This is a genomic window from Virgibacillus necropolis (assembly GCF_044793635.1).
Taxonomy (GTDB): Bacteria; Bacillota; Bacilli; order Bacillales; family Amphibacillaceae; genus Virgibacillus_F; species Virgibacillus_F necropolis_A.
Map to the genome: position 1 here is coordinate 634,388 of NZ_CP084992.1, position 57,671 is coordinate 692,058.

Here is a 57,671-nt window from a genome sequence, read left to right on the forward strand (position 1 = left end):
GAAGTTGGTGCGCGTTCAGGCTCCTCATCCACCAGTTCATCATTATCATTATCATCAAGTTCATCATCCACAGGTGGAACATATGCTTCACGATTTAATGCCTGCTGGTAGTTTACTTGTTCTTTTTCTGAATCATCTTCTTCGTTTTGGTTTTTTATATCAAAACGAAATGTATCCTCTGTTTCCATAGGGGCAACTTCCTCTTGTTCAACTACTTCCTCTTCATCTGTTGGTTCAGCTATTTCATTTATACCTTGTATAGCAATAATTGATGTTAATCTAAGTTGATTTTGATCAGGTATTTCATAATCAAAGTAGTCAACAGACACCGTTACCTCGTTCATATCATTCACCCGATAAGTAGGTACTGAAATCTCTACTGGAAAACGGTGAGAAAAAGTCGCTTCACCCCTTTCCTCTTCAACTACCTGTTCCACATAACGACGGGAAGAATAGTCCTCCAGGTCAAAGGAATTGTCTCCTCGTACCTCACTTTCACCAACCCTCTGATATTCTCCATTTAATTCAATAACACCTCTAATGGATATATAATCATTAAATGGTTGAATGGATATTTCGGGATCTAGTGATATGCCAAGAATTTCAGCAACTTCCTGTCCCTGTTCAAAATAAAGAGATTCATTCAATTCAAAACTAAAAACAGCATTTTCTTCCTGCGACAAATTACTTCCTCCTTCCTAACACTTAAAAATAAACATATGTTTTATACCACTATATGAGCCAAGTTCAGATTATATGAATAAGAAAAGCGCAGGCGACTGTTCAGAAGCGGACGCATAAGCAAGGAACCGTAGAACGCATGGGTTTCGCGTTCTTAGTGTTCATTGCTTATGACGGCAGCTTCTAGGAGCCGCAGCTAGACAAGAAAAGCGCAGGCGACTGGTCAGTGACGTACAGATAGATGGGCATGGTGAAAAGTACGGTGAACTTTCCGTACGTTCAACAGGACCACCTATCTGCTAGTAAGGCCACTGAAAAAGTGGTGGATTTTAAAAATTTAACTTTACACCTTAACTTAGCATTTCGAATATACGGAGACTCCTGCGGGAAGCAAGAGATCGGCGAGACCCCGCAGGACGGCAGTCCGAGGAGGCTTGACACTCGCCCGCGGAAAGCGAAGTATATTCGAATATGCGATGGTGGATCCACATATTTAGTACTATACTTTAACTTTTTCAGTAGCCTCCTGTTAGTCGCTAGGAGCCGCAGCTAGACAAAGAGAAGCGCAGGCGACTGGTCAGAAGCAGATGCATAAGCAAAATGGTCAGCTTGAAATAAAAAACATGCTACCGAAAATATCGATAGCATGTTTAGTATTATTATTTATTTATTGACGAAAATGCATTTCGTATTGCTTTAATTGTAAGTTCTATATCTTCGTCTGAATGTGCTGTTGAGAGGAATAGTCCTTCAAATTGAGATGGTGGAAGAAAGACACCCTCCTCAATCATCGCCCGGTAATACTGTGCAAAATAATCTAAATTAGATTTTTTTGCACTATCAAAATTATCTACAGGTTCATTGGTGAAAAAGACTCCTACCATTGATCCAGCACGGTTAATATGCAATGGAATGTCAAAATCTATTGCAGCTTGTTTAAACCCTTCAACTAATTTGTCTACTTTTTCATTCATTATTGTGTAGGATTCTTGCGTCAATGCTTTAAGCGTTTCATAACCTGCGACCATAGCAAGTGGGTTACCTGATAATGTCCCAGCTTGATAGATAGGACCAGCTGGTGCAACATGTTCCATGATTTCTCGTTTACCACCGTAAGCCCCTACTGGTAGCCCACCACCTATCACTTTCCCTAAACAGGTCATATCAGGCGTTACGCCAAAATAACCTTGTGCACAATTATAATCAACACGGAAGCCAGTCATTACTTCATCAAATATAAGGACGCTTCCATTGTCCTGTGTTATTGTCCTAAGTTCTTGTAGAAAGTCATCTTTCGGTGGAACAACGCCCATATTCCCTGATACAGGTTCAATAATTACTGCAGCAATTTCACTACCATAGTTAGCAAACGCCAAACGGAGACTTTCTATGTCATTATACGGAACTGTGATCGTATTTTGAGCAATTGATGCTGGTACACCAGGGCTATCTGGTAAACCTAATGTTGCGACCCCTGAACCAGCTTTGATTAACAACGAATCCCCATGTCCGTGGTAATTACCTTCGAATTTTAAAATTTTATCACGGCCAGTATAGCCTCGAGCAACCCGTAATGCGCTCATGGTAGCTTCCGTCCCCGAGTTAACCATGCGAACCATTTCAATCGAAGGTACACGATCAATAACAAGCTGGGCTAGTTTGTTTTCAATCAAAGTTGGAGCACCAAAACTTGTGCCTTTTTCAGTTGTTTCCTTTAACTTTTCTACAACACGATCATTAGCATGACCATGAATTAATGGACCCCAGCTTAGAACATAATCAATATACTCGTTACCATCAATGTCCCTGATAGTTGAACCCTTACCAGATTCCATAAAAATAGGTGAAAGGCCAACCGATTTAAAAGCACGAACAGGTGAATTAACACCACCCGGCATTAGATCTACCGCTTCTTTATATGCATCAACTGATTGATCAAATTGTTTCATATGTGTTCACCTCGTTTATATTATTTATTCACTTAACCAACGTGCAACATCTTTAGCAAAATACGTTATGATTAAATCTGCACCAGCGCGTTTCATCGATGTAAGTTTTTCCATTACTAACGACTTTTCATCAATCCATCCATTCATTGCAGCTGCTTTTACCATCGCATACTCACCACTGACATTATAAGCAACAATTGGTGCGTTAAAGTTATCCTTGATATCTCGTACGATGTCAAGATAAGACAACGCAGGTTTCACGATAAGAAAGTCTGCACCCTCAGCTATATCAGACTCTGCCTCACGGATAGCTTCCAAACGGTTTGCAGGATCCATTTGATAGGTCTTTCTGTCGCCAAATTGTGGTGTACTATCCGCCGCATCACGGAAAGGACCATAAAACGCAGAAGAATATTTAACTGCATATGACATGATAGGTATAGAAGTATACCCTGCTTCATCCAATGCTGTACGAATTGCAATAACGAAACCGTCCATCATATTAGATGGGGCAATAATATCAGCCCCGGCTTCTACTTGTGATACAGCTGTTTTCGCTAATAATTCCAGTGATTCATCATTATCTACGTCTTCATCATGAATGACACCACAATGACCGTGTGAGGTAAATTCGCATAAACATGTATCAGCTATAACAAGTAATTCTGGAACTTCTTTCTTAATAAGGCGAATTGCTTGTTGTACGATACCATCATTAACATATGCCCCTGTACCTATTTCATCTTTCTCTTTTGGTACACCAAATGCAATAACAGAAGGAATTCCTAAATCACGAACTTCCTTCATTTCAGCAACAATATTATCCAACGAAAGTTGAAATACGCCTGGCATTGAGGGTACCTCATTACGAATTTCTTCTCCTTCAATGACAAAGAAAGGATAAATTAAATCCTCTTTCCGAAGGTGATTTTCGCGAACAATCGACCGCATGGAAGAAGAAGTTCGAAGTCGTCGATGACGTTTAAAATTTAAAGTATTATTCATAGCTATCTATCCTTTCGCTTTTATGTAAACAGCAATAGTTTCTACCATTCCCTCAATTGTATATTGATTCGGTACCAATGTTTGTACAAAACCCAGCTCTTTCGCATGAGCTTCAGTTGTTGTACCGATACACACACAAGGAATTTTTAGTACTTGCTTTAGATGTTCAGCGTATAAATTCATTTCCATAAACGCTTCCACAGATGATGGACTTGTAAACGTTAGAAAATCTGGGTATTGTTTATTAAAATAATCATTTAGCAACGTTTGATTTTCACGGTTACTCTCCGTTTCGTAAGTTACAATTTCATCAAAAACAACTTTGCTTTTCATGAATGCCTCTTGCAGAACCTTACGAGACCTGTTTCCTTTAACGATTAATAGAGGTCCATCCATAATATTTTGTTGTAAAAATTCATCTGCCATGACCTCAGCATTATATACAGATGGGACAAAACTTGCAGACACCCCATATTCAAGTAAAGCTTTCTCCGTTTTATGACCGACTACTGCAAATTGAACGGAATCAAGTTTGTTTAAGGAAACCAAGTACTTCTTTATCCATTGAAAAAAACAATGAACACCATTTGCACTTGTGAAAAAAATCCATTGATAATCCTTTAGCCGCTCAAATAAATGTAATTTTTCATCATAGCTCTTACAAGTGATTTTTAAAAGCGGGATTTCAATCGGAATTCCATCTTGCGCTACGATTAAATCAGCAAATGATTTTGACTGACTTTTTTCCCTCGTAATTAAAATCTCTTTTCCTTGTAATGGCTGTAGCATTACTCATTTAGCTCCTCTTTCACTTCATCCACGATATCCTTTGCACCACGTGCAATTAAATTTGCAGCTGCTTCTTTACCAACCGCAACAGGATCAGTCCCTCTAATTACATCTTTTAATATAATCGTTCCATCGGCACTTGCAACAAGTGCTGTTAAGATAACTTCATCTTTGTCTAAATAGGCATACCCTGCAATTGGCACCTGACAGCTACCCTCTAGAAGCTTTAGAAATGTCCGCTCTGCAGTTACCGTTTTAGTCGTATAATCATTATTTATTTTTGTAAGCATGTCTCTTACTTCTGTATCTCCATCTCGTGACTCGATAGCAAGTGCGCCTTGTCCAACAGCAGGTACACAAACCTCTGGATCCAAGTATTCAGTTATAATATCTTCATCCCAACCAACACGTTGCATTCCAGCAACCGCTAATATAATAGCATCATAGTCTTCTTCTTTAAGCTTGCGTAACCGCGTTTCGATATTTCCTCGCACAGATTTAATCGTAACATCTGGACGTTGTGCTAAAATTTGTGCAGCCCGTCTAAGACTACTTGTTCCTACGATTGCACCTTCCCGCAAATCATTTAAACGTACGTGATCTTTTGCGATATATGCATCTCGGTGATCAGCACGCTCAGGAATACATGCAATTGTTAGTCCTTCAGGCATTACGGAAGGCATGTCCTTCATACTATGTACAGCAAAATCAATCTCTTTATCATACATAGCTTGTTCAATCTCTTTTACAAAAAGCCCTTTGCCTCCGACTTTTGATAGCGTTACATCAAGAATCTTATCCCCTTTTGTCACAATCTTTTTCGTTTCAAACTCGTAGGGAACACCAGCTTTTTTCAATTCATTAATAACCCAATCTGTTTGTGTCAATGCAAGATTACTTTTCCTTGTTCCAACGATAATTTTACGCATGTTTTGTCTCCTCCTTAAAGATGAAAGTTAGATAATAAACTAAATAATAGAAAGTTAATGATTAAGATTAAAAAAGCTGCGGTGTTGTAAATGGCAATTGATCTTCCTTGATACCCTTTTATCAGACGTAATAGCAAATAAAGCGCATATACACCAAGTACCAATAAGGAACCCAATGTTTTTAAATCAAACCAATAAAACTCCGCATTTGCAACATATGCCCAAACAACCCCTAGGATAACGCCGATTAGTAACAATGGAACACCTAGTGTTACAGCTATAAATGAATATTGATCAAGTTGCTTTAAATCACCTAGCCTCCACATCCATTTCATACCTTGTTTATTTTTTAATAATCGATATTGAACCAAATACATAATCGACAGTAAGAAGGATAGTGTGAAAAACCCATAAGAAACAATGGATAGCGTGATATGTGTAATAAGTATCTCATTTACAAGCTGTACGCCTTGTTCTAGTCCTTCCCGTTGAGCTTCAGTTAATATATACACAAGTAAAATAAAGAAACCGAATAAATTTGTGAAAAATACTATGAAATGTATGGAAAATATACGATTGATAATTAATGAAAATGTTACCAATACCCATGAATAGAAAAACAGACCATCATATAACGATAAGACCGGAAAACTGTTCTCCAAAAACGCTTGTTTAAATAAAAAAAAGCTTTGAATAATCCAGACCATACTAAGTAACCAGAAGGCGATCCGATTTGCCTTCTGGTTACTTTGAATAAAATCAATGAAGTATCCGATCAAACTTAAACCATAAATGATAAGAATAATTTCATAAAGCCATCTTGATTCAAACATATTTAATATCCTTTCATCTTAATTGGTTGACAAATTTCCCGCTAAAGGAAAGGATACCGTTGCGTCTGATTCAGTATTCTTCATCATACTATTTTTTTGGGCCTGCTTGTCCAATTCTTCCTTCACTTCTTCTTTAATACCAAATATATCCATAAACAATTCTAGTTTTTCATCTGAATCTTTTCCAGCAGCGAATTCTTTAGCCTGTGTTACAGGTTCTTTTAACAGCTGATTAATGATACTTTTCGTGTGTTTATTTAACACTTTCTTTTCTCTTGCTGTTAAATCTGGCATTTTTCGTTCGATGCTTTCCATTGTATCTGCTTGAATGGATAACGCTTTTTGTCTTAGTGCAGAGATGACAGGTACAACTCCCAGTGTTTGTAACCATTCCTTAAATGAAACAATTTCTGCCTCCAGCATGATTTCAATCGCTTCTGCAGCCTGTTTCCGTGAATTTAAATTTTGATCCACAATATCTTGTAAGTCATCGATGTCATAAAGAAAAATACTATCCAACTTACTAATTGCAGGATCAATATCTCGAGGCACTGCTATATCTACCAAAAACAATGGACTACCCTTGCGTTTTTTCTGTATAGGTTCAAGCATTTCCTTTGTAATCACAACAGAATCTGAACCCGTTGAGCTAATTAGAATATCCGCATCCTGCATCACTTTAACCAGATTTCCTGAATGTTCAGCATTGGCATCGAATTTTTCTGCTAACTCAACTGCTTTTTCAAACGTACGGTTTATCATTGTTATTTTCTTTGCACCAGATCCATGAAGGTTCTTCACTGCTAATTCGCCCATTTTTCCCGCACCAAAAATGACGATATGCTTATTTTGTAAATCACCAAAGATTTTCTTAGCTAATTCCACTGCGGCATAACTAATAGACACAGCATGTTCACTTATAGCTGTATCTTTGTGTGCTTTTTTAGCAAATGTAATAGCCTGCTTGAATAACTCATTAAAAATGGTTCCAGTAGTTTTCATTTTTTGAGCAGTTAAAAATGTTTGTTTCACTTGTCCAAGTATTTGGGTTTCACCTAAAACCATAGAGTCAAGGCCTGCAGATACTTTAAACAAATGCTCTACTGCACCCTCGCTTTCTACAATTCGCAAATAAGGTGAAAACTCCTCTTTATCAAGCTGAAACCATTCTGCTAAAAATTGCTTTATATAATAACGTCCGGTATGAATTTGATCAACCACCGCATATATCTCGGTACGGTTACATGTAGAAATAATTACATTCTCTAAAATGCTTTTTTGTGTCTTCAAAAGCAACATTGCATTATCAATGTCTTGTTCAGAAAATGTTAGCTTTTCCCTTATTTCTACTGGGGCTGATTTATAGTTAAATCCCACTTTAAGTATGTGCATTTCGGTCTACCCCCAACAAATCTTAAAACATAATTCTTTCTTCATTATAACATAGAAAATAAGTGCTATTTCTGATAAAATGTGAACAGATTTCGAATCCATATGATAGGATTATGAATATAATATAATTGTTAACCAACTCGTATGTACTTTATCATAACAGTAGGCTGTAAGCAAGAAATCGACCTATTATACAAACCTGTTCAGAAAGGAATCCAAATGAAAAAACAACATGCTCTTGCAGGGTATTTATTGATTGGTATTGGACTTTATTTTCTCTTAACTAAACTTCAACTACCGATAATCACTGACTTTTATTCCTGGCCTACTCTCTTTATTATTATCGGATTGGCTTTTCTTATACACAGCTATAAAACAAAAGAACATCAAAATTTGTTTAGTGGTACGATTATTTTGGGACTTGGAATCCATTTTCATGGTGTTAATCACTATTCCTTTTGGATCGATCATTGGGGAGTTTACCTGCTAATTGTAGGGATTGCCTTTATTGTACGTTTTCTTAAAACAAAAAAAGGGATAATACCCGGAGTTATTCTTATTGGTTTATCATTAATTGTGATTTTCACAGTAAATCTTCCACCATACTTAAGTTGGATTTATCAAATTCTAGATCTCATCGAACAGTTTTGGCCAATAGCTTTAATTGGAATAGGAATTTATTTTCTGAAACTAAGAAAGTAGAAAAGAGCGCTAATTCTAATGAATTAGCGCTCTTTTCTACTATAGTATTGAACTTAAAAATGCTTGTGTACGTTCCTCTTTTGGATTATCAAAAAGTTCCTTAGGATTTCCGTTTTCAACAACTTTCCCATCATGCATATAGATAACCCTATCGCCTACTTCACGGGCAAATCCCATTTCGTGTGTTACAACCACCATGGTCATCCCTTCCTCAGCAAGCTCTTTCATAGTTGATAATACTTCCCCAACTAATTCCGGGTCGAGTGCAGAAGTCGGTTCATCAAAAAGCATAACTTGAGGCTTCATTGCTAATGCCCTAGCAATTGCCACTCGTTGTTTCTGACCACCAGATAGTGTTGAAGGATAAACATTGTATTTATCGCCTAATCCAACCTTATCCAACAGCTCCTGCCCTTCTTTAATTGCCTGACTCTTCTTTAAACCCTTCACTTGTATTGGTGCTTCAATAACGTTACCTAAAACCGTTTTATGCGGAAAAAGATTAAAATGCTGGAATACCATTCCTACACGTTCACGAATTTTATTTAGATCATGCGTTTCTTTTTCAATTTGCTCGCCTTCAATGATAACTTTCCCGCTGTTTTTCATCTCCAGAAAGTTTAAGCAACGCAATAACGTACTTTTCCCAGATCCACTCGCCCCAATCAATACAACTACATCGCTTTCCTTTACTGTCATATCAATATCTTTTAATACGTGTAAATCCCCGAAGGACTTATTTAATTTCTCTACTCGAATCATTTCTTGTTTTTCACTCATACTAGCCCTCCTCACTTAATCACTTTTAGCTAATTTTTTCTCAATTTGATTAACAACTACAGTAAGTATTAGAACGATGAATAAATAATACACTGCTACGGTTAAATAGAATGGCAGGTAATCAAAATTGTTGGATCCCTGTGTACTGGCCACACCGAACAATTCCTGCATTCCAATGAATGATACTAGTGAGGAGTCCTTAATACCAATAATGAATTGGTTACCAAGGGATGGAACTGCACGACGAAAGGCCTGTGGTAAAATAATTCTTCGCATGGTAAGTCCTTGAGTCATTCCAAGCGTGCGTCCAGCTTCCCTCTGCCCTTTATCAATTGATTGAATTGACCCACGAATGATTTCAGCAATGTAGGCCCCACTATGAAAGGCAAGACCCGCTGTTCCTGCCCAGAATGGAGAAAGAAGAACAATTTCTGCCAATCCATAATAAAGAACAAAGATTTGTACAATCAATGGTGTACCGCGCACAATCCATATGTAAGCGTCAGCTATCCATTCTAAAATTTTTATATTTGAAATTTTAAATATGGCAAAAATCAAGCCAATTATAAAGGCAATTACTAATGAAGCTGCCGATAAAAGAAATGTAAGTTTGAGCCCTTCAATAAAAAGGTCAAAACTACCTATAAATACATCAAAAAAGTGCGTAATAGCTTCCAAACAGTTCAACTCCTTTTAAAATAAATAAAGCGGAAGCGCCCCGTTATTGCCAGAAAGTTATAAGGCAAAGGGCGCTGTAGCTATAAAGGGACAAATGTGCGCAAGTTCTGCGCACATTTGCATCTTTGATACCTTATTAAATTATTTAGCTTCTTCAGGTTTCGCGGTGATATCTACACCAATCCATTCCATTGCTAATTCTTTTAACTTCCCGCTTTCTTTTAATTCTTTTAATGCTTGATTAATTGCTTCTTGTAATTTATCTTTTTCTTTTGGAACCGCTACAGCTTGCTCACTGACACCCAATTGTCCACGGCTTTCAATTTCCAGGCCGTTATCAATTGCAGTTTGACCAGTAATTTTATCTGTTATAACTGCATCATGGTGACCTTTTGCCAATGATTGAAGTGCAACAACATCACTGTCTACTTGTGGAATGTTTTCCGTATATTCCTGAGCAATAGCCACATAAGTAGAACCCCTTGATACAGAAATCTCTTTACCTTTTAGGTCTTCAGCTGATTCAATATCACTATCAGGTCTTACATAAATTACAGGACCAGAGTAATAATATGGCTCTGAAAAGTCAACCTCTTTTAAACGATCTTCGGTAATCGTATGACTCGCTACAGCTATATCATAACGACCTTGTTTTACACCGGTTACGATAGCTGCAAACTTAGCCTTTTGCTGCACCGCCTCAAGACCCAACTTATCCGCAATCGCTTCTGCAACCGCGATATCATACCCTACCATTTTTCCATCTTTCATAAAGCTAAACGGTTTAAATTCACCGGACGCGGCAAATGTAAGCTTGCCATCTTCAACCAAATCAAATTCCTGGCTATCACCTGATGCATTTTCCCCACTTTCTTCACTTGAATCAGTTCCTTCCTCTGATCCACATGCAGCTAGTAGAAAAGCTAATAGCGCAATAATAAACATAATATTCAGTTTTCTCATAATTTAACCGCCCTTTCTCTCTTTAGTAGTCTGAAATCTTCTTTCTTTATATGTACCTAATCTATCTTTCAGACTGATAAGTTCTATTATAGCAAGTAGACAGACAATATACGAATAAGATATATTTCTATATTTCTGATTATATAGACAAATCCATCAACCTCAAGTATATACCTCCTCACAGCTTATAAATACCACCATATGCATGAATATACTCAATCATCCAACGAAAATTCTGATAATATGTTAGAAAAGCGCAAGCGCCTTGGTCAGCCCCGACAAGTTTAAGACGAATCTCTTAGTGATGATTTATATCACAAAGAGATTTGACTTAAAACCTCAGGCGGTCTAGGCGCTTGCGCTAGACAGATTAACACCAAAGTTTTATACTTTCTCAACTGCTAAAAAAATAATTCTAAGAGGAAAATTTATCCCCTTAGAATTAGCTTCATAAAATAGTTTTATAGAAATTTCCTTATTACACTCCACGCTTCATCTTTACCTTCACCTGATTCAGCAGAAAAAGGAATAACAATATCCTCTTTTATCATTTGAAGTGTATCTCTAGTCCGTTTTACATGTTTCGCTCGTTTACCTTTAGCAATTTTATCTAGCTTGGTTGCAACCACTATAACTGGTAGGTCAAAGTGTTTTAAAAACTGATACATGTTAATATCGTCAGCTGTTGGCTCATGCCGTATATCCGTTATGAGCATAACCGCTTTTAGTGTATCTCTAGTTTCAAAGTACTCCTCCATCATAACGCCCCATTTCTCGCGTTCTGATTTGGAAACTTTCGCATAACCATAGCCTGGAACATCAACAAAGTAAAAGAATTGATTAATTTTATAAAAATTTAACGTTTGAGTTTTACCTGGCTTAGAAGAAGTTCTTGCCAGATTTTTACGATGAATTAATCGATTAATAAACGATGACTTTCCTACATTCGATCTGCCGGCCAGAGCAATCTCTGGCAAGCGATCGTTTGGATATTGTTTTTGACTTACTGCACTAATGACAATCTCGGCATTATTTACTTTCATTTGAATCCCCCACTAATGCATGGTTTAACACTTGATCTAAATGATTGACTTTAATAAATGTCAATTCCGCTCGCACACTTTCAGGAATATCATCGATATCCTTTGCATTTTCTTCTGGGATGATAATCGTAGTTATTCCAGCACGGTGAGCACTTAAAGACTTTTCTTTTAAACCACCAATTGGCAATACACGGCCACGCAATGTAATTTCTCCGGTCATGCCAACTTCCTTCTTAACCGCTCGTCCAGTAAGTGCAGAGACTAGAGCAGTTGCCATCGTAATACCTGCTGAAGGACCATCTTTAGGAGTAGCTCCTTCAGGTACGTGAATATGAATATCAAAGGTTTCATGAAAATCTGGATCAATATTTAGTTCCTTCGCTCTAGATCTAATATAACTGAATGCAGCTTGAGCGGACTCTTTCATCACGTCACCCAGTTTGCCTGTAAGGGTCAGCTTTCCTTTTCCGGGATAGTGCGATACTTCAATCGCAAGTGTATCTCCACCTGCAGCTGTGTATGCTAAACCAGTTGCTGTACCAATTTGATCTTCTTGTTCCATTTGACCATAACGAAAAGCTGGCTTCCCTAGTAGTTCTTCCATATTTTTCGTTGTTACAATAACCTTTTTCTTATCTTCTGAAACAATTATTTTTGCTGCTTTTCTGCATAAACGGGCAATTTGACGTTCCAAACTACGAACCCCAGCTTCCCTTGTATAGGTACGGATTAACTTTAATAATGCATCATCGCGTAACTGTAAATTACTTTTTCTTAATCCATTTTCTTTTAATTGCTTTGCCAATAGATGCTCTTTTGCAATATGGAGTTTTTCTATTTCAGTATAGCCAGCAATCGAAATAAGCTCCATCCTATCTAATAATGGTCCAGGTATATTGTTCACATAGTTTGCCGTCGCAACAAACAATACATTTGATAAGTCATAAGTTTCCTCAATAAAATGATCACTGAAATTACTGTTTTGTTCTGGGTCAAGTACTTCTAACATTGCTGATGACGGATCACCACGAAAATCATTAGACATTTTATCTATTTCATCTAAAAGGAAAACAGGATTAACTGTTTTTGCTTTTTTCATACCTTGAATGATTCGGCCTGGCATTGCACCAATATAAGTACGCCTATGTCCCCTAATTTCAGCCTCATCACGAATTCCCCCTAATGAAATACGAACGAAATTACGGTTAATCGCTCTTGCAACAGATTTAGCTAACGATGTTTTACCAACACCCGGTGGACCGACAATACAAAGAATAGGTCCTTTAATCGAATTTGTTAATTTCTGAACCGCTAAATATTCAAGTACTCGCTCTTTTACTTTATCAAGTCCATAATGATCTTCATCCAAAATTTTATGTGCACGTTCTATCTCAATCGTATCTTGTGTTTCCTCTGTCCATGGCAAAGCAATTAACCACTCTAAATAGTTTCGAATGACAGAACTTTCTGCAGAACTTTGTGGTATTTTTTCATATCTATCTAATTCTTTTAGAGCAACCTCTAGGATACGTTCCGGCATATCTGATTGCTCAATCTTTTCTTTCATTTGATCAATCTCACCAGATTTTCCGTCTTTTTCACCAAGTTCTTTTTGAATTGCTTTTAATTGTTCACGCAAATAATACTCTTTTTGTGTCTTTTCCATAGAGTTCTTAACGCGTTGCCCAATTTTCTTTTCTAAATCAAGAACCTTTTTCTCATTTGATATAAGTTTAATTAGTCGTTGAATACGCTTTTTAACATTACCTATTTCTAAAAGCTCTTGTTTTTCCTTTAGTTTTAAAGACAGATGTGATGTTACAATATCAGCAAGATGACTTGCTTCCTCTATATCAGATACTGTAGCTAATGTTTCGTGATTTATTTTTCTTGATACCTTAATATATTGTTCAAATTGGTTTAATAATGAACGCATTAATGCTTCTTCTTCATTTTTGTCTCCGCGTTCTTCAACTATTTCTTCTATTTCAACTGAAAATTGTTCTTTTTCTTCTGTAAACTGTACAATTTCAGCACGGTATAACCCCTCAACTAAAACACGGTTCGTGCCATTTGGTAATTTAAGCATTTGTTTAACTTTTGCTACTGTTCCAATTCCGAATATATTCTCAGGGCTTGGATCATCCACACTTACTTTTTTTTGTGCAGCTAAAAAAATAATTTGGTCTTCCATCATTGCTTTTTCCAACGCTTGAATTGATTTTTCCCGACCAACATCTAAATGAATTACCATTGATGGAAAAACAAGTAAGCCCCGTAATGGGAGGAGGGGGAGCTGAAGAGTTTTATTTGTCATTGTATGTACCTCCATAATTATCATATAAGATATAATTAAGTTATTTCATCTATAGAGGTTGTTCAAAAAGTCCGGTAAAAATGATTCATCGAATTTCTTCGTTGGCTTGCTTTTCCGCTCCTCATGTACCTTCTTAAGTACATTCCGGTGCTCAAAGCTACGCCGCCTCGAACTTTCGACGGACAGGACGTGCTAGTATCGGCGTTGCAACAGGACGTTGCTTTCTTAACCGATGTCGGTCCTTTTTATCCTCATTTTGAACACGCATCTATAGTTCGTTATTAGAATCGTCCTTAGAAATCTAGACTTTCCTTAAGAGTAAAGTGTAAAGAAAAGTTTTCCATTTGTAAATGTTTATGTCCTTTTATCAATGCTCTTTCCTGTTAGTAGTATTACCCAATAGTGCCTATGTATGAAAGAGAAAAAGACTGACCTCCAGAAAAATTAGAACCTCCATTCATTCATACGAAAGCATAGGAAGAGCTAATCATTCTTTCCAGTCAGTCTTCAAACATTTATCATTTACCTATTATCATGCACTTTCTTTAGGAAATGGTTTGTTATCATCTTTCACCGTACCGTCTTTGAAGATAAGTTTTGGACTACCATCCTCTAATACGACTGTTTCTTTTGTAATAATACATTTCTCAATATCATCACGAGAAGGAAGTTCGAACATTACATCCAGCATTAAACCTTCTATTATGGAACGTAATCCACGTGCTCCAGTCTTTCGCTCAATTGCATTTTTGGATATTTCGACTAATGCGTCTTCTTCAAACTCTAATTCAACGTCATCCATTTGGAATAATTTTTCATATTGCTTCACTAATGCATTTTTTGGTTTTGTTAGGATTTCAACAAGTGCATCTTCATCTAATGGTTCTAGAGCACCAATTACAGGTAATCTTCCAATAAACTCAGGAATTAAACCATAACGTAATAAGTCTTCTGGTAATACTTTTGCAAGCAACTGTCCAACTTCAAGATCTTGCTGCTGTTCATCTGCTCCAAATCCAATAACTTTTTTACCAAGACGACGTTTTATAATTTGATCGATACCATCAAACGCCCCTCCGCAAATAAATAAGACGTTTGTCGTATCAATTTGGATGAATTCCTGATGTGGATGTTTACGTCCTCCTTGAGGTGGAACGCTTGCAACTGTTCCTTCAAGAATCTTTAATAATGCTTGTTGTACACCCTCACCAGAAACATCTCTCGTTATAGATGGATTCTCTGATTTCCTTGCAACCTTATCAATTTCATCAATGTAAATGATTCCTTTTTCAGCTTTTTCTACATCATAATCTGCTGATTGAATTAGCTTTAAAAGTATGTTCTCAACATCTTCCCCAACATAACCTGCTTCTGTCAACGATGTTGCATCTGCAATAGCAAATGGCACATTAAGAATTCTTGCTAATGTTTGTGCTAGTAATGTTTTACCACTACCTGTTGGTCCAAGCATAGCAATGTTACTCTTAGACACCTCAACATCATCGTTATTCTTCGGAGCATTAATTCGTTTATAGTGGTTGTACACAGCTACAGATAAATTTTTCTTTGCTTTATCCTGACCAATAACATAGTCATTTAAAATTTCGCAGATCTCTTTTGGCTTTGGTACTTCTTTAAATTCAGTTTCTTCATCTGTACCAAGCTCTTCTTCTACGATTTCAGTACAAAGATCAATACATTCATCACATATATAAACGCCTGGTCCTGCAACAAGTTTGCGAACCTGATCTTGACTCTTTCCACAAAAAGAACATTTTAATTGGCCTTTTTCTTCATTAAATTTAAACATTCCATTTCACCCCTAAAAGTTTAAATCTACCCCTAATATCTCTTATATAGGACCCGACTTTCATAGCCCATCATATCAGAACAAAATCAGAATACAAAACAATATACTTTACTATATTTATTTTTTAATTATGGAGAAATAATTAAAAAAGTCAAATCATAACTATTTTGATTCAATTTGCTTTGTTACATTTTTATATGTCCAAGTAAAAAGAATGTACTATTTATCATATGTATGTAACTGCTAGAAAGATTATTTCTTTTTCTGAACGACAAAAATATTGTATGTACAAAAAAGTTTAAAACAAGGCACGAATTTATCGTGCCTTGTTAGTATTTGCCTCATTCTGTTTTAAATAAACATATTAAAGTTAATTAAACAGTTTTGCTTTCTTCAACTAAGAAATCAATTGCACTTTTAAATTTCAAATCTTCTTTAATAGCGTCTGTATTACCACCAAGCATTTGCTTTAACTGCTCAACATCTGTTTGGTACATAGAAGACATATTTTCAAGTTCTTTATCTACAGCTTCATCAGATACTTCTAAGTTTTCTTCGTTGTAGATTGCTTCTAACGTTAAATTCGTTTTAACGCGTTTTTCTGCATCATTTTTCATTTGTTCTTTTAATGCTTTCTCATCTTGACCCGAGAATTGGAAATACATTTCCATTGTCATGCCTTGCATTTGTAAGCGTTGTTCAAATTCTTTAAGCATACGATCAAGTTCAGTAGTTACCATTGCTTCTGGAACATCTACTTCCGTATTGTCTGAAGCTTTTTCAATTAGTGTTTCACGCTTTTGGTTTTCGGCATCTTTTTTCTTTTGATCTTCTAATTCTGCTTTTTTCTTCGTTTTCAACTCTTCAAGTGTTTCAATTTCTTCATCTAAGTCTTTTGCGAATTCATCATCAAGCTCAGGTAACTCTTTTGATTTAATTTCATGTAGCTTAACCTTGAATGTAGCTTCCTTACCAGCTAAATCTTCTGCATGATACTCTTCAGGGAAAGTGATGTCAATTTCTGACTCTTCTCCTGCTTCTTTTCCAACTAATTTTTCCTCAAAACCAGGAATAAATTGTCCAGATCCGATTTCAAGTGAATGGTTTTCACCTTTTCCGCCATCAAAAGCTTCGCCATCTAAGAACCCTTCAAAGTCCATTACAACTGTGTCGCCTTGCTCAACAGTACCTTCTTCTTTAACGATTAGTTCTGCATGTTGTTCACGTTGAGTTTCAATTGCCTGATCGACATCTTCGTCTGTTACTTCTACCGATTGTTCTTCAACTTCTAAACCTTTGTACTCGCCAAGTTTAACTTCTGGTTTAACTGTCACTTTAGCAGTAAACACAAGATCTTTACCTTGTTCAATTTCTTCAATGTCTACTTCTGGTTGTTCAACTGGTTCAATTCCTGTTTCTTCAACAGCATTTGTATATGCTGATGGTAAAACAATATCAACTGCATCTTGGTAAAGTGATTCTACACCAAAACGGTTTTCAAAGATTTTGCGCGGTACTCTTCCTTTACGAAATCCTGGAATTTGAACGCTCTTTACCACTTTTTTAAACGCTTTATCTAGTGCTTTGTCAAACTCTTCAGAGCTAACCTCGATTGTTAGTACCCCTTCGTTTCCTTCTTGTTTTTCCCATTTTGCTGACATATAATTCCCTCCAAAATCTATTGATTACATTTATTTTTCACAGTTCTCTAGTATTTGATATCTAAATAGAATTACCAAATTTACAACCATATCATTATAACATAATTACCATGTCTTTCAACCATTTGTAGCTTCTACCTATTACTCTTCAATAATGCTTAAATATAGTGTTTCGCACAATTTAATTTCTTCCTGATACCGCAAAACTTCTGAATCAGGCGTATCATCCTCTAAATGATGAATATCTAAGTACGTTTCACCTATGCCTGTGAGAGCTTCAGCTATTTGCTCAACATGTTCACTTGAAGGTATGATTGGATACCTAACGTAAATATAACGATATAAAAGTGTTTCCATTAATTGGTACAACGTTGGGTTTTTCAATTCAATTTTATTGATTAATAATAAAATTTGTTTGTAGATACCCAATGAATGTATATCGGAGACCCCACTCGGAGTAACTTCAACTTGCATGTCTAACTTATGTATACGAATGTTTTCATTATAATCACTATCTTGTAGCCACATAAAAATAGCCGTTTTTGTTACTGGATGCACAAGGCTTTCTGTTAAAAGTTTTTCTGTTACTTTAATTGAAGGTAGTGCATTTATTTTACGCAAATTTTCAACAGTTCTCCATTGCTTTAGATGATTCTGTTCTTTCACGGCTTCTAACAATTCATTTATGTATTCCGTATTTTTTTCATCTCTAATCTCAACATTCATTTTTTTACTCATATTATATAATTGTTGAAATTGTTCTTTCATTGCTTGAGGAACAGTCGCTGCATCCAATTCATATTCAACTTGCTCCATTAACCTTTTATACTGATTCGTCTGAAATAAAATGGTTAAATAAATATGTACATAGTGGTAATAGTTTTCATTCTTATTCTCTAATAACTTTTCACTTAATAGTTGTGCATCTTCATATCTATCTAACTCCATTAGGCAGATTAGTTTACCAATCACTATTTCATGATTGTCTACTTGATAATCAAGTAATTGATCCAGTTTATGTAGAGCTTCCTCATACCTTTTTTCTTTCAATGCAAGTAAACTATCTTCTTCTAATGTCTTTTTCCATTTTGGAAACAGAATGACATTTTCATTTTCCACTAAAAATTCACCTCCTCATCCTTATTCTAATACAAAACATATATTAAATATACATTCCCGAATACTTAGAAAATAAACGTTGGGATTTAGATCGAAAAAGGAACCTGTCTCGTATTGCACAGGTTCCTCTTTCAGTCTTGAATAACAATTTAACTTAGAATAATAAAAACTGAATATGGGTTCTTTATAATATAACAATGGCATGACCATTATTCAATCAAAAGATTATACTCATTACTGTTGCTTTATATAATTACAGAGCCTTTCAGAAGTTACTTCATTAATGGGTTTAATTCTACGTATGCTTTTTAACAAAGTCAGGAGATATACATTTAACTGCCGAGTAGCAACTTAAATCAACCAGAACGCATTCTTTCGTTCTTGTCACAAAATCAACATCGCAAATTTTTGCAGTTTCCACACAATTCGTGTCTGAGTCAATAATAGATATATTTGGCTTTAACAGTTGTAATACAGCACAATTCTTTTCACAATCTACCTTTATTACTCTAAAGAAAACTGTAACGAAGCAATCATTCGTTCCAATATTCCCCCAGGTGAAATATGGATGACCATAAGGAGTTTGTAAAATGAAAGGAATTGTGTCTTTAAAAGCCGACTCATTCAAGTTTTGTAACGAACAAGAGTTGCTACATCTCCTTTTATCTTCCCTCTGTTGATCCAAAATATCGGATAAAACTTTACAAATACAGCTTTTGCAGTCACATCCCTTTTTCTCATGATTGTTAGAATGTTTATCCTCGTTTTTCTCGCCTTTTTCATATAACAAGTGTGTTCACTCCTCTCACCCGAAATGCCTCTTATCCATAACATATTAATATAAAGTGTTATTTGTGTTGGATAACTATCCTAATTTCCCAAAATGAGGCATGAGCGGATTTCTAAAGAAAAGGCTTACACCGGGTGCATTAACTACATAGTATATAAAAACTTGAATGTGGGGTGAAGTAATGTGCCAGCAATGTGGTCGCGAAAATTGCAGTTGTGTTGGCCCACCTGGAAAGAGAGGCAAAAAAGGACCTGAGGGACCTTCAGGACCTCCCGGGCGAAGAGGGCCAGCAGGTCCTCGGGGACCAAAGGGAGACACAGGTGAACAAGGCCCTCCCGGGCAACAAGGACCAACAGGACCTAAGGGACCAAAAGGGGACACAGGTAAACAAGGCCCTCCCGGGCAACAAGGGGCAACAGGACCTAAGGGGCCGAAAGGAGACAAGGGTAAACATGGACCTCCAGGCAAGCATGGACCAGCAGGACCACCCGGCCCCCCAGGACCGCCAGCTCCTCCTAAACCTCTATGCTGCCGTTTTATATTAGAACATTCTTGTCAATTGGCGCCACCTGCCAAAGTTGATAGTACAGTTGTAACCAAAACACTATCTGCCGAAATAGTAAAAATATGTGACGAAGTAGTTGTTATTTCTGGCTTTTTAAGAAAGCAGATCGAGTACCAGGCGCTAGTTGAAGGAGAGATAATCCCGAATCATGTAATTATTGATAACATACCATTCACCTGCCTGATTGATAGGGAAGACATAAAGGCTAGCGACCGTTTCATAATTAGTTCCTTGGACATTATTTGTGAAGTTTCGGGAACTGAGGGAAGTTTTTCTTCTGATAAAAATACTGAAGATAAAGTAGCGTTACAGCATGTTGAAAAAGTAGTTATTAAAGTTTGTATAGATAAAGATGAGGATTAAAATAACACTCCTAATTTTCCTTAGGAGTGTTATTTATACAGAACATGAAGTGGGATGCAAGAAATGCTATGAAAATAACAGCCAATAATACATACATTTTCATTCGTAAACTTTACTACTAAATCGTTTGCAATACATCAACTTCTGGGAAAAGTTATTATGTATCTTCCCTCTAGTCTGTAATCCCTTCCAATGTATTTAAAATCAGTTTACAAATTTTATTAAGTAAACCAATCACTAAATTAGTGATTGGTTTACTTGTTACATCTAGGTTTAAATGCCCGAAAATATAAAGATAGGTTAAGTGCAATAATATATAGTTCACGCAAACCAGATACTCCCCATTTGCGAGATGAGTGAATTTTATTCCTTTCTAAGTGTGAAAAAGATCTATTTTCCACCACAACCGCAATCACCTTTTTTAACTACTTTTTTCCCTCCAGTGGAAGAAGAAGAGTTTATAACGGTAGGTTTATTGGATGTTGTAGTAGGTTTAACATTTATCCTTTGTACTTTCAAATTTATCATCTCCTTTACTATGATATAGTATAATCCAATAAACGATTAAAGGTAGGGCTAATACTATGTTTCTATGAGAAAAGGGCATTCTTCATAAGTTGATTTCATTATGTGATAGCATTTTATTTTAGGTTCAGATTTAAAGGAGACAATCATCATTATTATTTCATAATCAGGGTGACTAAAAATATCATAACGAGAAGGTATCGGTGCAGTAGTTGGGTGTGAATGATAAGCGACTATAACACTCTCTTCCAGTTCCTTAATTTTCTGTAGAGTCTTTTCCATTACCTTCTTTTTAACAAAGAAGCGTCTTTCGGATTGTAATTCGTTTTCTAATCTCCAAAAAGAACTCACTTTATTGTTAGTACCGGATAAAAGACCACACGCTTCATGAGGAAGATGTGATTGTGCATGCTCAACCACACCTTTCAAAACAAAATGAGGAATTATTACTTCGTTAATACCCATACTAATCTTTCTTTCGGAAAAAGTTAAAGAATGATAAAATATCAGTCTTTTCATTTTCTTTATTTTCATTAGGAATATCAACAGCATCTTTTTTCTTCTCGTTTGAAGCTTCCATATCCACTTTATTAGAAGAACTAGTTAATGTTTGATCTTTATTAGATTGGATATTATTTGGCACTGCAGAATTAGCGGAGTCTTTGTTTGCTTTCGGAACCGCTTGATTCATTGCCTTTTTATTTATATTATTTGTCGATTTTGCATTAATATTTTTGTTGAGGTTATTAGTTAATTGTTCAGGATTAATACCATTTGATGGAAAACTTTTCTTACTGTTTTGCTGCTGTTCCTTTTGGCCGTTTTTTTGAATACTATTATCTGTGGTTGTTACATCATTTGAAGTTTCATGGACAATCTCTGAATTATTTATAAATTTTTGTAGTTGTTTGTATGATGGTGTAGGGTTTAGGTTTTGAACAGGAGAAATTGATTTTTGGTCAGTTTGTCTGATCTTACTTTCGGCATTTTCATTCGCCATGGATAAGGAGTCTTGTAAATCAATCATAATATTTATTCTTTCTATAAGTTCATTAATATCACTATTGCTTAACCTATTCATTAAGGCTGAAACATCTTGATTCAACTCCTCGACAGTTTGGTTAAGAGAATCAATTTGAGCTGAAATTTTATTAACTTGTTGCTCATACTCCTCTATTTGCATATTTTGTTTTTCTTCCATTATTTCCATTACCCCTTCTAAATTTGTGACTTGCTTTTTAAAATCATAAAATTCGTTCTTCATGAGTAAATAATCGTCTACTGAATTTCCCGTTTTCAATGTGCTTAAGGTTTCTTTATATATATTAATTTTCTGTTTCAACTTTTCAATTTCCTGAGCGGAGTATAACTTAGAATCACCCATCATTCTTCACCCTTTTGTAATACATTTATTATACTATTAATGATAATTTCAATAAGTGACAAATGTGCAATTTAATAAATTTCCCTCTAATTCCGCTCGTTAACTATACTCTTATTTTTTTTAATCATATGCTACGAATGTAAGAAAAAATATATTAATTTGGAGGTGTTTTATAATGAAAGCAACCGATTTTACTGGTGGTCAAGAGCTTCTATGTATAAACACAGAGAAGGTTTATGATTGGATTATTAACGATGCGGATTTTAATGTTGCTCTAGCTGATGTTACTGTTACTGTTCCCGCGGGGACTGTCTGTGAAGATATTGCAACAGTTACTTGTGATGTTACTGGTGCAACAGCAACAGAAATAGGTGAGCGAACAGATTTACCTTTTATTATTGACGGTGCAGAAGTAACACTTCAGCAAGTTACAATAAGCAAAACTTTTGATGTAACCATAACTGTAACACTTCTTGACGGTACTCCTGTAACGTCAGAAGTACAAACTTTCACAAGACTTGAACAGGTTACTCTATGTGCACCTGAGGGTACTGCTATCGAAGTTGAGTACACAACTAATTCTTGTTTTGTCACTAGCTTCAACTGTGTTGTTCCTGCCGATGGTTCAATTTCTCTAACAGGCCTTAGCGTATCACTAATTTTGTGTCAAAGCATTCAATCAACATTTCCTGTAACATTAGAACTTGTAGCTGAATTCTGTCAGCCTAGAGACTTACTACCTGTTGGTCCTTGCCCTGCTCCAACAATCCCACCACAATGCCCAGTACTTTTCCCGAGTAATGGCGATGATGACAACGGGAATGTCGGATAAGCAGTTAGCATAGGATAAAGAGAGGAGTCCTCCTCTCTTTATTATATGCAAGGAGTGATAATGGGTGAAAAAAAACAGTTTTCATGAATACAGACAGAAGGTCAATTATCTGAACGAAAAAACTATCACCTATATAGCTGAAATTAAAGAAAACTTAAATCATTATGAAAAGAGCCAGGATTTCAATGTTCTCTGTTATTTTACATATTCTTTAAACCTCTCCGATGATAAAAAAGTAGATAACCTAAGTATTGGATCATTTCATATTCTTAACATAGGGAACCAACCATTAACCAATCCTTACATTTGTATTAAACTTTCTCCAAAGGATCTTTTTACTTTTTCCGGAAAATACTTATATAATAAACCAAACCAATTAATGAATTCACCCGATGCATGGGAACGCATTAACGATCGGGATGAAAAAGAAGAATATTGGCTAAAGCCTGTTGGTATAAAAACAATTGAGCCTTCTCAAAAAATATCATTTTCAAACTTTCAAGTGAAATGGCCCCCTCAAAAATCCTATTTTGGTAGCATTACGGGATTTGTATATTGTGATGAATTTAAAGATGGGAAAGCTGCCATTAATCAATTTAGTGTGAGTGGAACTATTCGTGAACGGGGTGAAATGAATGATGAAGAACGAAAATCATGAACGTGAATTGCTCCTGAAACAATTAATTCGACACAGTATCAATGATCAGATTGAAGCATTAAAAAGTAACAAAAAAGAAAGTAATAGCAGTTTTGTATTCCTTGATAGTTCAACTTTAAACATGTTGATCTTATATTTGCTAATGAATTCGGATGGTGAAAAAAGTCAGGTCAATAAACCGGAAGCAGCAAACAGTAATGATGATCCGGTTACAGATGAGTCTATGGGGGAGTTAGATGAATTGATTAGTAATCGTACACAAGAATTTGAAGAGGTTCTTGCACTATTAAAAGAAAAACTTTAGTTATTGATTCAGATGGAGCTGCCTTAAGCAGTTCTTTTTTATTGGCTCTTTTCGTACGCTTTGTTGCTTTTCATCTTCATAGTTGATATAAAATACGACGTAACTTCTAACTATATTAGGTCTGTATTACTGATAATGGAAACAAGTTACTTAGGCAGCCGCAGCCCGTATACACTTCGCTTTCCCGCGAGCGGCTGGTGAGCCTCCTTGTGCTGACGCACTGCGTAGTCTCACCGATGCCTGTCCTCCCGCAGGAGTTATCATGAACGAAACTAGCCCCTTGTCGTAATAACGTAGGTTAATTTGGGTATAGAGTAGTACAAACCAAATCAGAGCTATAATACGAAAGGAGCTAGTAATATGAATAATACCACAAAATACGTCGGTTTAGACGTATCAAAAGAAAAGATTGCAGTAGCGGTTGCAGATGAGGGACGTTCTAAACCGAGATATGTTGGTATGATTGACTATACGGTAGAAGCAATTAGAAAGATAATGAAAAAACTAGGAGAGCCGAAACAGCTTCAAGTTTGTTATGAAGCCGGACCAACTGGATACGGACTCTATCGACTTCTTAACAGTATGGATATTGAATGTGAAGTAATTGCACCATCGTTAATACCAAAGAAACCTGGCGAACGTGTAAAGACTGATAAACGTGATGCCATTAATCTCGCAAAACTTTATCGTGCTGGGGAATTAACACCTATCTATGTACCAACAGAAGATGATGAGGCACTACGTGATTTGGTTCGAGCACGCGAGGATGTAAAGGAAGATGAATTAAGAGCTAAACATAGACTAACAAAATTTCTTCTAAGAAATGAAATCAAACCGCCTAAAGGAACCAAAAAATGGACAGTGAAATATTGGGATTGGCTGGATAAAATGACATTTGAACGGTCTGCATCCCGGGTGGCATTCCAAGAATATTTGCAGCAACTAAAAGAATTTCAGCAACGATTAAAAGTATTGGAAGAGGAAATTGAAGACCAAGCCAAAGAAGGTGTCCACGCACCAATGATCCAAACCCTTATGACATTACGAGGAGTAGCAATTATTACAGCAACTAGTTTGGTTGCGGAAATTGGATCATTCAAGCGATTTCAGACACCAAAACAATTTATGGCATACACTGGACTGGTACCAAGTGAAAGTTCCAGCGGTGAATTACGTAGATTAGGTAGCATAACCAAAACAGGGAATCAACATGTTCGAAGATTGTTGATAGAGGCCGCGTGGGGCTATAGATATAAACCCGCAGTCAAAGGAAAGCTGAAGAAACGACAAAAGGGACAGCCGTCGAATATCTTAGGAATTTCATGGAAGGCTCAAAACCGCTTGCACAAAAAATATTTTTGTCTATTAGGACGTGGAAAAGAGAGTGGGAAAGCAATTACGGCAGTAGCAAGAGAACTGGCAGGATTCATTTGGGCAATTTCCCACGAATCTAATTGTGAAGCTAAAACAAATTAAACTCCAATAAGCTAAAAAAGGATGAACATTCATTTGAAAAGGGAATGAGTATAGGGCTCGGAGGCAAAGGTGAAAACCGTAAGGGAGAACGCACGACGTAGACTTGTGCTAGCCATAAATTGGTGAACGCACGGCAGGAGTTCGTGTAAGATCCTTAGACGGAGAGATAAAATGTGAGAACCCACGGATATCAGTATGCTCATCGGAGTAGAGACTTTTGCCTTCGTGCCGTGTATTTATCTCCTTTATAAAATAAGAAAGGGGTAAATCATTATTCTTGGCTTATTATTAGCAAGCTAAAAGAAAGGAATTATTGTAGCAAATGGCAGCTTATAGAATATAACTCAAAAAAGGAGCCTAAAAAAGACTCTTAAATTAAGGTTGTCCAAAAAACTATATTTAAATAAGTGTGTGGGGTGACTTGACAGTTTCGTTCATATCAGTCTACGTGTATACGGACTGCTGGTATAATTTTTGCCAATAACAGCATTCATTAGTTGTAAGATATGACCCAGTCCAGGTGAGTGGAGGGCGGTGACTCCTGCGGGAACAGCACGTGTCCGAAGACCCCGCAGAGTGATTTTCTCGAGGAGGCTAAGGCCGTGCCCGCGGAAAGCATCCGCCCGGAGCGATCCTGGACGGCAGCAATAGCACGTGTCTTTGGAAATAAACCAGCAGTTATGTCGCAGTTTATATCTATTCTCTTATAAATCAACAACCTTTGGGAAAACAGCCTTTTTATTAAAGCAAGTTAGATATTGAATATCCAGAATTAACCTTTCATTGTTCCTGACATATAAATAAATATAATTCAGCCTATGTTTTAGGAACACCGTGATGGGAGGCATTATCTTGAAAAGTCGAAACATCAAAAACAATGATCCTATTCAGCTTCAACAAAAGATTATCTATTTTAAGGCAGAACTAGCTAAATATAAAGATAAAGTTAATAAATATCAGAACATCTATCTGATAGAAAATCTTGAAGAACAAAACTTTCAACTAATGAACGAAAAAGAGGAACTATCGCACCAGTTGAATAACATGAATAAAGAAATTAAAAAACAGACTAGCGAATACAAAGAACGTGTACATTTGCATGAAATACAGAGGAAAACATATGTTACTTCAATTGATAACCTGCAGAAGACGCAAGCTGATTTACAACAGATGAATAAGCACTTAACCGAAGTAATTAAAGTATTGAAAGACGAAATCGATTCCGTAAAATATAACTGCCAGAAACAGTTTTCTATCCTTCATAAGCAGAATCAAAAAAATATACCGAACATAGACCAAATTGAAAATATGCTTACTGGTTTCTTTCAAGAATCATATAAACAAGTAAACTCTAAAATTGAGGACCTTGATAAATCCATTAACCAAAATACCCGTTCTAATATAGAAAGCCAGCATTTAATGAAAGAAATCGAACATAAAAATAAAACGATAGAAAAGCTCCAAGATGACATTTTGAATATGAAAAAGCAAAATGAAAAGTACAAAAACGATATTACACTATTAGAAGAAGGCTTGAGCCAAAAAAATGATATCCAAACAAATATAGACTCATCCCCTTCAACAGGTACATCTAGTATAGATTCTGAAACACTTTTTCAATTAGACCATCAGATTAAAGAGTTAGTGGGGCAATCGTTGGACTATGAGGAAAAACTGGATTCCAAGTTGATTGTTATTAATGCTTTGGAAGATAAATTAGATCAGCTTACTGCGGAGATTAATGACATTAATAATACAAAGAAAGCAGCTCTTCTATCGAATGATGAGCAGCAAATATCCTCAGAAGAATAACAAAAAGTCATTAAGACCAGGAACATATAAATTAAAACTAAAACAAACGTCAAACATACTCTTTTGAAGGTTTGACGTTTTACATTTTTCTACTTAAAGATTTATATACCATTTTCCAGCTGCTTCTACTTCACCATACGATAATTGGTGTCCCCTGTTTTCCCAATGAAGTTCAACATTAGCGCCTGAATTATCCAGTGTAGAAAATAGCTCTTCAGATTCCTTTGCTGGACAAATTGGATCGTTAGTACCAGCTGCGATAAATACATTTTTACCTGATAGATTTGGTAAATCAATTCCTCTTCTTGGAACCATCGGGTGATGTAGAATTGCTCCTATTAAAGCATCCTGGAAATGGAAGAGTAAGCTGGCTGCAATATTTGCACCATTTGAATAACCAATCGCAAAGATATTATTTCGATTAAATTCATATTTCTCGGCCGCTTCGTCAAGAAACTCATTTAATTCTTTCGTGCGGAAAATTAAATCATCTTCATCAAATACACCTTCAGCCAATCTGCGGAAGAATCGTGGCATCCCGTTTTCAAGAACATTTCCTCTTACACTTAATATGTTTGCGTCTGAGTCAATTTTTTCTGCTAGAGGTAAAAGGTCTTGTTCTGTACCCCCAGTTCCGTGAAGTAACAGTAATGTTGGTTTTGATGGATCGTTTCCTTGTTGAAAAATATGTTTCATAACTAATTCCCCTTTCCAAGTTAAACCTCAATAGATGTATTTCTTTATTATTTGTATATAGATCACTTAATTTATTTTGAATTAAATTATCTCTATTTCGAGATAATAATATAACATTGTAGGATAAATGTCAATCTATTGATTTATTACAACCCCAGGCCAAGCTTTAGTTATCAGAATTAAAAAAACGTCAACCCCTTAATTTATAAAGGATTGACGTTTTACATTTTGATGTCCCAGGCAGGATTCGAACCTGCGACCCACAGCTTAGAAGGCTGTTGCTCTATCCAACTGAGCTACTGGGACAAAATCATTAATATATATGGAGCGGGTGAAGGGAATCGAACCCTCATCATCAGCTTGGAAGGCTGAGGTTTTACCACTAAACTACACCCGCAAAGAATAAGACTTTAATTTAACGGACAAGAACAATTATATGCACTAATACATTTTTTGTCAATACTTTACTGTGAAAAAGTATCATAGGTAAGCTTATTAATCACCGATTAACAAGCTTACGAAACTATGACAATGAGGTATGATAGGTTAGCTCCTCAACAACTTCGCCATCTAATGTATAAAAGGAAATAGATATTTTATCAAGCTCGTCCCACTCCATTATGGCATATGTTTTTACTTGTATCCTTCTAGGTAATCGAATACTTCCGGGATTGATAAAAAGCTGATTCCCCACTTTTTCAGCCCCAGCAACATGTGTATGGCCAAATCCAATAACCCGTGCATTCAATTCCTCTGCACGATAGGACAATGTTGTTAATTCCGATTTCACTCGATGTAAATGGCCGTGTGTAACAAAGAAGTTTAGATCTCCAATTTCAATGGTTTGTTCATTTGGTAATCGATTATCATAATCACAATTTCCTCTAACTTTCACAAACCCATCTAATTGTTCCGCATCAAGTTCTAATTCTGAATCACCACAATGGATCATATGGTCAACATTTACTTGATTTTTTATTTGTGTAAGTTCATTTGTTAGTCCGTGACTATCACTTACGAATAACACCTTTGTCACGATTATTCACCTCTCAGATTCTACAAGGTTTTTATCCAATCATCCAATTGCATGATTGCGTTTTTTCGATGACTGATTTTACTTTTTTCAACAGGGGTTAACTCTGCCATTGTTTTTTCAGCGTTTCGTGGAATGAAAATAGGATCATAACCAAATCCATGTTCACCCTTTGGTTCTGTTGCTATCGATCCTTCACAGGTACCCCTGTGTAAAATTGTTTTTTCTTCCGGAGTTGCTACCGCAAGAACACAAACAAATCGCGCTGTCCGTTTTTCTAAAGGTACCCCACTAAGCTTAGTTAGAGCCATATCCATATTTGCCTGGTCATCTTTTGTTTCTCCAGCATATCTTGCTGAATATATTCCTGGTTCGCCATTTAAAGCATCAATCTCAAGTCCCGAATCGTCAGCAAGAACTGGTACATGCAATAGTGCCGAAATTTGTTCTGCTTTAAGTGCTGCATTTTCTTCAAATGTTGTTCCAGTTTCTTCAATATCGGGAATTTCTTCGGATAGATCCAATAATGATAACGCCTTAATTCCATATGCTGCAAAGAAATCAATAAACTCTTTTGCTTTGCCTTTGTTTTTAGTAGCTATGATTATCTCTTTCATTTACTTTTTACCTGATGAGTGTACAGTCTTTGTTTCGCCAACTCTGTCGGCAAGTTCGCCTAGTACATTTTTTTGTTCCTCTATAATTTCCTGAAGCCCTTTTGTTGCAAGTTTCAACATGTTTTGTAGCTGATCATACGAAAATGTAGCTTCTTCTCCGGTTCCTTGAATCTCTACAAATTCCATTGCACCTGTCATTACAATGTTCATATCGACCTGTGCTTGCGAATCCTCTTCATAATTCAAATCAAGGATTTCACTTCCATTATTTAAAACTCCTACAGATGTTGCTGCTAGAAAATCTGTTACTGGCATTTTGCTAATTGATTTTGCTTCTAGCAACTTACCAAATGCAAGCACAACTGCGACGAAAGCACCTGTAATTGATGCGGTACGAGTACCTCCATCAGCCTGGATAACATCACAATCGACCCAAACAGTTCGTTCACCTATTTTATCTAAATCAACAACAGAACGTAAAGCGCGTCCAATCAATCGTTGAATTTCCATTGTCCTGCCACTTACTTTTCCTTTCGATGACTCCCGAATATTTCGTCTATCCGTGGCTCTAGGTAACATTGAATATTCAGCTGTTATCCATCCTTTTCCTTGTCCACGTAGAAATGGAGGCACCTTATCCTCTATACTTGCATTACAAATCACTTTCGTATCCCCAACATGAATCAATACAGATCCCTCAGGGTGTTTAATAAAATCCACAGTCATATTTATATCGCGTAGACTATCTAATTCCCTATTATCATTTCTCAAAAAAACCGCCTCCTCAATTCCAAAATCAATCGTAACATATTTTTTACAAAGAAACATGCATATACTATCCTCCAAATCCCAAAAATTATTCTAGACCCTATTCTCATTACAAGCAAAAAAAGGCTGCCAAACAGCCTTTTTTTGCTTGCATAAATCTCTACATCTTTACTTAATTATAACTTTTCAGCAGGCATAATCATTTTCTTTGTAACTGGTTCCGTATATTCTTTTCCGCTTTCATTGAATATCTGTTCTACCTGCATAACATTAACATCTACAGCTTTAACTTCATCACTCTCTGTTAATGTTCTAACTAAAGTTTCTACAACATTATTGGCGATTGTGGCCTTATCTTTATCCATTAAGATATCACTATTGAATACTAGCTTAAGCACACCATCATTTAATTGTGGTTCTTCCATTAATGAAACTGATGGGTTAAATACTGTCATAACGTTTGCATTGTATTGTGGCCCTTCTATCAAGGCACTTACAATTGATTCATATTCATTTGATTCGTTCATCTCAATATACTGCGTTACTGGAACAAAATAGTTTGTATCTTTGTGTTCGGTTGGATAATACAGTGTAACTGGCTCGCTCTCTAAATAATCTATTGTATCCGTTTGAATCATGTTTATACCGTTAGCTCTTGAATAACCCTCAGATACCGGCGTACCATTTACCGGCATTGAATTTACAGGATATCCGTTAATCCAAAGCTTAACCTTATCCACACTTTCAAATTGAGTTAAGGTATATGTCATTGCTTGTAATACTTCCAGCTCCTCTTCTGCTTTATATTCCTTAAAGTTGTTGGAAACATCTACAATCATGGTACCGTTCTCTTGTAAATCTAATCCGAGAATTTCAGTACCTGCTGGTAATACTGCCTGAAACCCATTTGGTAAAAGCTGTGTTATAGGACCACCTTTAACTAAATATTCTAGTGCTTGTGTAGCAACCTCTTTTGTTGCTGGTAGTTCAACTGTATGAGGGACTACCATCCCATTTGAATCAAGCAAAAATAACTGTGTTTCAACTGTTTCTTTTGTAACCTCTCCTTCTGTACCCTCTTTTTTTGCATCCTCTTTTGTTACTTCAGAGTCTGCATTTTCTGTACTATTTACTTCTGTAGCATCCTGCGGTGGATCCACTTTATCCAATGATTGCTCCCCTTGAAAACACCCAGTTAATATTACGGAAATACTCATTATACCTGTCAATACTAATATACCGCGCACTCGCATGTTATTCCCTCCTACGATGGTTTGTACTACTATATATACGAGTCCATCGTAAAATTAGACCAAACCTGTACAAATATTTATATAAAATAATTTGAAATAAAAAAAAGACCCTGTGTATACAGAATCTATTAATTAATGGTGGCACGCTCAATAACGACTGTTTGTGCCTTGTTTTCTGGGCCCTGGAAAATGCGTTGTGTAATCTTTTTAAATGTAGCTAGTTCACCAGTAGTATAGAATTGATGGTATGGAATCCGATCACCTTTATACAGTATTTCATGATATTCTAAAATTGTACTTGTCTCACGCGCAGTTTCTTCACTTGATGAGATGATAGAAACATGTTTGCCAATAACCTGTTGGATGGTATCTTTTATTAATGGATAATGTGTACACCCAAGTATCAATGTATCGATATGATTATTTCTTTTCATTGGATCCAATGTTTCAGAAACAATCTGGAATGTAGTATCTCCCTGCAGAATACCTTTTTCTACCATCGGCACAAATAACGGACAAGCTAATGCATTTATATGAATCCCAGAATGTATGTTTAATAACGCCTCTGGATATGCTTTACTTCGAATCGTTCCATCCGTACCAATAACACCAATATGCTTATTTTGTGTAGCGTTTATAGCTGCACGCGCACCTGGATTTATAACACCAATTACAGGAATGTTTAATTGCTCCTGTAATTCGGTTAATGTGAATGCAGTAGCTGTATTACATGCTACTACTAACATTTTAATCTTCTTGTCCAGCAAAAAATCCACCATTTCCCATGTGAATTTTTTCACTTCTTTTTCAGATCTAGGTCCATATGGGCATCTTAATGTATCCCCAACATAAAGTAGATTTTCTTTAGGTAATTGTCGCATTAATTCATGTGCAACGGTTAGACCACCTACACCTGAATCAATGACACCGATTGCTTGATCCAACGATAATCGCCTCTTCTAAGTTGTTATTTTTCATTAACACATTTCATTTGTTCATGCAAAAATGATAATAATTTATTTAAGGTTTCCGTTTCTTCGTCCGAAAAGTTTGTTAACACTTCTCCCAGGTATTCTTGTCTTTTCTTAATCACTTCATGAATGATTGTATTTCCTTTTTCTAATACATGTATTCGCACAACTCGCCGATCGTTCAGATCACGTACTCGTTCAACTAATTCATTCTTCTCCATGCGATCAACTAAATCAGTTGTAGTACTAAATGCAAGACCATTCTTATTTGATAACTCACCAATAGTTAAATCGCCTTCTTCTAACAGCCATTGTAAGGCTATAAACTGTGGTGAAGTAATAGGGTAATTAGTTAAAATTTTTCGTCCATTTTGTTTAATTGCTCCAGCTATATAACGAAGTCTTTTTTCAGCATCAGCAATTGCTGTCGTTGTTACGCTATTTTCCAAGTGCGTTACCTCCAATAATAGTTCGTCAATCTACCTATATTTTAACATAATATAAATACATATACTTATATTATACCGCCTGAGTTTATTGTGTACATAAATTTTGAAAAAATAGTGCAACCATTTATCCAATATGGATTAAATTGTGTGCACTGATTATATTAGGATTCATAAGCTATATTGACTAAATAATTTCCCTTCGTTATACAGCTTTATGTCAGCAAGGAGGGGTTAACATTTGAAGGACAACGACTACAAACCAAAGCAATTATTAACAAAAAGGGAAAAAGAAGTCTTCGAGTTACTCGTACAAGACAAAACAACTAAGGAAATTGCCCAAGAATTGTTTATATCTGAAAAAACTGTCCGAAATCACATATCAAATGCTATGCAAAAGTTAGGAGTCAAAGGGCGATCGCAAGCTGTGCTAGAGCTTATTCGTATGGGCGAATTAAAGCTCTAAAAAAAACCGACTATCTATTTATGGTAGTCGGTTTTTGTTCATTAGACATGTATTATATTTTCTTTCATTTGATCGCTTAGCGGGACTGGTTTCCCTGTTTTCGGATTAACATAAACCAATCTTCCACGACCTGTTAGGCACAGTTTATCATCCTGATTAATCCCCATGTAATGAACATCAATAGAAGTATTACCTATGTGATTTACTTTGACATAAAGCTCTAACTTATCATTAAAAAACATCTGATGATGATAATCACATTGTAAGTCAGCAGCTACCGGGATTCCATTCTCGCCGTTTGGATTATCGAATAAACCTACCGACTTTAAAAATTCAATCCGAGCTTCTTCAAAATATATAAATGGTGAAACATTATTTACATGACCAAACATATCCGTTTCGGAAAACCGAATATTTATTGGTACAGAAAAAGAGAAAGATTCTCTCCATTCAATCATATCTTCTATATATGGTATTGATTTCATCTACTACATCTCCTTGTGTGGCTTTGCTTTTCCTAAAGAATATAAATAACCCCACCACAACGTTGGGTGGGGTCACTTCATATTCGTTCATCAGTGTGATTAATATGCGTTGTCACTACCAAAGAAGTTTTTAAATGCTTGAATATTTGTTGCTCTATTCATTGCAGCAATGGATGTTGTTAATGGAATACCTTTCGGACATACTTCCACACAGTTTTGTGCGTTACCACATCCGGTAACTCCACCATCCTGCATAAGTCCTTCTAAACGATCACTCGCATTCATATCTCCAGTTGGATGTGCATTAAACAAGCGTGCTTGAGAAAGAGCTGCTGGTCCGATGAAATCTGACTTATCATTAACATTTGGACATGCTTCTAAACATACACCACAAGTCATACATTTCGAGAGTTCATATGCCCATTGACGTTTTTTCTCTGGCATACGTGGTCCAGGTCCCAAGTCATATGTACCATCAATTGGCACCCAGGCTTTAATTTGTTTCAAAGCATCAAACATTTGCTCACGATCAATAATTAAATCACGAACAACTGGAAATGTTGACATTGGTTCAAGATGAATTGGTTGTTCTAACTGATCAACCAAAGCAGCACACGATTGTCTTGCTGTTCCATTAATCACCATAGAACAAGCGCCACAAACTTCTTCCAAACAGTTCATATCCCAATATACAGGTGCTGTTTCTTCCCCATCTGCATTTATAGGATTTTGTCGTATTTCCATTAACCCAGAAATAACATTCATATTTTTTTTATAAGGAACATTGAATGTTTCCTTATAAGGAGCAGAATCCGGGCTGTCTTGTCTAGTTATGATAAATTTAACTGTTTTTTCTTCAGCCATTTTTAACTTTCTCCCCTCAGTGTTTTTTAGAATAATCCCTTAATCTCGGTTTAATTAAAGATGTATCTACTTCTTCGTATGTTAATACTGGAGCGTTTTTATCTTTATCAAATGTTGCAATGGTAGTCTTCAACCAATCCTCGTCATTACGATCAGGATAATCCGGTTTATAGTGTGCTCCACGACTCTCATTACGATTGTATGCTCCTTGTGTAATGACTCGTGCCAAATGAAGCATATTCTTCAGTTGACGCGTAAACATTACACCTTGGTTACTCCAGCGTGAGGTATCATTAATACTGATTTTTTCCCAACGTTCCTGAAGTTCTTTAAGTTTTTCATCCGTTTTTAGAAGTTTATCATTATGACGGACTACAGTAACATTATCTGTCATCCATTCTCCAAGCTCTTTATGAATCCGGTAAGCATTTTCTTCCCCATCCATTTTCATTAGCTCGTCAAACTTTCTTTGTTCCTCTTTTTGACTATTTTCAAATAGTTCAGGTGACATATCTTCAACATGTGTTTCAAGTTCTTCCGTGTATTTGATTGCGTTAGGTCCTGCAACAGATCCGCCATAAATAGCCGATAGCAATGAGTTTGCACCCAAACGGTTTCCACCATGTTGTGAATAATCACATTCTCCGCAAGCGAATATACCAGGAATACTTGTCATCTGATCGAAGTCCACCCAAAGTCCGCCCATTGAATAGTGAACAGCAGGGAAAATTTTCATTGGAACTTTACGTGGATCTTCACCAACGAATTTTTCATAGATTTCAATGATTCCACCAAGTTTAACATCCAATTCCTTTGGATCCTTATGTGATAAATCAAGGTAGACCATATTTTCACCGTTAATACCAAGCTTTTGGTTAACACATACATCAAAAATCTCACGGGTCGCAATATCACGCGTAACAAGGTTTCCGTAAGCAGGATATTTTTCTTCTAGGAAATACCAAGGTTCTCCATCTTTATACGTCCAGACACGACCACCCTCACCACGTGCAGATTCACTCATTAAACGCAGCTTGTCATCACCGGGAATTGCTGTTGGATGAATTTGAATAAATTCACCGTTAGCGTATTTTGCACCCTGTTGATACAAAATACTTGCGGCAGAACCAGTATTAATAATTGAGTTAGTTGACTTACCGAAAATAATCCCAGGGCCACCTGTAGACATGATAGTAGCATCAGATGGGAAAGATTTAATCTCATGTGATTTGATATCTTGGGCCACAATTCCTTTTCCTACACCCTCATCATCAAGGATTGCTCCAAGGAATTCCCAGCCTTCAAATTTCGTAACTAAACCTTCCACTTCATAACGTCGAACCTGCTCGTCTAATGCATATAATAATTGTTGTCCTGTAGTTGCCCCAGCGTAAGCCGTACGATGAACAGATGTTCCGCCAAAGCGTCTAAAATCAAGCAGACCTTCTGGTGTACGATTAAACATTACTCCCATGCGGTCCAGCATATTTATAATACTAGGTGCTGCTTCACACATCTCTTTAACTGGTGGCTGATTTGCCAAGAAATCTCCACCATAAACTGTATCATCAAAATGATGCCAAGGTGAGTCTCCTTCACCTTTTGTGTTTACAGCACCATTAATACCACCTTGGGCACATACAGAGTGAGAGCGTTTAACAGGGACAATAGAAAATAGATCTACGTTTACACCCGCCTCAGCTGCTTTAATTGTTGCCATCAGCCCGGCAAGTCCACCGCCTACCACGATGACTTTTTTATTACTCATTATATATACTCACTCCCTCTATTGGTAAAACTTATACGCCATAAGCAAATGCAATTAAGGCTCTTACACCTATATAACTTAAGGCTAAAAAGACAATTAGTGTTGCATATGTAGCAATTTTTTGAGATCTAGGTGATTGGGTAATTCCCCATGATACCAAGAAGCTCCATAATCCATTAGCAAAATGGAATGTAGTTGAAATAACACCGATAATATAGAACCAAAACATTACAGGGCTTGATAAAATACCTTCCATTAGGCTGTAATTTGCTTCTGCATTTCCAAGTCCAATTTGAATACGTGTTTCCCAAATATGCCATGCAATAAAAATAAGCGTAATAATTCCAGTTATACGTTGAACGTAAAACATCCAGTTACGGAAGAATCCGTATCTTTTTACATTGTTTTTTGCAACAAATACAATGTACACCCCTAAAATTGCATGAAACAAAATTGGTAAATAAATGATAACTGTTTCTAATACCAACTTAAATGGTAAGCTAGATAAAACACCTGCTGCTTGATTAAAACTTTCTCTACCGTACACAGCAAAATGATTCACCACTAAATGCTGAATCAAGAAAATTCCAATTGGAATTACACCTAAAAGTGAGTGTAATCTACGATAATTAAATTCGCTACGTCCCGCCATGCGTTACCCCCCTTAGTAATATAATTATGCTATTTTGATGCACAAATCCTTAAACATTATTTATTCAGCATTTATTATTCCCTAATATTGCCCGTTAATGTACAATTTGTGACATATTTATTGTACTTCTATCTCTGAAAAGCGTCAAGAAAAGGAGTCATTTAATTTTAATATGGCTCATTCTGCTTATTCGAAAAAAAAATTTGATGTACACTTGCACATCAGACGAATTATATAGATAATAATACTAGCAAACTATAATACTTACATTAAATATTGCTATTTGATTGGACAGTACACAGAAAGGATGACATCCATGTCAAAAAATCAACTGGAATATTCGTCCTCTTTACTTGAGGAACTTCAAACATCAGGTGCAGGATATGATGTATTGCGATATTTAAGCTTACCAGAGCTATTAGGAAGAGAATCTGATACATTACTATATTTCATGGGTAGAAATCTGGCGAGAATATTAACATTCGATACAATTGAAGATATTTATCACATATTTGATAAACTTGGTTGGGGAAAGCTTGAGTTAATTAAAAGTAAACGCAAAGAATTAATTTTTAGTCTTATGTCTGATTCTGTTGTTAATCGTCTAAACGCAGCATTTGATGTAGATTTTCGTTTGGAGGCAGGATTCCTGGCTGAAGCGATTCAACAACTTAAAGATACGGAAGCAGAATGCACAGAGGAAATAAATAAAAAAATAATGCAAGTCGAATTCTCCGTTCTCATTACCTCATAAAATAGTTAAGCTCACAATAAATGTGAGCTTTTTTTCTACTACAACGCCTATTGCTTATCTTACTCTTTCGTTAAATGATCCAGGATTAATTCTGCTGTATTTTTGGGAATACCAAGCTTCGTTATATCCTCAATTGATTTATTTCTAATCTCATCAATTGACTTAAAGTGGGTTAAAAGTAAACGTCGTCTTTTTTCCCCTACTCCTGGAATTTTATCTAATTCAGATTGAAATAGATTTTTCCCACGTAATTGACGATGAAACGTGATGGCAAAGCGGTGGACCTCATCCTGTATTCGTTGGACCAGATAGAATTCTTGTGATTTCCTTGATAAATCAATTATTGTTGGTGGGCTTCCATAGAGTAACTCGCTTGTTTTATGCTTATCATCTTTCGCAAGGCCGCATAATGGTATATCCAACCCTAGCTCATTCTCAAGAACATCCAGTGCTGCGCTCATCTGACCTTTTGATCCATCGACCATAATAAGATCTGGAAGCGGCAAGTCTTCTTTTAATACCCTCGAATACCTACGTCTAATTACTTCACGCATTGTTTCATAATCATCTGGGCCTTTAACGTCCCTTACTTTATATTTACGATATTCTTTCTTATTTGGTCTACCGTCGATAAAAACAACCATTGCAGACACTGGATCCGTTCCTTGAATATTTGAATTATCAAATGCCTCAATACGATGCGGTGTTTCAATATTCAATTTTTCTCCTATGTTTTCTACTGCCTTAATGGTTCGTTCCTCATCCAATTCAATAATGGAGAATTTTTCTTCAAGTGCTATTTTTGCATTTTTCATTGCTAGTTTAACCAATTCTTTTTTTCGGCCCCTGTATGGAATGTTAACGTCAACTTCAAGTAGTTCTGTTAATAGATCTGCATCAGCTTCAAATGGCAATAGAACTTGTTTTGGCTTTAGATGGTTTTGATGTAAATAAAATCGCCCAATATAACTGATGAATGTTTCATCCGGATCATCAAAAAATGGAAAAATGGCTACATCGCGTTCGATCAATTTACCCTGTCTAACAAAAAATACCTGAATACACATCCATCCCTTATCGTAACTATAACCAAATATGTCTCGATTGACCTGATCCTTTAATGTCATTTTCTGTTGTTCCATAACCGCTTCAATATGCTGAATTTGGTCCCTTAACTCTTTCGCGCGTTCAAAATCTAAATCCTCGCTCGCCTGATACATTTTTTCTTTAATATCTTTTTTAATTTCTTTATGTCCGCCATTAAGAAACGATGAAATACTTTGTACAATAGAACTATTCGTTTCCTCCGAGACAGGATAGACACATGGTGCTAGGCACTGCTTCATATGATAGTACAAACAAACCCGGTCTGGCATTTTATCGCATTTTCTTAATGGGTATAATCGGTCTAATAATTTCTTTGTTTCACGAGCAGCAATAACGTTTGGATAAGGTCCAAAATATTTCCCTTTATCTTTTTTCACTTTACGTACAACCAATAATCTTGGGTGACGTTCAGAAGTTATTTTCAAATATGGATAAGACTTATCATCTTTTAGTAGCACATTATATTTAGGGTCATATTTTTTTATTAAATTCATTTCTAATATGAGTGCTTCAATTTCGGAGGTGGTAACGATATACTCAAAGTCTTGAATTTCTGATACTAAACGTTGGGTTTTTCGATCATTTGCACCAATGAAATATGATTTCACTCTGTTTTTTAAAGCTTTCGATTTACCAACATAAATGATTGTTCCGTGCTTATCTTTCATTAAGTAACATCCAGGTTGCATGGGAAGAACAGCTAATTTTTCTTTAATTAATTGATTCATTATACCTTCGTCCCTTTTTAGAAAAGCGTAAGCGACCGTTTATTGCCGTATGTCCTGTGCCGACGCCTGAGCGCAAGTCCGCTTTTAGTCGGCCTTCCCTCTAATAGCTGATGTTTATTTATCGTAAGGAGGCGCCGGAAGGACACTAGGCAATGGGCGCTGAAGCTAGACAGTTTTAAAGATTTTATCTTATACTAATTAATCCCTTGTTACAAAACGCAACAAGGGATTAACTTTCTACATTATAACAACGCTTACGATAGTTTTAGAACTATTTATGCATGTTTATTGATTAATTCAACTAGTGCTTCTTTCGGTTGAAAACCAACTACTTGGTCAACAACTTCACCATCTTTAAATAGTAACAAAGTTGGAATAGACATAACTCCGTATTTGCCAGCTGTTTCTTGGTTTTCGTCAACATCCAGCTTTACGATTTGTACCTTTTCTTCCATTTCTCCGTCGATTTCCTCTAAAACTGGTGCAATCATCTTACAAGGGCCACACCAAGTTGCCCAGAAGTCAGCTAATACTAAACCTTTTGCAGTTTCTTGTGCAAAGTTTTGGTCTGATACATTTACAATTGCCATAATTATTCCTCCTCAATGAAACATTAAATCTAAAATGAGTATATCATCGTTAGTATTACCATGCGAATATCCTGCTTATACTATCAATTAATTAGTCAAATACCCAGAAAAAAGCTTGATCAAACTAATCTGATCAAGCTTTTTTAACCAAAATTATTTGACCAGCGACTAGCGGACTTCCTTCCCTACTCTTCAATAAGTCAAGCTCATCTAATCTTGAGTAGGTTCGTAAATTCCATACGTCGCTGAAAAGGCGTTTCCGCTTTTCCTACATATTTTTAATTTCTTCTATCAGCATTGGAACCACTTCAAACAAATCGCCAACGATACCATAGTCAGCTACATTAAAAATGTTAGCTTCTGGGTCTTTGTTAATCGCAACAATTACTTTTGAGTTAGACATTCCTGCTAAATGCTGAATTGCTCCTGATATACCAACAGCAATATACAAATCAGGTGTTACAACTTTCCCAGTTTGACCGATTTGTAAAGAATAATCACAGTACTCTGCATCACATGCACCACGTGATGCTCCAACTGCACCACCTAGTACGTCTGCAAGTTCTTGTAGTGGTTTAAATCCTTCCTCACTTTTAACACCGCGTCCACCAGCAATAATTACTTTTGCTTCTGACAAATCAACACCTTCAGATGCTTTTCGAATAACTTCTTTGATAACTGTGCGTATATCCGAAATGTCCATGTCTTTAGATGTGATTTCACCAGAACGTGATTCATCACGATCTAATGCCGGTATATTGTTTGGACGAACAGTAGCAAAGGTTGTACCACTCGTAATAATTTTTCTTTCGAATGCTTTACCAGAATATATCGGTCTGGTAAATACAGCTTTACCATCATTCATTTCAATATCAGTAGCATCTGAGATTAATCCTGTTTCCATTTTACTTGCAATTTTTGGTGTTAAATCTTTACCAATTGCTGTATGTCCCATGATAATACCTGCAGGAGACTCCTCTGAAATGACTGCCATAATAGCTTGACCGTAGCCATCAGATGTATACGTTTTCAAATTATCATGATTTATAGTGATAACACGGTCCGCCCCATAATAAACCATTTCCTGTGCCTGACTTTGTAGGTCTTCATTGCCACAAATAACGCCAACAATTTCCCCATCAGCATTTACTTTTTTTGCTGCTGCAATAGCTTCAAATGTAACATTACGTAAAGAACCATCTCTTGATTCACCAATAACTAGTAGTTTTTCGCTCATGTCGTTTCTCCTTTCTTATGTGACAGGTTTATAATACTTTTGATTCCGTTTTTAATAATGAAACTAATTCTTTTACTTGATCTTCAAGGTCACCTTCAAGAACTTTACCAGCTTCTTTTTCTGGCGGAAGATAAATGTCGACTGTTTTTGTTTTTACTTCTAGATCATCTTCATCCAGGTCAAGATCATCAATTTCTAATTCTTCCAGCGGTTTTTTCTTCGCTTTCATAATTCCTGGAAGTGATGGATATCTAGGGTCATTTAGTCCTTGTTGACATGTTACAAGTACAGGTAGGCTTGTTTCTACTTTTTCAACATCGCCTTCTACATCTTTATCAATATTAACGGTGTCTCCATCAATTTGTAGGCTTGTAATAGTTGTTACAAATGGGATTCCTAAACGTTCAGCAAGTCTAGGTCCAACTTGACCACTTGCTTCATCAATTGCAACATTACCAGCTAGAATTAAATCTACATCTTTTTCATCAAAATAAGCTTCTAATATTTTTGCAGTTGTGAATTGATCCCCTTCTTCAAGATCATCTTCCGTATTAATTAAAACAGCTTTATCAGCACCCATTGCCAAGGCAGTACGAAGCTGCTTTTCGGAATCCGCGTCGCCAACTGTAACGACTGTAACTTCACCGCCATGCTCATCACGTTGTTTAATCGCTTCTTCTACTGCATATTCGTCATAAGGATTTATGATAAATTCTGCCCCATCATCCTCAATTTGCCCATTTGAAACAGCAATCTTTTCTTCTGTGTCAAATGTCTTTTTTAACAAAACATAAATGTTCATATGATTTCCTCCTTCAATCTATTTGTCTAGTTGTGGGTTCTAGAGTCTAGTAGATAATTGACACATGCGTCCGCTTCTGACCAGTCGCCTCCGCTTTTCTTGTCTAGCTGCAGCTCCTAGAAGCTGCCGTCATAAGTAATGAACACTTAGAATGCGAAACCCATGCATTCTTCGGTTCCTTTCTTATGCGTCCGCTTCTGACCAGTCGCCTCCGCTTTTCTATCTATCTTGGAAGTTCGGTTTTCGCTTTTCAAGAAATGCTTGCACGCCTTCTTTTGCATCTTCAGACCCGAAAATTTCACCAAATGCTTTCGCTTCTTCCTGTACCCCATTATTAAACTTATCTGATTTTGTATAAGGAATCAAGCGCATAATATGATTAATTGTCGGTTTACTTTTGGAAGCGATATTCTCAGCTAGTTTGAAAGCTTCATCGAAAATCTCATCTTCTGAGACGACACGATTGGCTAAACCGTAACTATGTGCCTCGCTACCTGAAATAGGTGTCCCACTTAAAAGCATTTCATATGCTTTAGCTGTACCAACATAATGTGGTAGGCGTTGTGTTCCAGCAAACCCTGGGATAATACCAAGAGTTAACTCTGGTAAACCAAGTTTAGCACTTTCTGTAACATAGCGGATATGGCAAGACATTGCAAGTTCTAAACCGCCTCCTAATGCTGCACCATGAATCGCTGCTATAACAGGTATAGGAAAGCTTTCGATTCGATTAAATACTTCCTGTCCATTTTCTGATAGAGATTGATAATCGGAAGCGTTTTGGAGGGCCGTAAATTCCTTAATATCGGCTCCCGCTGAGAAAAACTTACCTTCACCTTTTAAGACAATAGCCTTAATATCAGCATCATTTTCTATTTCATCTAATTTTTTATCTATATCTTTAATTAGTGTGCTTGACAATGCGTTTGCGGGTGGCTTTTGAATAGTGAGTAGTGCAACATGATTACTTTTTTCATAAAATATAGTTCCCAAATTGTAATCCTCCTCTATGAATCTTTAACGGAAAGCCCGTTAATAATTAATTCGTGTACTGCAGGTGCTTGCGCTAGCAAATTGTACCTTTGTTCATTCATCACCCAGTTTGTTACTACTTCATCCAAGGTTCCAAATATCATTTGTCTTACTAATGGTAGATTTAAATCACTACGAAAGTGTTTTTTATCAATACCTTCTTGAATGAGGTGATCAATTTCGGCTAGATAGGGCTTTAATACATCATTAATTTTCATACGTAATTCTGTGTTAGATTGTCGAAGCTCAAGCTGTGTAACAATCGCTAAGTAATGATCGTCTGCTAACTGAAGAAAATGCATTTCGATTAAACTTAAAAGTTTATCGCTTACATTTTGTTTTTTATTTATACTTTGAGCAATCTGCTCGATAAATTGTCCCATTTTCACTTCAAACAATGAGATTAGTATATCTTCTTTATTTTTAAAGTAAAGATAGATAGTACCATCAGCTACTCCTGCCTTCTTAGCAATCTTGGAAACTTGTGAGGCGTGATAGCCGTTTTCTGCAATTACTTCCACCGCAGCTTCAATGATTTGATTGTACTTTGGTTTGTTTTTTTTCATTACCTTCATTCCCCTTAGCATACACCATTGCCCGAACTGAATGAATCATCATTCATATTTTTATTGTATCGATACAAGTAATTAATGTCAATCAATATTTAGCTTGTACACTTATTGTACAAAAAAAGAGCATAATGCTCAAATAGTTTTACTCTATTTCTGCATCTTTTCTTTTTCTTCGTCTACTAATGAACGTCGCAAAATTTTACCTACTGCCGTTTTGGGAAGGTCGTCACGGAACTCATAAATCCGCGGAACTTTAAATGCAGCTAAATTTTCTCGGCAGTATGCATTTAATTCATCTTCCTTTAGATTATGTCCAGATTTAAGCACAACGTATGCCTTTACTGTTTCCCCACGGTATGCGTCTGGTATACCTGCAACAACAGCCTCCTGTATGGCTTCATGTTCATAAAGCACTTCCTCTATCTCTCTCGGATAAATATTGTATCCACCTGCAATAATCATATCTTTCTTTCGATCTACTATATAAAAATAACCATCTTCAGCCATATATCCCAGATCCCCGGTAAGTAACCATCCATCTTTCAGAACATTATCTGTTTCTTCCTGATTATTCCAATAGCCCTTCATAATTTGTGGACCTTTTACTGCAATTTCTCCAACTTCCCCAATAGGAGCTTCTTCCATTGTGCCTGTTTGAAGAATTTTACAGTCAGTATCTGGCCATGGAACCCCTATACTGCCATTAACACGCTTTGTCCATACAAAGTTTGAATGTGTTACAGGTGAAGATTCTGTTAAACCATATCCTTCTACTAATTTTCCTCCTGTTACACGTTCAAATTGCTCTTGAACTTCTATTGGAAGCGGTGCAGAACCACTTAAACAGGCTTCAATTGACGATAAATCATATTTTTTTAGATTGGGGTGATTTAGTAAACCTACATAAATAGTAGGTGCACCTGGAAATAGGGTTGGTTTTTGTTTTTGGATTGTTTTTAATACATCTTCCACATCAAATTTCGGTAACAATACCATTTTTGACCCAAGCATAATAGACATATTCATCACGGTTGTCATGCCATAGACGTGAAAAAATGGTAAAACACCTAAAATCGTTTCCCCGCCTTCCCTGGTTTTATAAAGCCAGGCCTGGCTCATCTGTACATTAGAAACAAGGTTAAAGTGTGTAAGCATTACCCCTTTTGGACTACCTGTTGTTCCCCCAGTATATTGTAAAAGTGCCAAATCCTTTTCAGCATCCACCTCTACTGGATGATAATTGGTAGACGCATGTTCCATAATTGTATACCAGACATGTGTGTCTTCCGTTTGTTCAACCTTAACAACCAGATTATATTGCTTTTTTTGGATGAAAGGATAAATAAGATTCTTTGGAAATGGCAGATAATCTTTTATTCCAGTTACTACCGTATGTTCAATTGATGTATTACCTTTAACATTCGTAACCCGTGGCAATAATATATCCAGACAAACGATTATTTTAGCTCCTGAATCATTTAATTGATACTCTAACTCCCGTTCCATATACAAAGGATTCGTTTGTACTACAATTCCCCCGGCTAATAACGTTGCATAATATCCGATAACTGCTTGCGGACAGTTAGGTAACATAATTGCTACCCGATCCCCTTTTGCGAGTCCTAATGATTGAAAATAACAGGCTAATTGCTTTGCCTCTTTGAAAAGTTCAGCAAAAGACATTTCTTTCCCCATAAAATGAAGCGCTTTCTTTTCGTTGTAAAGCTCTGCATTTTCAACTAAGAACTCATGTAATGGCTTTTTATCAAAATTAATACTGGTGGGTATTTCTTTTGGGTAATGTGCGTGCCAAATGCGTTCTTCCATTTTTTCTCCTCCTTTTTATCTATGTATATTCATTATAACGATTAATTTGTATTTTTTGAAATTTTATTTAATATTTCTTCAAAAAAATTAGGCTTTCACCGTATTCAAATGGTGAAAGCCATACTTATAATCAGACTTATATTAAATATACAATCCCCACAATTGCAAACAGGATTGCTACTACAACCAATACTTTAGCCAATGTTTCCATACAATTATTCGCTCCTAACCAATACTAGCCCCAATGACAAAAGCCATCCCCACTGAAATTAACATGGAAATAAAACCTACAGCACGATTACCATTTCCGATTTCTTCATCTATCTTAATTTTTGGTGTTAAAAACTCAAAGATAAAATAACTTAATAACAATAAAATATAGCCAAAAACTCCCCATCCAACACTTTGAAGGATCGTATCATTGTGCTCAATAGAATAACGGAAAATAGTGGTGATCCCAAAAAGTTTTCCACCTGTTGCCATTGCAACAGCAAAATTTCCTTTTTTGATCTCATCCCAATTTTTATAGGATGTAACGAGTTCAAATAAAGCTAGAAATACTACTGTACACAAAATAACTACACTATATCTTGCTGCTATTTCAACATACGTAATTTCCCAAAAGTTGTCCATTGTAACACCATCCCTTGTATAACGCTTTACTTAAGTTCTATTATGGTTACACCGCTTCCACCTTCACCACTCACTCCAGCACGGATACTAGAAATTCTCGAGTGACGTTTGGCTAACTCTTGAACTCCTTTACGTAATGCCCCTGTTCCTTTTCCATGAATAATAGACACCTTCTGGTAACCAGCAAGAATCACGTCATCCATATACTTTTCTAATCGAAGTAAGGCATCTTCATACCGTTCACCCCGTAAATCCAATTCAGGTCGTACATGAAAACTGGAACCTTTAACAGTTGCTAATGGTTTTTCTTTAAATTCTTTTTTCTCACTGATGAACTGAAGATCTTTCCTCTTAACTTTTACTTTCATTATGCCAACCTGTACCAAATATTCCTTATCACTTATTTTTTCTAGTACACTACCCTGTTGGTTTATGGTTAATAGCTTAATTGTGTCTCCAACCTGCAGGTCTTTTGCGTGGTCTCTTGGCGATGAACTCTTTTCCACCTGTTTATTTGAAAGGTTTGGCTTTGCATCTTCTAGCATTTTTTTGGCTTCGATCCATTCGTGTTCTTTCAAATTCGTGTTTGTCTGCATCTTTCTAATTTCTTCTATAATTAATTCGGCTTCTTCCCGTGCATCTTGAAGGGCTTTATTGGCTTTTTCCTCAGCCTTTTTGTACAAGGTTTCTCGTTTATCTTCAAAGTCTTTCCACTGTTTTTCCAAATCATGTTTAAGCTCTTCTGTTTGAAGCATCGTTTTATGTGCTGATTCGTAATCTTTTTCAGATTCCCGCTGCGATTTTTCAAGTGACGCAATCATGTTTTCCACACTTTTTGAATCAATGCCAATATGACTTTTAGCACTTTCAATAATCGTTTCATTTAGCCCCAAACGTTTAGAAATTTCAAATGCATTACTCCGGCCTGGTACACCAAGTAATAAACGATAAGTTGGTTTTAATGACTCTACATCAAATTCAACAGAAGCGTTAACAACATTATCTCGGTTATATCCATATGCCTTAAGTTCAGGATAATGCGTAGTTGCGATAACACGTGCACCCCGTTCAATAACCTCATCCAATAGTGACATTGCGAGGGCCGCACCTTCTTGTGGATCTGTCCCGGCACCTAACTCGTCAAATAAAACTAACGCTTTGTAATCAACATTTTTCATGATGTCTACAATATTTGTCATGTGGGAAGAAAATGTACTAAGATTTTGTTCAATAGACTGTTCATCACCAATGTCTGCATAGACATTTTCAAAAACAGCCATTTCACAACCATCAAGTGCAGGAACTTGTAACCCTGATTGTGCCATTAACGTACAGAGTCCAACCATTTTTAAGGTAACAGTTTTCCCACCTGTATTAGGTCCTGTAATAACGATGGAAGTAAAGTCCTCACCAATTTCAATATCGTTTGCAACAACTTCGGAAATAGGAATAAGTGGATGTCTAGCATGCTGCATTTTGATAATGCCTTTATCATTCATTTTCGGCATTGATGCCTTCATTGCCTGGCCTAATTTTGCTCTGGCAAACATGAAATCTATTTTCCCTAGTACTTTAACATTCTCAGTTAAAAAGACTTCCTCGTTTGCGATGTGCTCAGTAAGTTCTCGCAAGATACGATCAACTTCATGTTTTTCTTTAATAAATGATTCCTGTAGTTGATTATTTATATCTACTACTGATTTTGGTTCCATAAATAAAGTAGCTCCAGAAGCTGATTGGTCATGAACAATCCCACCTATAGAACCCCTATACTCTTGCTTTACAGGTAAAACATAACGATCATTCCGAATTGTTACAATCGGATCTGATAGCATTGCGCTTTTAGATTTTGTATAGCCATCTAATTTCTCTCGTACCCGACTTTCATAAGTTCGAATAGAAGACCGGATACTACGTAATTTTACAGATGCACTATCCATGACGTGACCGTGATCATCAATACTGCTTTTTATATGTTGTTCTAAATCTCTAAGTGGCTCAATCCGATCTGTTAAGCTTTTTAATATCGGCAATTCTTCTTCTAATTTATCGATAAAATTTTTAACTTGTCGGCCACCATAAATCGTATTAGCAATGTCTAAGCATTCTTCCGTACTCAGCACACCACCAATAACACTTCGCTTTATACTAGCCCGTATATCAAAGATACCGCCCAATGGAACAGCAAGATTTAACCGTAATATTTGGCCGGCTTCATCCGTTTCCTTTTGCACTTCCAATACATCATCCAGATCTGTCAGCGGTTTTAATTGAAGTGCACGACTTTTACCTAGACTTGATGCAGCATATGAGCTCAGCTGCTCAATAATCTTATTAAATTCTAATACGCGAAGAATACGTTCATTCATTATTACTTACTCCTTTATATAAGAAAAGCGCAAGCGCCCGTTAAGCGACCTATGGACTGGACTGAACCGAAGGAGATAAAGGAAACACGGTGAGCTAAGGCGAGCCGATGTTAACTTATCGTACGGAGGTGAAGGAAGTCCATTAGGCGCTGGGCGCTGGAGCTAGACAGACTTTCGTTTATACTTTCCTTGCCCTTAAGAAAAGCGCAAGCGCCTTGGTCAGCCCCGACAAGTTTAAGACGAATCTCTTAGTGATGATTTTTATCACAAAGAGATTTGACTTAAAACCTCAGGCGGGCTAGGCGCTGGAGCTGGACGTGGCTAATTAAGTACCTCATTTATCCACAGTGTTCCTAATTCATTATTTATTAAGCAACGAAACTACCTTTTTTGATTCATAAAATTTATCAATTTATCTTTCGACCATGTGTTGAGAACATTTTCTTTTTCAATCCACCCTTTTCGGGCTATTCCCACGCCATGTTTCATATTCTCAAGTGTATGGTAACTATGTGCATCTGTATTGATGACAATGTTCACACCACTCTCTTGTGCTGCACGTGCCCAATCTGCGGATATATCCAAGCGATTTGGGTTAGCATTAATTTCAAGAGCCGTATTCGTTTCTTTGGCCTTTTGAATAAGTTTTTCCATATCAACGGCGTAACCTGAACGCCTACCAATTAATCTACCCGATGGATGAGCGATAAACGTTACATACGGATTTTCCATGGCATTTTCCAGACGATGCATAATTTTATCTTGTGATTGATTAAAGCTTGAATGAATTGCTCCAATTACGAAATCCATTTCCTTTAAAAAGTCATCATCAAAATCGAGGGTACCGTCCGGCAAAATATCCATTTCTACCCCTGCAAAAACATGAATATCATCGTATTTATCATTAATTCTTTCTATTTCTATACGTTGTTTGCGGAGTTTAGTTTCATTTAATCCATTTGCGACACGTAAAAATTTCGAGTGGTCTGTAATTGCAATATAGTCATATCCAAAATTTCTTGCTTGATTAACCATCTCTTCTAGTGATTGCGCACCATCACTCCAGGTTGTGTGCATATGGAGATCGCCTCGAATATCGGTCAGTTCCAGTAACCGAATTTCTTCTGAATAGGATTCGATTTCACCTTTATTTTCCCGGGTTTCTGGAGGAATATAAGGTAGCCCAAAATGCTCAAAAAATTCTGTTTCACTTTCAAACGTAACTACTTCATCACTTTCAAGATGACTGATTCCATATTCATTAATTTTTTCATCACGTTTTTTAGCTAACTGACGCATCGCAACATTATGTTCTTTTGATCCTGTGAAGTGATGCAGCGTAGTAGCAAATTCTTTTGATGCAACAATACGGAAATCAACATTAATATCATAAACCTCATCTAATGTAACAGATACTTTTGTTTCCCCTTTTGCAATTACCTCTTTTATATTGTCCATCTCGAGTAAAGCATCACGAACCTTGGATGGTCGATTTGATGAAATGATAAAATCTATATCCTTAACAGTTTCACGCATACGTCTTAAGCTACCAGCACGTGAAAACATATCAATTTCCTTAATAGTAGTTAAATACGATTCTATATTTTCTGCGATAGGAATCATCATGGCAATGGGCAGACGCTCTGGACGACTGTTTGCATCCTCCAATGCTTGTAAAATTTTCTCTGCTGTTTTTTTTCCAAAACCCGCAAGCTTTTCCACTTCACCTGACTGGCACGCTTTTTGTAATGAATCTGCATCTTTAACGCCCAGTTCCTGATATAACTTCGCGAGCTTTTTCCCACCGAGTCCTGGCAAATTAAGTAATGGAACCAGCCCTTTAGGTACTTCATTTTCAAGTTGTAAAAACGTATCAGATTTTCCGTTTTCTATGTATTCCACAATAACTGCGCTAGTACCTTTACCGATCCCTTTAATTTTTGTGAAGTCGTCAATTTCTGATAATGATCGGTCGTCCTGTTCAAGGGCAAGCGCTGCTTTGCGATAAGCAGATATTTTGAAAGAATTTTCTCCTTTTAACTCTAGATATACAGCAACCCTTTCCAACAACTTGAGTACGTCTTTTTTATTAACCGTCATTTTATGTCACCTTCTTTTTATATAAATACAACAAAAACTGATCCTAGATAGGTTATACATATTGTACATTTGTCACAATTGTAATTCCACCTATTTAGAATCAGCTCTCTCTTTGATCTTTTATTTTGAATGAATCAAACCTTCAATGTGATTAAACCAAAGATCCTTTAACTTCTCAGAAAACAATGGTGTATGTTCCACAATGAACATCGCAATACCCGAATCATTTACCCATGATTGAATAGTCGGTAGCGGAGTCAATGCTAGAATATACAAGATAATAAATAGAATTAAATAAATCTCGATAAAACCCAGAATACCCCCAAGCAATTTATTCACAGAATGCAGTACAGGCAATTCTGCTACAAAATCGAGCATCGATGCAATGATTTGAAGTACTATTTTTACCGCAAAAAATATAATTGCAAAGGCAACCGCATTATAGAACGCTGCTTCTAGTGGTAAGTTTTCTAAGAAAGCTGCCCAAGCACTAGTGTCGGGCAGTTCGGGATACGGTATCCATAACGCCAATCTTGAAGACAATTGATCATAATACATAGCTGCTACAATAAATGCAACGATGAATCCAATTAAATGGAACAATTGTAAAATAAATCCTCGTTTTAAACCTACAAAAAATCCAAAAATCAGTAAAAGTAATAAAATAATATCAACCATATGTCATTAATCCTCTTTCTTCTTCATAGATCCTAATAGTGCTGCATAGTCTTCTTTTAATTTTAAGTAATCATTCATCGTATTAATAGCAGTTAATACAGCTAATCTTGTAGTTCCCAGTGTATTGTCCATTTTTTCTATTTCGTTCATTTTTTGATCAACAAGACTTGCTACTAAACGTACATGATGTGCATTTTCATGCCCTACAATTGTATAGGATTTATTATGTATTTCAACTGTTGTTCGAGTTTTGTCATTCTGGGTCACTCGGGTCGCCCCCCTAAATTCACTTTAAGAAAGTATATGTTTTTATATGTATAACGTTTAAAATAGTACACTTTATATTAACATGAAGACATCAATTTAGGAAAGCATTCAAGATAGTACACTTTCCTTTATTTATCGTTCTTTGCTATAGTTTGTGTATGAAGTTGATTGGAGTGTTTATGATGTCACAACAAATACATGTATTTTCTAAAGAAAAAATCAAAGAAATGAAGCTTTATTATGAAGGCTCCATTATTGATATTCCGCAAGGCGCTGTCTTTCGAGCAAAAACTTCTAACGCAGTAATAACTGCTTATCGTTCAGGAAAAGTTATGTTTCAAGGGAAGTCAGCTGAGTTTGAATCCATAAAGTGGGTAGATGAACTTTCAGACGGAGAAAAACAGACTAAACCCTCTTCTAAGACTAAGACAACACATAGTTTTGCTCCACCGAGTAGCCTATTTAATGTTTCACATATTGGCTCGGATGAAGCAGGAACTGGTGATTACTTTGGCCCAATGACAGTTGCAAGTGTTTATGTAAAACAAGATCAAATAGCTAAATTGAAAGAAATAGGTGTGCAGGATTCCAAAAATCTTACAGACAAGACTATACAACGTCTATCAAAAGAAATATTGGGGCTTAATATTTCTTATTCATTACTTGTTTTACGAAACCCAAAATATAATGCATTGAAAGCTCGTGGTTGGTCACAGGGGAAAATGAAAGCCATGTCGCATCATCACGCTATTAACAACGTCTTAAATAAAGTAGATCAAGGATCCTACGAAGGTATTGTCATTGACCAATTTTGTGAGCCAAGCTTGTACAACAAATATATTTCTAGTGAAAAACAAAAAAGCGCTCCACATACATATTTTATTACGAAAGCTGAGAGCCATTCCATAGCCGTTGCTGCTGCTTCCATTATAGCAAGAACTAGTTTCTTAAAGGAAATGGATAAGCTTTCTAAAGAAGTTGGGACGACATTACCAAAGGGTGCATCACAACACGTTGATAAGGCAATAGCTAAAATCATTCGGGAAAAAGGACATGAAGCGTTAGATTTCTGTGCGAAAACACATTTTGTGAACACAAAGAAAGCCGAGGCTTATTTGTAAAAAGGGATGTGTGTTGTCATCGGCGAATTCACGCATTTCACCGGCATTTCACCTATTCTTAAGCTTGGGCCATATGAAAAAACTAGGGAGTCCCTCAATTGGGACTCCCTAGTTTTTTAAGATCGTACGTATGCACCGAATTGGTCTTTGACCGCTTCAATAATAGCTTGATATGATTCCTCTACTTCGTCATCTTTCAATGTACGGGAATCATCCTGATACAGTAAGCTATATGCTATTGATTTTTCACCATCAGGTAAATGTTCACCTTGGTATACGTCAAAAATATGGACGTTTTTAACCAATGGTTGACCAACTTCTTCTATCCGGGATTTTACATCCCCAGCGTGAACACTTTCATCCATCACAAAGGCAATATCTCTCACAACTGATGGATATTTTGACTGTTGTTTATAGTTTGGAATATGTGTGTAATTTTCCAATACAACATCTAAATTAATATCAAATACATATGTTTCTTTTAAATCCATCTTCTGTTCAATTCGTGGATGAACTTGCCCCATATAGCCAACAACCTGTTCTCCTATGGATATAACTGCACAGCGTCCCGGATGCATATCTGCTAATTTCACTTGTTTAAATGAAACCGGAACCTCCAGATAGTTAAACAATCCTTCTACAATACCTTTGACAACATAAAAATCAACTGGCTTCTTCTCTTGTTGCCACTGATGTTCATGCCATAATCCAGCCACAGCCCCTGATATGCGCAACTGCTCATTTGGCTGATTTTTAATAGTTGTTTCCTTTGAAATAAATACCGATCCTAGTTCATAATAAGCAATGTCTGTTTGGTTTCTTGCATGATTATATGAAATAGTATGCAGTAATTCAGGCACAGAACTTAGACGCAAATGGCTGTGATCCTCACTCATCGGCATAGCAAGTTTAACTGGAACAACATCTTGTTCAATGATTTCAGGACTTACAAACGACTCTACATAATCTTTATTCGTTAAAGAATACGTAATCGTCTCCATTAATCCAGCACCTTGCAAGAATCCTTTGATATCACGCTTTAATTGTTGCCGCTTCGTTAGTGCACCTACCTGACCATCACCAGTAGGAAGGGTGAATGGAAGATTATCATATCCATAGATACGCGCTACTTCCTCAAGCATATCTTCAAAAATCGTGATATCTCCACGACGTGTAGGAACGGTTACATGAAATTGACCATTTTCTTCTACATACGAAAAGCGAAGTTTCGTTAAAATACTTCCAATCTCTTCATGCTTGATTTCTGTACCAAGTTTTTTATTAATTTCCTCTGTAGTAATAGAAACTTCCTTTTCTTCTACATCTAAAGCATTAAACTCTACTGGAGCACTAAGTACAACTCCATCGGCATATTTTTCAAGAAGTTGACATGCACGCATTCCAGCACGTTTTACACGATTGGGATCGACACCTTTTTCAAAGCGTGTGCTTGATTCACTCCTAAGTCCCGTATCTTTTACCGTTCTTCTAACAGAAGTTGGATTAAAGTAAGCCGCTTCCAATAATATCGTTGACGTTTCATCATAAACCTCTGTATTAGCTCCACCCATCACACCTGCAAGTGCAACTGGATCTGTTCCATTGGTAATGACCAAATAATCATTTTTTAGTTTTCGTTCCTGGTCATCTAAAGTGATAAGTGTTTCGTCTTCTCTTGCTTTTCTCACCAAAATTTCCTTGGACTTCAAACGGTCATAATCAAATGCATGTAACGGCTGACCATATTCAAGTAATACATAGTTTGTAATATCGACAACATTATTGATTGGGCGTATTCCAGCAGCCATTAAATAATTACGCATCCATAATGGAGATGGTTTCACCGTGATATTTTTCACCATAAAAGCACCATAGTATGGAGCTAATTCATCTTCCTCTACTTTTACAGATATATAATCACTGGCACTTTCCGCGCTGGCTTTATAAGCTTCATCAGGTAAGTTTATTGGTTTGTCTAGTATAGCGCCAACCTCATAAACCACACCAAGCATACTTAAACAATCTGCTCTGTTTGGTGTTAATCCTAACTCAAGAATAGCATCGTCTAAATTTAGTAAGGATGTAACATCTTGACCAACCTCTACGTCCTCAGGGAAAACAAAAATACCATCTGCCACATCTTTAGGAACATACTTTTCAGCAATTCCTAGCTCCTGTAGGGAACAGATCATACCGTTTGACTCGATTCCACGCAGTTTAACCTTTTTTATTTTAAAGTTACCTGGTAAAACGGCTTTAGGTTTAGCCACCGCAACTTTTTGTCCTTGTTTAATATTAGGTGCTCCGCAAATAATTTGTAATACTTCATCGCCAACATCAACCTGACAAAGGTTTAATTTATCTGCATTTGGATGTTGCTCACATTCCTTCACATAACCTACAACTACATTTTCGCTTTTTTCGGCAACATATTCGATACCTTCAACCTCAATACCTGTCTTCGTAATTTTCTCCGCTAAATCCTCTGCTTTAATTTCCCCAATATCGATATAGTTTTGTAACCAATTTAATGATACTAACATTGCAATCTCCCTCCTTTATGCCTGATGATACTGTTTCAAGAATCGTTTATCATTTGTGTAAAATTGACGAATATCATCAATGCCGTACTTTAACATTGCGATTCGATCAGGTCCCATTCCAAAAGCAAAACCTGAATATACTGTTGAATCATACCCAGCCATTTCCAATACGTTTGGATGTACCATACCTGCTCCTAAAATTTCAATCCATCCAGTTTTTTTACAAACTGAACATCCATCCCCATTACACACCTTACATGAAATATCCATTTCAACTGAAGGCTCTGTAAACGGGAAAAAGCTAGGTCGCAAACGGATTTTTCTATCCGTACCAAACATTTTTTTAGCAAACGCATCTAAAATTCCTTTTAGATCACTCATGCGAACGTTTTTATCTACATAAAGACCTTCCATTTGTGTAAATTGATGTGAATGTGTCGCATCATCTGTATCACGACGATATACTTTTCCTGGGCAAATCATTTTAACTGCTTTGCTACCATTCAGTCCTTGCATGGTTCTCGCCTGAACAGGTGAGGTGTGTGTACGAAGTAACAGTTCATTTGTGATGTAAAAAGAATCCTGCATATCACGGGCGGGATGATCTTTTGGTAAGTTTAATGCTTCAAAGTTAAAGTAATCTGTTTCTACTTCTGGACCTTCTCTTACCTCAAATCCCAACCCAATAAATAAATCTTCTATGTCCTCTATAATGGATGTTAATAAGTGTGGTCCACCGACATGAATTGGTCGACCAGGTAATGTTACATCAATTGTCTCTTTAGCAAGTTGCTGTTCAAGAGCTTGTTCATTCAAAACATCGCCCTTTTCTTCCAATGATGCAGTAATTGTCTCACGCACACGATTAGCTATTTCTCCAATTACAGGACGTTCTTCTTTGGATAGCTTACCCATTCCTCTTAGGACTCCAGTCAGGGACCCTTTTTTCCCTAGATAGGCGACACGAATGTCTTGAATTTCTTTTAATTGCTCTGTGTTTTTAATTTTATCCAGTGCTTCCTGTTGTAGTGTTTCCAATTCTTCTTTCATATCATTAGCCTCCTTTTTTGCATAAAAAAACCCCGTCCATAAAAGGGACGAGGTTGTTATTTCGCGGTACCACCCTGATTATAAACAATCGTAATTCATTGTTTATCACTTGAACTTGATAACGGATTTAATCCGGAACACCTTTACTAGTAATGTCTAGCTCCAGCACCCAGCAACTATTGGACTACCCACGTTACGTGGGGACAGTCCATTAGTCACTATACGGGCGCTTGCGCTTTTCTTACAAGGTCTAAGTGCCAGCTCCAGAGTGAATAATTACCAATGAATAGTAGAAACGCTTCCAATCTAAGGCATTTCCTTCCTGAACTATTTCTTATCGCTAATATGCTCTTTCATAGCTTACTATAATGGTGTTCAAAAAGTAACGAAGAGATTCGCCATTTATCATTTGGTAACTTTTTGAACATCCTTTTATTATAAATTTGATTTCATTATAGATAATTAATGCGTTTGATGCAAGTATTATCCGTTAATATGGTACATAAGAATTCCAGCTGCCACGCTAACATTTAGGGACTCAGCTTTACCGTGTATTGGTATATTTACATTATAATCCGCCAACTCAATTAATGATTGATCTACCCCATTACCTTCATTCCCAACAAGCAAACCCATTTTGTTTCCTACAGTTGCTTCTTTATAAGGTTGGGCATTTTCAAGTGAGGTTGCCCAAACAGTGAATCCTTTTTTCTGAAGCAGAGGAATCTTCAGTGCCAAATTTTCTTGGAAAACTGGAATATGAAATAATGACCCTTGAGTGGAACGAATTACTTTATTATTAAACAGATCAACCGAATGCTTTCCTAAAATAACTGCATCAAACCCAACTGCATCTGCTGTACGTATCATTGTACCTAAATT

Annotated in this window: 56 protein-coding genes and 2 tRNA genes (2 of these 58 running past the window's edge); 11 read left to right on the forward strand and 47 right to left on the reverse strand. The window is 36.4% G+C overall.

From position 1 onward, the window contains the following. The 7 genes from LG329_RS03275 to hemA all read right to left on the reverse strand — a co-directional run. Positions 1-683, reverse strand: the 5' portion of a protein-coding gene (locus LG329_RS03275; RefSeq protein WP_404453283.1) for a LysM peptidoglycan-binding domain-containing protein. It extends 253 nt beyond the left edge of the window; the window shows 683 of its 936 coding nt (coding positions 1-683); it begins with the start codon at positions 681-683; its stop codon lies beyond the left edge, outside the window. A gap of 657 nt (positions 684-1,340) precedes the next feature. Next, complete coding sequence (hemL, locus tag LG329_RS03280) at positions 1,341-2,630, reverse strand: glutamate-1-semialdehyde 2,1-aminomutase (protein ID WP_404453286.1); 1,290 nt, start codon at positions 2,628-2,630, stop codon at positions 1,341-1,343. Positions 2,631-2,654: 24 nt separating this feature from the next. After that, on the reverse strand, positions 2,655-3,635 hold the full coding sequence (gene hemB, locus LG329_RS03285; protein ID WP_404453289.1) for a porphobilinogen synthase: 981 nt from the start codon (positions 3,633-3,635) through the stop codon (positions 2,655-2,657). Positions 3,636-3,641: 6 nt separating this feature from the next. Beyond that, entirely contained in the window at positions 3,642-4,424 is a 783-nt protein-coding gene (locus LG329_RS03290) for a uroporphyrinogen-III synthase (RefSeq protein WP_404453292.1), read from the reverse strand. Further along, a complete protein-coding gene (gene hemC, locus LG329_RS03295; RefSeq protein WP_404453295.1) occupies positions 4,424-5,353 on the reverse strand; it encodes a hydroxymethylbilane synthase in 930 nt (309 codons plus the stop codon). The genes LG329_RS03290 and hemC overlap by 1 nt, the downstream gene beginning before the upstream one ends. Before the next feature lie 14 nt (positions 5,354-5,367). Further along, on the reverse strand, positions 5,368-6,186 hold the full coding sequence (locus LG329_RS03300; RefSeq protein ID WP_404453298.1) for a cytochrome c biogenesis protein: 819 nt from the start codon (positions 6,184-6,186) through the stop codon (positions 5,368-5,370). Between the two features lie 18 nt (positions 6,187-6,204). Further along, entirely contained in the window at positions 6,205-7,578 is a 1,374-nt protein-coding gene (hemA, locus tag LG329_RS03305; RefSeq protein ID WP_404453301.1) for a glutamyl-tRNA reductase, read from the reverse strand. A 219-nt stretch (positions 7,579-7,797) separates the two neighbouring features. Between hemA and LG329_RS03310 the strand changes: the two genes are divergently transcribed. After that, positions 7,798-8,280, forward strand: a complete 483-nt coding sequence (locus tag LG329_RS03310) for a LiaI-LiaF-like domain-containing protein (RefSeq protein ID WP_404453304.1) — start codon at positions 7,798-7,800, stop codon at positions 8,278-8,280. A 39-nt stretch (positions 8,281-8,319) separates the two neighbouring features. On the opposite strand, the gene LG329_RS03315 is transcribed toward LG329_RS03310, so the two are convergent. From LG329_RS03315 to LG329_RS03355, 9 genes are all read right to left on the reverse strand, one after another. Next, positions 8,320-9,060, reverse strand: a complete 741-nt coding sequence (locus LG329_RS03315) for an amino acid ABC transporter ATP-binding protein (RefSeq protein WP_404453307.1) — start codon at positions 9,058-9,060, stop codon at positions 8,320-8,322. 15 nt (positions 9,061-9,075) lie between these two features. Beyond that, positions 9,076-9,738 (reverse strand): amino acid ABC transporter permease, encoded by a 663-nt coding sequence (locus LG329_RS03320; RefSeq protein WP_404453310.1) that lies wholly within the window; start codon positions 9,736-9,738, stop codon positions 9,076-9,078. Between the two features lie 141 nt (positions 9,739-9,879). Then, positions 9,880-10,701, reverse strand: a complete 822-nt coding sequence (locus tag LG329_RS03325; RefSeq protein WP_404453313.1) for a transporter substrate-binding domain-containing protein — start codon at positions 10,699-10,701, stop codon at positions 9,880-9,882. Positions 10,702-11,162: 461 nt separating this feature from the next. Then, the gene (gene yihA, locus LG329_RS03330) at positions 11,163-11,744 is read right to left on the reverse strand and encodes a ribosome biogenesis GTP-binding protein YihA/YsxC (RefSeq protein WP_404453316.1); all 582 of its coding nucleotides are present in this window, start codon (positions 11,742-11,744) and stop codon (positions 11,163-11,165) included. Next, positions 11,731-14,061: an endopeptidase La gene (gene lon / locus LG329_RS03335; RefSeq protein ID WP_404453319.1), complete on the reverse strand. Its 2,331-nt coding sequence runs from the start codon at positions 14,059-14,061 to the stop codon at positions 11,731-11,733. The genes yihA and lon overlap by 14 nt, the downstream gene beginning before the upstream one ends. Before the next feature lie 532 nt (positions 14,062-14,593). Further along, a complete protein-coding gene (gene clpX, locus LG329_RS03340) occupies positions 14,594-15,871 on the reverse strand; it encodes an ATP-dependent protease ATP-binding subunit ClpX (protein WP_404453322.1) in 1,278 nt (425 codons plus the stop codon). A gap of 374 nt (positions 15,872-16,245) precedes the next feature. Next, positions 16,246-17,532 (reverse strand): trigger factor, encoded by a 1,287-nt coding sequence (gene tig / locus LG329_RS03345; RefSeq protein ID WP_404453325.1) that lies wholly within the window; start codon positions 17,530-17,532, stop codon positions 16,246-16,248. A 141-nt stretch (positions 17,533-17,673) separates the two neighbouring features. Continuing rightward, positions 17,674-18,651: a DUF3196 family protein gene (locus tag LG329_RS03350; RefSeq protein WP_404453329.1), complete on the reverse strand. Its 978-nt coding sequence runs from the start codon at positions 18,649-18,651 to the stop codon at positions 17,674-17,676. A gap of 295 nt (positions 18,652-18,946) precedes the next feature. Further along, complete coding sequence (locus tag LG329_RS03355; RefSeq protein WP_404453332.1) at positions 18,947-19,441, reverse strand: CotY/CotZ family spore coat protein; 495 nt, start codon at positions 19,439-19,441, stop codon at positions 18,947-18,949. A gap of 194 nt (positions 19,442-19,635) precedes the next feature. Here LG329_RS03355 and LG329_RS03360 point away from each other — a divergent pair, with 194 nt between their 5' ends. Then, complete coding sequence (locus tag LG329_RS03360; protein WP_404453335.1) at positions 19,636-19,986, forward strand: hypothetical protein; 351 nt, start codon at positions 19,636-19,638, stop codon at positions 19,984-19,986. A gap of 14 nt (positions 19,987-20,000) precedes the next feature. Further along, positions 20,001-20,369: a hypothetical protein gene (locus LG329_RS03365; RefSeq protein WP_404453337.1), complete on the forward strand. Its 369-nt coding sequence runs from the start codon at positions 20,001-20,003 to the stop codon at positions 20,367-20,369. 390 nt (positions 20,370-20,759) lie between these two features. On the opposite strand, the gene LG329_RS03370 is transcribed toward LG329_RS03365, so the two are convergent. The 3 genes from LG329_RS03370 to LG329_RS03380 all read right to left on the reverse strand — a co-directional run bounded on the left by LG329_RS03370 (position 20,760) and on the right by LG329_RS03380 (position 22,278). Next, a complete protein-coding gene (locus LG329_RS03370; RefSeq protein WP_404453339.1) occupies positions 20,760-20,888 on the reverse strand; it encodes a hypothetical protein in 129 nt (42 codons plus the stop codon). A 63-nt stretch (positions 20,889-20,951) separates the two neighbouring features. Then, positions 20,952-21,359: a Mov34/MPN/PAD-1 family protein gene (locus LG329_RS03375; protein ID WP_404453342.1), complete on the reverse strand. Its 408-nt coding sequence runs from the start codon at positions 21,357-21,359 to the stop codon at positions 20,952-20,954. A gap of 1 nt (position 21,360) precedes the next feature. Beyond that, positions 21,361-22,278, reverse strand: a complete 918-nt coding sequence (locus LG329_RS03380) for a hypothetical protein (RefSeq protein ID WP_404453345.1) — start codon at positions 22,276-22,278, stop codon at positions 21,361-21,363. Positions 22,279-22,453: 175 nt separating this feature from the next. Here LG329_RS03380 and LG329_RS03385 point away from each other — a divergent pair, with 175 nt between their 5' ends. From LG329_RS03385 to LG329_RS03405, 5 genes are all read left to right on the forward strand, one after another. Further along, the gene (locus tag LG329_RS03385) at positions 22,454-23,110 is read left to right on the forward strand and encodes a hypothetical protein (protein WP_404453348.1); all 657 of its coding nucleotides are present in this window, start codon (positions 22,454-22,456) and stop codon (positions 23,108-23,110) included. Between the two features lie 64 nt (positions 23,111-23,174). Next, complete coding sequence (locus tag LG329_RS03390) at positions 23,175-23,768, forward strand: hypothetical protein (RefSeq protein ID WP_404453350.1); 594 nt, start codon at positions 23,175-23,177, stop codon at positions 23,766-23,768. Beyond that, positions 23,746-24,072: a hypothetical protein gene (locus LG329_RS03395; RefSeq protein ID WP_404453353.1), complete on the forward strand. Its 327-nt coding sequence runs from the start codon at positions 23,746-23,748 to the stop codon at positions 24,070-24,072. Before LG329_RS03390 ends, LG329_RS03395 begins: the two co-directional genes overlap by 23 nt. Positions 24,073-24,432: 360 nt before the next feature. Next, on the forward strand, positions 24,433-25,548 hold the full coding sequence (locus tag LG329_RS03400; protein WP_404450976.1) for an IS110 family transposase: 1,116 nt from the start codon (positions 24,433-24,435) through the stop codon (positions 25,546-25,548). Between the two features lie 852 nt (positions 25,549-26,400). Next, positions 26,401-27,360 carry a hypothetical protein gene (locus LG329_RS03405; RefSeq protein WP_404453356.1) on the forward strand — a complete coding sequence of 320 codons (960 nt, stop codon included), beginning with the start codon at positions 26,401-26,403 and terminating at the stop codon, positions 27,358-27,360. Positions 27,361-27,453: 93 nt separating this feature from the next. Here the strand turns inward: LG329_RS03405 and LG329_RS03410 are convergent, their stop codons facing one another. From LG329_RS03410 to LG329_RS03450, 9 genes are all read right to left on the reverse strand, one after another. Next, positions 27,454-28,056: an alpha/beta hydrolase gene (locus tag LG329_RS03410; protein WP_404453358.1), complete on the reverse strand. Its 603-nt coding sequence runs from the start codon at positions 28,054-28,056 to the stop codon at positions 27,454-27,456. Between the two features lie 232 nt (positions 28,057-28,288). Further along, positions 28,289-28,362: transfer RNA gene (locus tag LG329_RS03415), tRNA-Arg, on the reverse strand. 17 nt (positions 28,363-28,379) lie between these two features. After that, positions 28,380-28,453, reverse strand: a tRNA-Gly gene (locus LG329_RS03420). 126 nt (positions 28,454-28,579) lie between these two features. Then, positions 28,580-29,092, reverse strand: a complete 513-nt coding sequence (locus LG329_RS03425; RefSeq protein ID WP_404453361.1) for a metallophosphoesterase — start codon at positions 29,090-29,092, stop codon at positions 28,580-28,582. A gap of 20 nt (positions 29,093-29,112) precedes the next feature. Then, positions 29,113-29,706 (reverse strand): XTP/dITP diphosphatase, encoded by a 594-nt coding sequence (locus LG329_RS03430; RefSeq protein ID WP_404453364.1) that lies wholly within the window; start codon positions 29,704-29,706, stop codon positions 29,113-29,115. Then, the gene (gene rph / locus LG329_RS03435) at positions 29,707-30,477 is read right to left on the reverse strand and encodes a ribonuclease PH (RefSeq protein WP_404453367.1); all 771 of its coding nucleotides are present in this window, start codon (positions 30,475-30,477) and stop codon (positions 29,707-29,709) included. A 173-nt stretch (positions 30,478-30,650) separates the two neighbouring features. Next, a complete protein-coding gene (locus LG329_RS03440; protein WP_404453370.1) occupies positions 30,651-31,727 on the reverse strand; it encodes a GerMN domain-containing protein in 1,077 nt (358 codons plus the stop codon). Between the two features lie 128 nt (positions 31,728-31,855). Beyond that, the gene (racE, locus tag LG329_RS03445) at positions 31,856-32,671 is read right to left on the reverse strand and encodes a glutamate racemase (protein ID WP_404453374.1); all 816 of its coding nucleotides are present in this window, start codon (positions 32,669-32,671) and stop codon (positions 31,856-31,858) included. A 23-nt stretch (positions 32,672-32,694) separates the two neighbouring features. Next, on the reverse strand, positions 32,695-33,147 hold the full coding sequence (locus tag LG329_RS03450) for a MarR family winged helix-turn-helix transcriptional regulator (RefSeq protein WP_404453377.1): 453 nt from the start codon (positions 33,145-33,147) through the stop codon (positions 32,695-32,697). 238 nt (positions 33,148-33,385) lie between these two features. Here LG329_RS03450 and LG329_RS03455 point away from each other — a divergent pair, with 238 nt between their 5' ends. Continuing rightward, positions 33,386-33,610 carry a response regulator transcription factor gene (locus LG329_RS03455; RefSeq protein WP_089531918.1) on the forward strand — a complete coding sequence of 75 codons (225 nt, stop codon included), beginning with the start codon at positions 33,386-33,388 and terminating at the stop codon, positions 33,608-33,610. Between the two features lie 41 nt (positions 33,611-33,651). Here LG329_RS03455 and LG329_RS03460 read toward each other — a convergent pair whose 3' ends face one another. The 4 genes from LG329_RS03460 to LG329_RS03475 form a co-directional block, all read right to left on the reverse strand. Then, on the reverse strand, positions 33,652-34,095 hold the full coding sequence (locus tag LG329_RS03460) for an acyl-CoA thioesterase (RefSeq protein WP_404453382.1): 444 nt from the start codon (positions 34,093-34,095) through the stop codon (positions 33,652-33,654). Positions 34,096-34,194: 99 nt separating this feature from the next. After that, positions 34,195-34,959: a succinate dehydrogenase iron-sulfur subunit gene (gene sdhB / locus LG329_RS03465; protein WP_404453384.1), complete on the reverse strand. Its 765-nt coding sequence runs from the start codon at positions 34,957-34,959 to the stop codon at positions 34,195-34,197. 16 nt (positions 34,960-34,975) lie between these two features. After that, positions 34,976-36,727: a succinate dehydrogenase flavoprotein subunit gene (sdhA, locus tag LG329_RS03470; protein WP_404453387.1), complete on the reverse strand. Its 1,752-nt coding sequence runs from the start codon at positions 36,725-36,727 to the stop codon at positions 34,976-34,978. Positions 36,728-36,758: 31 nt separating this feature from the next. After that, on the reverse strand, positions 36,759-37,379 hold the full coding sequence (locus LG329_RS03475; protein WP_404453390.1) for a succinate dehydrogenase cytochrome b558 subunit: 621 nt from the start codon (positions 37,377-37,379) through the stop codon (positions 36,759-36,761). A 316-nt stretch (positions 37,380-37,695) separates the two neighbouring features. On the opposite strand from LG329_RS03475, the gene LG329_RS03480 reads away from it, so the two are divergent. Then, positions 37,696-38,133: a DUF2507 domain-containing protein gene (locus tag LG329_RS03480; RefSeq protein ID WP_404453393.1), complete on the forward strand. Its 438-nt coding sequence runs from the start codon at positions 37,696-37,698 to the stop codon at positions 38,131-38,133. A gap of 59 nt (positions 38,134-38,192) precedes the next feature. Here LG329_RS03480 and uvrC read toward each other — a convergent pair whose 3' ends face one another. The 12 genes from uvrC to zapA form a co-directional block, all read right to left on the reverse strand. Continuing rightward, positions 38,193-39,968 carry an excinuclease ABC subunit UvrC gene (gene uvrC, locus LG329_RS03485; protein ID WP_404453396.1) on the reverse strand — a complete coding sequence of 592 codons (1,776 nt, stop codon included), beginning with the start codon at positions 39,966-39,968 and terminating at the stop codon, positions 38,193-38,195. A gap of 275 nt (positions 39,969-40,243) precedes the next feature. Further along, on the reverse strand, positions 40,244-40,558 hold the full coding sequence (gene trxA / locus LG329_RS03490) for a thioredoxin (protein ID WP_404453399.1): 315 nt from the start codon (positions 40,556-40,558) through the stop codon (positions 40,244-40,246). 268 nt (positions 40,559-40,826) lie between these two features. After that, complete coding sequence (locus tag LG329_RS03495; RefSeq protein WP_404453402.1) at positions 40,827-41,795, reverse strand: electron transfer flavoprotein subunit alpha/FixB family protein; 969 nt, start codon at positions 41,793-41,795, stop codon at positions 40,827-40,829. 28 nt (positions 41,796-41,823) lie between these two features. Continuing rightward, a complete protein-coding gene (locus LG329_RS03500; RefSeq protein WP_404453405.1) occupies positions 41,824-42,597 on the reverse strand; it encodes an electron transfer flavoprotein subunit beta/FixA family protein in 774 nt (257 codons plus the stop codon). A gap of 219 nt (positions 42,598-42,816) precedes the next feature. Further along, entirely contained in the window at positions 42,817-43,590 is a 774-nt protein-coding gene (locus LG329_RS03505) for an enoyl-CoA hydratase (protein WP_404453408.1), read from the reverse strand. 14 nt (positions 43,591-43,604) lie between these two features. Further along, on the reverse strand, positions 43,605-44,195 hold the full coding sequence (locus tag LG329_RS03510) for a TetR/AcrR family transcriptional regulator (RefSeq protein WP_404453411.1): 591 nt from the start codon (positions 44,193-44,195) through the stop codon (positions 43,605-43,607). 153 nt (positions 44,196-44,348) lie between these two features. Continuing rightward, positions 44,349-46,028: an AMP-binding protein gene (locus LG329_RS03515; protein ID WP_404453414.1), complete on the reverse strand. Its 1,680-nt coding sequence runs from the start codon at positions 46,026-46,028 to the stop codon at positions 44,349-44,351. Between the two features lie 225 nt (positions 46,029-46,253). Next, on the reverse strand, positions 46,254-46,661 hold the full coding sequence (locus LG329_RS03520; protein WP_404453417.1) for a DUF350 domain-containing protein: 408 nt from the start codon (positions 46,659-46,661) through the stop codon (positions 46,254-46,256). A gap of 26 nt (positions 46,662-46,687) precedes the next feature. Next, complete coding sequence (locus LG329_RS03525) at positions 46,688-49,030, reverse strand: endonuclease MutS2 (protein WP_404453420.1); 2,343 nt, start codon at positions 49,028-49,030, stop codon at positions 46,688-46,690. A 381-nt stretch (positions 49,031-49,411) separates the two neighbouring features. Beyond that, entirely contained in the window at positions 49,412-51,130 is a 1,719-nt protein-coding gene (gene polX / locus LG329_RS03530) for a DNA polymerase/3'-5' exonuclease PolX (protein ID WP_404453422.1), read from the reverse strand. Between the two features lie 120 nt (positions 51,131-51,250). Then, positions 51,251-51,808 carry a CvpA family protein gene (locus LG329_RS03535; protein ID WP_404453425.1) on the reverse strand — a complete coding sequence of 186 codons (558 nt, stop codon included), beginning with the start codon at positions 51,806-51,808 and terminating at the stop codon, positions 51,251-51,253. Positions 51,809-51,814: 6 nt separating this feature from the next. Continuing rightward, positions 51,815-52,075, reverse strand: a complete 261-nt coding sequence (zapA, locus tag LG329_RS03540; protein WP_404453428.1) for a cell division protein ZapA — start codon at positions 52,073-52,075, stop codon at positions 51,815-51,817. A gap of 182 nt (positions 52,076-52,257) precedes the next feature. Here zapA and rnhC point away from each other — a divergent pair, with 182 nt between their 5' ends. Then, positions 52,258-53,196 (forward strand): ribonuclease HIII, encoded by a 939-nt coding sequence (gene rnhC / locus LG329_RS03545; RefSeq protein ID WP_404453431.1) that lies wholly within the window; start codon positions 52,258-52,260, stop codon positions 53,194-53,196. Positions 53,197-53,312: 116 nt separating this feature from the next. Here the strand turns inward: rnhC and pheT are convergent, their stop codons facing one another. The 3 genes from pheT to LG329_RS03560 all read right to left on the reverse strand — a co-directional run. Beyond that, complete coding sequence (gene pheT / locus LG329_RS03550; protein ID WP_404453434.1) at positions 53,313-55,739, reverse strand: phenylalanine--tRNA ligase subunit beta; 2,427 nt, start codon at positions 55,737-55,739, stop codon at positions 53,313-53,315. Between the two features lie 15 nt (positions 55,740-55,754). Next, positions 55,755-56,789, reverse strand: coding sequence for a phenylalanine--tRNA ligase subunit alpha (pheS, locus tag LG329_RS03555; protein WP_404453437.1), 1,035 nt, complete (start codon positions 56,787-56,789; stop codon positions 55,755-55,757). Positions 56,790-57,272: 483 nt separating this feature from the next. Further along, positions 57,273-57,671: the 3' portion of a TrmH family RNA methyltransferase gene (locus LG329_RS03560; protein ID WP_404453439.1), read on the reverse strand. It continues 339 nt past the right edge of the window; only the last 399 of its 738 coding nucleotides appear in the window; the start codon falls outside the window, past its right edge; it ends in the stop codon at positions 57,273-57,275.

Excerpts from the sequence above, each read along its gene's own strand:
- hemL (WP_404453286.1), bottom strand. The coding sequence starts at position 2,630 with ATGAAACAATTTGATCAATCAGTTGATGCATATAAAGAAGCGGTAGAT.
- hemB (WP_404453289.1), bottom strand. The coding sequence starts at position 3,635 with ATGAATAATACTTTAAATTTTAAACGTCATCGACGACTTCGAACTTCT.
- LG329_RS03290 (WP_404453292.1), bottom strand. The coding sequence starts at position 4,424 with ATGCTACAGCCATTACAAGGAAAAGAGATTTTAATTACGAGGGAAAAA.
- hemC (WP_404453295.1), bottom strand. The coding sequence starts at position 5,353 with ATGCGTAAAATTATCGTTGGAACAAGGAAAAGTAATCTTGCATTGACA.
- LG329_RS03300 (WP_404453298.1), bottom strand. The coding sequence starts at position 6,186 with ATGTTTGAATCAAGATGGCTTTATGAAATTATTCTTATCATTTATGGT.
- hemA (WP_404453301.1), bottom strand. The coding sequence starts at position 7,578 with ATGCACATACTTAAAGTGGGATTTAACTATAAATCAGCCCCAGTAGAA.
- LG329_RS03310 (WP_404453304.1), top strand. The coding sequence starts at position 7,798 with ATGAAAAAACAACATGCTCTTGCAGGGTATTTATTGATTGGTATTGGA.
- LG329_RS03315 (WP_404453307.1), bottom strand. The coding sequence starts at position 9,060 with ATGAGTGAAAAACAAGAAATGATTCGAGTAGAGAAATTAAATAAGTCC.
- LG329_RS03325 (WP_404453313.1), bottom strand. The coding sequence starts at position 10,701 with ATGAGAAAACTGAATATTATGTTTATTATTGCGCTATTAGCTTTTCTA.
- yihA (WP_404453316.1), bottom strand. The coding sequence starts at position 11,744 with ATGAAAGTAAATAATGCCGAGATTGTCATTAGTGCAGTAAGTCAAAAA.
- lon (WP_404453319.1), bottom strand. The coding sequence starts at position 14,061 with ATGACAAATAAAACTCTTCAGCTCCCCCTCCTCCCATTACGGGGCTTA.
- clpX (WP_404453322.1), bottom strand. The coding sequence starts at position 15,871 with ATGTTTAAATTTAATGAAGAAAAAGGCCAATTAAAATGTTCTTTTTGT.
- tig (WP_404453325.1), bottom strand. The coding sequence starts at position 17,532 with ATGTCAGCAAAATGGGAAAAACAAGAAGGAAACGAAGGGGTACTAACA.
- LG329_RS03375 (WP_404453342.1), bottom strand. The coding sequence starts at position 21,359 with ATGGGTATTAACGAAGTAATAATTCCTCATTTTGTTTTGAAAGGTGTG.
- LG329_RS03380 (WP_404453345.1), bottom strand. The coding sequence starts at position 22,278 with ATGGGTGATTCTAAGTTATACTCCGCTCAGGAAATTGAAAAGTTGAAA.
- LG329_RS03385 (WP_404453348.1), top strand. The coding sequence starts at position 22,454 with ATGAAAGCAACCGATTTTACTGGTGGTCAAGAGCTTCTATGTATAAAC.
- LG329_RS03395 (WP_404453353.1), top strand. The coding sequence starts at position 23,746 with ATGATGAAGAACGAAAATCATGAACGTGAATTGCTCCTGAAACAATTA.
- LG329_RS03400 (WP_404450976.1), top strand. The coding sequence starts at position 24,433 with ATGAATAATACCACAAAATACGTCGGTTTAGACGTATCAAAAGAAAAG.
- LG329_RS03410 (WP_404453358.1), bottom strand. The coding sequence starts at position 28,056 with ATGAAACATATTTTTCAACAAGGAAACGATCCATCAAAACCAACATTA.
- LG329_RS03430 (WP_404453364.1), bottom strand. The coding sequence starts at position 29,706 with ATGAAAGAGATAATCATAGCTACTAAAAACAAAGGCAAAGCAAAAGAG.
- LG329_RS03440 (WP_404453370.1), bottom strand. The coding sequence starts at position 31,727 with ATGCGAGTGCGCGGTATATTAGTATTGACAGGTATAATGAGTATTTCC.
- LG329_RS03460 (WP_404453382.1), bottom strand. The coding sequence starts at position 34,095 with ATGAAATCAATACCATATATAGAAGATATGATTGAATGGAGAGAATCT.
- sdhB (WP_404453384.1), bottom strand. The coding sequence starts at position 34,959 with ATGGCTGAAGAAAAAACAGTTAAATTTATCATAACTAGACAAGACAGC.
- sdhA (WP_404453387.1), bottom strand. The coding sequence starts at position 36,727 with ATGAGTAATAAAAAAGTCATCGTGGTAGGCGGTGGACTTGCCGGGCTG.
- LG329_RS03475 (WP_404453390.1), bottom strand. The coding sequence starts at position 37,379 with ATGGCGGGACGTAGCGAATTTAATTATCGTAGATTACACTCACTTTTA.
- LG329_RS03480 (WP_404453393.1), top strand. The coding sequence starts at position 37,696 with ATGTCAAAAAATCAACTGGAATATTCGTCCTCTTTACTTGAGGAACTT.
- uvrC (WP_404453396.1), bottom strand. The coding sequence starts at position 39,968 with ATGAATCAATTAATTAAAGAAAAATTAGCTGTTCTTCCCATGCAACCT.
- trxA (WP_404453399.1), bottom strand. The coding sequence starts at position 40,558 with ATGGCAATTGTAAATGTATCAGACCAAAACTTTGCACAAGAAACTGCA.
- LG329_RS03495 (WP_404453402.1), bottom strand. The coding sequence starts at position 41,795 with ATGAGCGAAAAACTACTAGTTATTGGTGAATCAAGAGATGGTTCTTTA.
- LG329_RS03500 (WP_404453405.1), bottom strand. The coding sequence starts at position 42,597 with ATGAACATTTATGTTTTGTTAAAAAAGACATTTGACACAGAAGAAAAG.
- LG329_RS03510 (WP_404453411.1), bottom strand. The coding sequence starts at position 44,195 with ATGAAAAAAAACAAACCAAAGTACAATCAAATCATTGAAGCTGCGGTG.
- LG329_RS03515 (WP_404453414.1), bottom strand. The coding sequence starts at position 46,028 with ATGGAAGAACGCATTTGGCACGCACATTACCCAAAAGAAATACCCACC.
- LG329_RS03520 (WP_404453417.1), bottom strand. The coding sequence starts at position 46,661 with ATGGACAACTTTTGGGAAATTACGTATGTTGAAATAGCAGCAAGATAT.
- LG329_RS03525 (WP_404453420.1), bottom strand. The coding sequence starts at position 49,030 with ATGAATGAACGTATTCTTCGCGTATTAGAATTTAATAAGATTATTGAG.
- polX (WP_404453422.1), bottom strand. The coding sequence starts at position 51,130 with ATGACGGTTAATAAAAAAGACGTACTCAAGTTGTTGGAAAGGGTTGCT.
- LG329_RS03535 (WP_404453425.1), bottom strand. The coding sequence starts at position 51,808 with ATGGTTGATATTATTTTATTACTTTTACTGATTTTTGGATTTTTTGTA.
- rnhC (WP_404453431.1), top strand. The coding sequence starts at position 52,258 with ATGTCACAACAAATACATGTATTTTCTAAAGAAAAAATCAAAGAAATG.
- pheT (WP_404453434.1), bottom strand. The coding sequence starts at position 55,739 with ATGTTAGTATCATTAAATTGGTTACAAAACTATATCGATATTGGGGAA.
- pheS (WP_404453437.1), bottom strand. The coding sequence starts at position 56,789 with ATGAAAGAAGAATTGGAAACACTACAACAGGAAGCACTGGATAAAATT.